This window comes from Pseudomonas sp. P4_C1 (assembly GCF_056402155.1).
The window spans coordinates 1-57,671 of record NZ_JBFUHY010000027.1 but is presented as its reverse complement, the minus strand read 5'-3'; the positions used below and the strand labels follow the sequence as shown (position 1 = coordinate 57,671).

The following is a 57,671-nucleotide window of genomic DNA, read 5'->3' as shown; positions in this document are numbered from 1 at the left end:
GCGCTCAAGCTCGACGCGGCGCTGGTCCACGTTGACCGCGCCGACAAACGCGGCGTGTGCCAGATCAGCGGTCCGGATCACTACATGGACGACCTGTTCGTGCGCGCTGCGACCCACAGCTACGTGACCTGCGATGAACTGGTCGACAGCGAGTATTTCCATCAGGACAGCGCCCACGCCCATCAAGTGTTCTGGGAACGCAACCTGACCACCGCCGTGGCCCACGTGCCGGGCGGGGCGCATCCGTCTTCCTGCGCGCCGCTGTACGGTTTCGACGTCGCGCATTTCAAGGCCTACAACGCCACGGTCCAGGCGGTCGATGGCTGGCAGGGCTACTTGCGCGACTACGTCGACTGCACCCACGAACAGTATCTGGAAAAGGTCGGCGGCCTGGCTGCGATCCGTGAACTGCCGTTGCCGATTTTCTAAGGAGCCTTTCGATGAGCACTACTGATTACAGCCTCGCCGAGTTGATGATCTGCGCGGCCTCCGAAGCCTGGCGCGAAGACGGCGAAGTATTGGCCTCCGGCATCGGCGTGATCCCGCGTCTGGCCGCTTCGCTGGCCATGTTGACCAGCAACCCGAACCTGCTGATGACCGACTCCGAAGCCTACATGGTCGCCGAGCCGGTGCCTTTGGGCGCACGCAAAGGCTATGAACCCAAGCGTGACAGCTGGATGGGGTTCTCGCGGATTTTCGACAACGTATGGGGCGGCAAGCGCCATGCGCTGGTCGGCCCGACCCAGATCGACCGTTACGGTCAGGCCAACATTTCCTGCATCGGCGACTACGCCAAACCCAAGGCGCAGATGCTCGGCGTGCGTGGTTTCCCCGGCAACTCGATCAGCCACGCCAACTCGTTCTGCGTGCCGAGCCATAACCGCCGGGTGTTCGTCGAAGGCGAGGTCGATATGGTCGCCTCGGTCGGCTACAACCCGGCCCGCTTGGCGCGCGGATGGTCGCTGGACGACATCGACATCCGCCTGATCATCACTGACCTCTGCGTGCTGGATTTCCAGGGCCCGCAGCGGCAGATGCGCATCCGTTCGCTGCACCCCGGCGTGACGGCGGCGCAAGTTCAGGACAACACCGGCTTCGAGCTGCACGTGCCGGACGATTGCCCGACCACCGCCGCCCCGACGGTCGAGCAATTGCAACTGATCCAGCGCCTGGACCCGCACAACCTGCGCGCCCTGCAACTCAAAGACAACCCGCCAGGCCAACGCTGAGCAACGCGTTGCGGAGACAAGTGATGGCTGAAGATAACGATAACAATCAGGCCGAGGTGGTGCTCTACGAAGTGCGCGGCGCGGTGGCCCTGGTCACCATGAACCGCCCCGAGTTCCACAACGCGCAGAACTCGCAGATGACCTATGCGCTGGACGCGGCGTTTCGCCGGGCCTGCGATGACGATGAAGTGAAGGTCATTGTGCTGCGTGGCGCCGGCAAGCATTTCTCCGCCGGGCATGACATCGGCACCCCGGGCCGCGACGTCGACAAGACCTTCGACCGCGCCAGCCTGTGGTACGACCATGTGAACAAACCGGGCGGCGAGTTTCTCTATGCCCGGGAGCAGGAAGTCTATCTGGGCATGTGCCGTCGCTGGCGCGAGATGCCCAAGCCGACCATCGCCATGGTCCAGGGCGCGTGCATTGCCGGTGGGCTGATGCTGGCCTGGATCTGCGACCTGATCGTCGCCAGCGAGGATGCCTACTTCGCCGATCCGGTGGTGCGCATGGGCATTCCCGGTGTGGAGTATTTCGCCCACGTGCATGAACTCAATCCGCGCATCGCCAAGGAGTTCCTGTTCCTCGGCGAGCGCATGCCGGCGCCACGGGCCTATCAGATGGGCATGCTCAATCGGGTGGTGGCTCGCGACGAGCTGGAGCAGCGGACCCTCGACATCGCCGGGCGCATCGCGCAGATGCCGCGCCTGGGCCTGCAACTGAGCAAGCAAGCGGTGAACAATGCCGAAGACCTGATGGGCAAGCGCGCAACCATGGACATGGTGTTCGGTCTGCATCACTTCGCCCATGCCCACAATGAACTGGTGTCCGGCGACCGCCTCGGCGGCTACGACGCCAAGGCCATGGCCAGTTCCCAGCGCAAAACGGGCGAGGCGTGAACATGGCGATCTCGTTGAATACCCGTTTAACGCAACTGCTCGGTTGCCGTTACCCGATCATCCAGACCGCCATGGGCTGGGTCGCCGACCCGAAACTGGTGGCGGCCACGGGCAATGCCGGTGGTTTCGGTTTTCTCGCCGGGGCGACCATCGAACCGCAGCAAATGGAAGCGGCGATTATCGAAACCCGGCGCCTGACCGATCAGCCGTTCGGGGTGAATTTCCATATGTACCAGGCCAATGCCGGCGAGATCGTCGAGCTGGTGTTGCGCCACAAAGTCCGGGCGGTCAGCTACAGCCGTTCGCCGGGCAAGCAAATGATCAGCCGTCTGAAAGATGCCGGCGTGGTGTGCATTCCCACGGTGGGCGCGCTCAAGCATGCGCAGAAAGCCGTGGAAATGGGCGCCGATGCGGTGACCGTGCAGGGCGGCGAGGGCGGGGGACACACCGGTTCCGTACCGACCTCGATGCTGCTGGATCAGGTGGTCAATGCCGTGTCGGTGCCCGTGGTGGCGGCCGGCGGTTTCAAGGACGGCAAGGGTCTGGTGTCGGCTTTGGCCTACGGCGCCGAAGGCATCGCCATGGGCACGCGTTTCCTGATGTGTGCCGACAGCCCGGTGCCCCAGGCGACCCTGGCCCGTTACCTGGCGGTCAAGGACCCGGCGGCGATCATCATCAGCCGCGCCATCGACGGCATGCCGCAACGGATGATCCGCAACGAATTGCTCAACCAGCTGGAAAGCAGCGGCGGTCTCAAGCGCCTGTTGCTGGCGTTGCAGAGTGGTCTGGCGTACCGCCGCCACACCGGCATGAGCCTGACGCAACTGCTGACCAGCGCGCTGAAGATGCGCGGCAGCGGTGAGCTGACCGCCGCGCAAAGCATCATGGCCGCCAACGCGCCGATGGTGATCCAGAAAGCCATGGTCGACGGGCAACCGGCCGCGGGCGTGTTGCCCGCCGGACAGATCGCCGCATCCATCGACAGCTTGCCCAGCTGCGCCCAATTGATTGAACAGATCGTCCGCGACGCCGAAGCGCGCCTGGGCGAACTGTGCCGCCGTGTGTCGTAAGGGGCCATGCATTGTGAAGGAAGGAAACCATGAAACCATTTAGCGTCAGCATCGAACACGGCATTGCCGAACTGGTCTTCAACCGACCACCGGTCAACGCCTTCAATTGCCAGGGCTGGGCCGATATCGCCAGCGAGATCGAGGGCCTGGGCCGCAACAGCGATGTGCGGGTGATCGTGATCCGTGCCGAAGGGCGCGGCTTCTGCGCCGGAGTCGATATCAAGGAACTGGCCGCCGACGGCAACCTGATCGTCGCGGTGAACAAGGGCAACTACGACAGCTTCAAGGCGATCCACCGTAACCCGAAACCGGTAATCGTGGCCGTGCACGGCTTCGTGCTGGGCGGCGGCATCGGCATCTGCGGCGCCGCCGACATCATCGTCGCGTCCGAGTGCGCCACCTTCGGCGTGCCGGAAGTGGATCGCGGCGCCATGGGCGGCGGTGCGCATTTGCAGCGCCTGTTCCCGGTGCAGAAAGTCCGCCACATGTACTTTACCGGCGAAGCCATCGACGCCGCCGAAGCGTACCGCCTGGGCGCGGTGGAGCGGGTGGTCAAGCGCGAAGACTTGCGCGAAGCCGCGTTGCAGATCGCCCGCACCATCGCCGCCAAGAGCCCGGGCATGATCAGCCTCGCCAAGGAAGCGCTGAGCGGCATCGAAGACGGCAATCTGGAAGACAAATACCGCTGGGAGCAGGGCTTCACCCTCGAAGCCTACCGCTCACTGGACTCTCAGGAAGCACGCGACTCGTTCGTCGAGAAACGCGATGCCCGATTCAACGGCTGAAGGCATATCCATGGACCTGACCTATACCCCGGCCCAGCAGGCCTTTCGTGCCGAGGCACGGACCTGGCTGGCGGCCAATGTACCGAGTGAACCGCTGCAATCGTTCGACACAGAACTTGGCTTTGCCCAGCACCGTGCCTGGGAAGCCAAACTCAATGAAGGCCGTTGGGGCATGGTCACCTGGCCGACCGAACTCGGCGGCCGTGGCTGCGACCTGATCGAGTGGCTGATTTTCGAAGAGGAATACTACCGTTCCGGGGCGCCGGCACGGGTCAACCAGAACGGCATCTTTCTGCTCGGCCCGACCCTGATGGAGTACGGCAGCGCAGAGCAGAAGGCGCGATTCCTGCCGCGCATGGCCACCGGTGAAGACATCTGGGCCCAGGCCTGGTCCGAGCCGGGCGCCGGTTCCGACATGGCGGCGATTCGCTCCAAGGCTGAACGGGTTGGCGACCATTACGTGATCAACGGCCAGAAAACCTGGTCGACCCGCGCGGTGTGGGCTGATTGGGCGTTCGGTATTTTCCGTACCGACGCGCAGTCCCAGCGTCATCACGGCCTGACCTTCATCCTGCTGCCGCTGGACACGCCGGGTATCACCGTACGGCCGATCCCGCAGCTCAACGGTTTGCCAGGTTTTGCCGAGATCTTCTTCGACGACGTCAAGGTGCCGGTGGAAAACGCCCTCGGTGGCGAAGGCATGGGCTGGCACGTGGCGATGTCCACCGCCGGTTTCGAGCGCGGCTTGTTGCTGCGTTCACCGGCGCGCTTCCAGGAAACCGCCAAGCGTCTGGTGCAGCTGTATCTGGCCAATCGTGAACACGCCGACCGCGACCCGGCCATCGGCGAAGCGGTGATGCGCGCCTGGCTCGATGCCGAGGCCTACACCCTGAGCACCTACATGACCGCCTCGCAACTGGTACAGGGCGGCAAGATCGGGCCGGAATCGTCGACCAACAAGATCTTCTGGTCGGAACTCGACCAGCGCATGCACGACACCGCCATGAGCATTCTCGGAATGCGTGGTGAGCTGCTGCCCGATGCCCCGGCCGCCGGTGACGTCGGCCATTGGCTGGAAGGCTTCCTGTTTGCCCAGGCCGGGCCGATCTACGCCGGCACCAACGAGATCCAGCGCAACATCATTGCCGAACGCATGCTCGGCATGCCGCGTGCCTGAGGAATAGACCATGGACTTTAGTTTCAGCCGCGACCAACTGCTGTTTCAGGACAACGTCCGCAGCTTCCTGATCAACGAAGTCACCCCGGAACGCATTCGCGAACTGTGGCAGAGCGACAGCGGGCGCAGTGAGCGACTCTGGGCGCAGCTGGTGGAACTGGGCCTGACCGCCTTGACCGTGCCCGAGGCGCAGGACGGCATGGGCATGAATGAGCTGGATTTCGTGCTGATTGCCCAGGAGTGCGGTTATGCCGGGCTGCCAGAACCGCTGGTGGACACCATGCTGGTCGGCGTGCCGCTGCTCGCCACCCTGGATGAGCAACACGCGCCACTCAAACAAAAATGGTTGTCGCGGGTTGCCGAGGGCCGAGCGCGTCTCGCGGTTTCCGAGCCGGGTAATCCGCTGGTCAGCGATGCCCATGTCGCCGATCTGCTGTTGCTGGCCCATGGCGACGAAGTGCATGCAGTGGAGCGTGATGCCGTGCGCCTGACCCGCAACGAGTCGGTCGATCCGAGCCGTCAGCTGTTCCAGGTCGAGTGGACGCCAACTCCCGCCACCTGCGTCGCCAGCGGTGAGCAGGGCCGACGCCTGTGGGCGGCCGCCTTCAATCGTGGCGCCCTCGCCAGTGCCGCGCAATTGCTTGGGCTGGCCAAACGCATGGTCGACCTGGCGGTGGACTACACCTTCGAGCGCAAGCAGTTCGGCAAGCCGGTGGGTTCGTTCCAGGCGGTCAAGCATTTGATGGCCAACGTCGCGGTACAGATCGAGTTCGCCAAAGGCCCGCTGTACCGCGCCGCTTACGCGCTGGCCGAGCAGCAACCGGGGCAAGACGTGCTGGTATCCCACGCCAAACTGGCAACGGCGGAAGCGGCCATGCTCGCCGCGAAGAACACCATCCAGGCCCACGGCGCCATGGGTTACACCTGGGAAGTCGACTTGCATCTGTTCATGAAGCGCGCCTGGGCTCTGGACAAGGTCTGGGGCGATCGCGGCCATCACAAAGGACGGATTCGCGCTGCGCTGTTCGGCGGCAACCCCGCGCTGGGTGCGGGCAGTACGTTCTAACTCATCAGTAAGGGTGACTACATCCCTGTGGGAGCGAGCTTGCTCGCGATGAGGCCGGCACATCCAACATTGATGTCAGCTGACGCACCGCCATCGCGAGCAAGCTCGCTCCCACAGGTTATCGGCGCCTGATTTTAATATTTTCACCGAGGTACACCATGCCGGAAGCCTACATTGTCGACGCCCTGCGTACGCCCACCGGGCGGCGCAAGGGTGGTCTGAGCCAGATCCACGCCGCCGACCTGGGCGCCCACGTATTGCGCGCACTGGTCGAGCGCAATGCCATTCCCGACGAGGATTACGACGACGTGATCTTCGGCTGTGTCGACACCATCGGACCGCTGGCCGGGGACATTGCCCGCACCAGTTGGCTGGCGGCCGGTCTGTCGCAAGCGGTGCCGGGCACCACCATCGATCGCCAGTGCGGTTCGTCCCAGCAAGCGGTGCACTTCGCCGCCCAGGCGGTGATGAGCGGCACTCAGGACGTGGTCGTCGCCGGTGGCGTGCAGACCATGACCCAGATCCCGATTTCCTCGGCGATGATCGCCGCCGAACCCTTGGGCTTCACCGATCCGTTCAGCGGTTCCGAAGGCTGGGTGCGGCGCTATGGCGCGCAACCACCGACGCAGTTCCGTTCGGCGCAGATGATCGCGGAAAAATGGGACCTGTCCCGGGCGCAGCTTGAAGCCTATTCGCTTGAGTCCCATCGACGTGCCTTGCAGGCCATCGAGCAAGGCCGCTTCAACCGCGAGATCGTGCCACTGGCCGGCGTGATGCATGACGAAACGCCGCGCCAGACCAGCCTGGAAAAAATGGCCGAGCTGGAATTCCTGTTCGGCTGTGACCGGGTGACCGCTGCGGTGTCGAGCCAGACCTGTGACGCGGCCAGCGCGATGCTGATCGTCTCGGAAGCGGCGCTAAAGCGTTACGGCCTGACACCCCGTGCGCGTATCCATCACCTGAGCGTGCGCGCCGAAGACCCGATCTGGATGCTCACCGCGCCGATCCCGGCCACGGCCTACGCGCTCAAACGCGCGGGCATGAAGCTCGAAGACATCGACCGCGTGGAGATCAACGAAGCCTTCGCGTCGGTGGCCATGGCCTGGTTGAAAGAGACGGGCTACCCCCATGAACAGACCAACGTCAACGGCGGCGCGATTGCCCTCGGCCATCCGCTGGGCGCCACCGGCACCCGCTTGATGTGCACCTTGCTGCATGAACTGGAGCGCAGCGGCGGACGCTTCGGCATGCAGACGATGTGCGAAGGCGGTGGTCAGGCCAACGTGACCATCATCGAACGTTTGTAAACCAGGATGCACACCGATCCTGTAGGAGCGAGCCTGCTCGCGAAGACGTAGTGTCAGCTACATCAATGTTGGCTGACCCACCGCTATCGCGAGCAGGCTCGCTCCTACAGGGATTGTGTCGACCAGTGATGAATTTGGAGGATGTAGAACATGAAAATCTGTGAAAACCGTGTGGTGATCATCACCGGTGCCGGCGGTGGCCTGGGCCGCGCCTACGCGCTGGCCTTCGCCGCTGAAGGCGCGAAAGTGCTGGTCAACGACATCAACCGCGAAGCGGCGCTGGCCGTGGTCGGCGAAATCCTCGGCCAGGGCGGCAGCGCCGTGGCCAATAGCGACGACATCACCCGCTATGACTCGGCGGGGCTGATCGTGCGTCAGGCCATCGAAACCTTCGGCGACCTGAACGTGGTGGTCAACAACGCCGGCATCTGCCGCGACCGCATGTTCGCCAGCCTCAGCGAAGCCGATTGGGACGCCGTGGTAGCCGTGCACCTGAAGGGCCACTTCTGCATTTCCAGCCACGCCGTGAAGTATTGGCGTGAGCAGGTCAAGGGCGGCGCCAGGGTCGATGCGCGGATCATCAACACCAGTTCCGGCGCCGGTTTGCAGGGCTCCATTGGCCAGTCCAACTACGCGGCGGCCAAGGGCGGTATTGCCTCGCTGACGCTGGTGCAGGCGGCGGAACTGGGCCGCTACGGGATCACCGCCAACGCCCTGGCGCCGGCCGCGCGCACCGGTATGACCGAGCAAGTGTTCGCCGACACCATGAAAAAGCCTGAAGAAGGCTTCGATTATTTTGCCCCGGAAAACGTCGCGCCGCTGGTGGTGTGGCTCGGTTCCGAGGCTTCCGCCGAGGTGACCGGGCAGATGTTCGAAGTCGAGGGCGGCAAATTGTCGATCGCCGACGGCTGGCGCCGTGGTCCGCAACTGGATCGCCAGGGCCGCTGGGCAGTCGGCGAAATGGGCGATGCCGTCGCGCAGCTGGTGGTTCAGGCCGTTCCGGCGGCCAAAGTGTACGGCAGCTGAAAAAGACCGGTCTCGGGAGGGCTGTGCATGGCTATAATCGGCCCCTGATGCCGATCACCTGTAGGAGCGAGCCTGCTCGCGAAGAACTCAAGCGCAACGCGTTCATCCAGACAGGGCGCGTTTTCGTTAACGTCCATCGCGAGCAGGCTCGCTCCTACAGATGCAAATGACCCACGTTCCCTCCAGACGAGACCTGCCATGACCATTTCCCTGTACGACGCTTCCGTGCCTGTTTTCCAGCAAATGCTCAACGCCCTGAGTGATGTACTGAAAAAGGCCGAGGCTCACGCCACCGAGAAAAACATCGACCCTAACGCCTTCCTGCAAGCGCGCCTGTTCCCGGACATGTTCCCGCTGGTGCGTCAGGTGCAGATCGCCGTTGATTTCAGCAAGGGCGTTACCGGTCGCCTGGCCGAAGTTGAATTGCCGAAGTACGACGACACTGAAACCACCTTCGCCGAACTGCAAGCGTTGATCGCCAAGGCTCTGGCCTTCATCGGCAGCATTACGCCTGCGCAGATCAACGGCAAGGAAGGCATCGAGATCGTGACCCGTCCGGGCACGCCTAAAGAGAAGCGCTTCAGCGGCCAGTCCTATCTGCTGACCTACGGCCTGCCGCAGTTCTTCTTCCACGTCACCACCACTTACGCACTGCTGCGCCACAACGGCGTGGAAGTGGGCAAGCGTGACTACATGGGCGCGTTCTAAACAGTTCAGGTACAAAAAAGCCCGCCAAGGTTTGCGCCTTGGCGGGCTTTTTCGTTGTTGAGCATTCTTCATCTACACCGCTTGACCTGTGGGAGCGAGCTTGCTCGCGATGGCGGTATAACTTTCAACATTTATGTTGACTGACCCACCGCTATCGCGAGCAAGCTCGCTCCCACAGGGTCCGCAGTGTTATGCCAATCGCTGTACTTTTTCTTCTTCACCCAGGCAAGCCGCCGCGGTGAACAGCACATCGGTGGACGAGTTCAGCGCGGTTTCCGCCGAGTCCTGCAATACGCCGATGATGAAACCGACCGCTACCACCTGCATGGCGATTTCGCTCGGGATGCCGAACAGGCTGCACGCCAGCGGAATCAGCAACAGCGAACCACCCGCCACGCCCGAAGCACCGCAGGCGCAGATCGCTGCGACGACGCTCAGCAGGATCGCGGTGGGAATGTCCACGGCGATGCCGAGGGTGTGCACGGCCGCCAGGGTCAGTACGGTGATGGTGATCGCAGCACCCGCCATGTTGATGGTCGCGCCCAGCGGGATCGATACCGAGTAGGTGTCTTCGTGCAGGCCCAGACGCTTGCTCAACTCCAGGTTGACCGGAATGTTCGCCGCCGAGCTACGGGTGAAGAACGCCGTGATGCCGCTCTCACGCAGGCAGGTCAGGACCAGCGGGTACGGGTTGCGCCGCAGTTTCCAGAACACGATGAGCGGGTTCATCACCAGTGCCACGAACAGCATGCAGCCCAGCAGCACGGCCAGCAGGTGCGCGTAGCCGATCAAGGCGCCGAAGCCGGAGGTGGCCAGGGTCGATGCCACCAGACCGAAGATGCCCAGCGGGGCGAAGCTGATCACCAGGCGCACGATCACCGTCACGCCGTTGGACAGGTCGCCCAGCACTTCACGAGTGGTATCGCCGGCATGACGAATGGCAATGCCCATGCCGATGGCCCACGCCAGAATGCCGATGAAATTGGCGTTCATCAGCGCGCTGACCGGATTATCGACCACGCTCAGCAACAGGCTTTGCAACACTTCGCCAATCCCGCCTGGCGCTGTGACCGCGACGTCCTGGGTCGACAGCACCAGGCTCGACGGGAACGTTATGCTGGCAACCACCGCGACCACGGCCGCAGCGAAAGTGCCCAGCAGATACAGGAACAGAATCGGCCGGATGTGGGTTTCCTGGCCGTGCTTGTGGTTGGCAATCGATGCCATGACCAGCACGAACACCAGAATCGGCGCGACGGCTTTGAGCGCCGAGACAAACACTTTGCCGATGAACGCCGTGGACTTCGCCAGGTCGGGGGCAACCAGCGCCAGGGCAATACCGGCGATCAGGCCGATCACGATCTGTGTGACCAGGCTCAGGCGTTTAAGGCGTTGCAATAGAGAAGGGGATGAAGCAGTCATAAAACGGCATCTCTGATTTTTTATAAGTGCGAGGTTTCGCCGCGCTTGCAGCAACGAACAGGGCAGGCCGCAGGCAGGAAACCGAGAAGGAAACACAGGGTGTAGAACGCCGCAATCCTTGTGGGAGCGAGCTCGCTCCCACAGGTTTGCCCCTTAAATGATCGGCTTTGATCACAGGGTGTACATTTTTCAGGGCGCGGACTTTATCACAGCGCAGGCACGATCTTTCAGACCTGTGACGAACTGCCACCCTGGCATTCAACGAGATAGGCAGGTTCGTGCAACCGGGTTCGGAAACACTCTGTTAAGATTCGCCATCCTCATTTTCATGTCTGCCAGTGGGCCTCCGGGCTATCGCTGGTGTCGTCGTTTTTTCTGGAGTTCTGCATGCTGTTGCCCATTCTTCTGTTGTCTGCAGCCGGTTTTACGGTGCTGACCACGGAGTTCATCATCGTCGGCCTGTTGCCGGCCATCGCCCGGGATCTGGACGTCAGCATCCCGCAAGCGGGTTTGCTGGTGACGTTGTTCGCCTTCACCGTGGCCGTGTTCGGGCCGTTCTTGACGGCGTACTTCGCCCGTTTCGAACGGCGTAAGCTGTTTATCTCGGTGCTGATCATGTTCGGTCTGGCCAACACGCTGGCGGCGCTGGCGCCGAACATCTGGGTGATGGCGTTCGCCCGTTTGATCCCGGCGCTGGGGCTGCCGGTGTTCTGGGCCTTGGCCAGCGAGACGGCGGTGGACATCGTCGGGCCGGATTACGCCGGTCGCGCCATCGCCAAGATCGGCTTCGGCATTGTTTGCGCCACGGTGTTCGGCATTCCGGTGGGCACGCTGATTTCCGATGCGTTCGGCTGGCGCAGTGCCTTCGCGATTCTGGCGGTCATCGCCTTTGCCAAGGCGTTGCTGCTGTTTATCTATCTGCCGAAGACCAACTTGCACCAGCATCAGGTGAGCTTCCGCTCGCAGTTCAAGATCCTGCGCAGCCCGCTGATGCTCGGTCACGTGCTGCTGTCGGTGATTGTGTTCAGCGGTATGTTCACCGCCTACACCTATCTGGCGGACATTCTTGAACGTCTGGCCGGCTTCAACGGCACGGTGGTCGGCTGGTGCCTGATGGGCTTCGGCGCGGTCGGGCTGATCGGCAACTCCCTGGGCGGCCGGGCGGTGGACCGCCATCCGCTGATGGCGTCGATGATGTTCTGCGCGTTCATGATTGCCGGCCTGGTGGCGCTGGTGCCGAACATTCACTCGCCGCTCGGTCTGGCGGCGGCGATGGGCATCTGGGGCGTGACCCAGGCGGCGTTGTTCCTGGTCAGCCATGTGCGTCTGATGAAGGCCGCGCCCGAAGCGCCGGCGTTTGCCGCGTCGCTGAACATCGCCGGGGCCAACCTCGGTATCGGTCTGGGCGCGATGATCGGTGGTCGGGTGATCGACAGCGTTGGCCTGCAAGGCCTTGGCTTTGCCGCCGCTGCTTTCATTCTGGCGTCGATCCTGCTGGCCATCGCCCTGATGACCTTCAAGCCGCGCGAAGAGGTCACAGCGCTGTAAACAGCTCGCGTCGGGCACCTTCGGTAATGGCGACAATGCCGGGGTGCTTGACCTTGCGTTCCACTGAGATGGCATAGAACGACTCGCTCACCGCGTCGGTCTGGCCGATCACTTCCACGCCATATTGGCGTTGCACTTCATCGGCAATCACGCTCGGACCGATGAAGATCCCGCTGCCGGATTGGCCGAAGGCCTGCATCAGGGCGCTATCGTCGAACTCACCGACAATTTTTGGCTGGATCTGCTGCTCGGCGAACCAGCGTTGCAAACGGCTGCGCACCACGGTTTCCGGGCCGGGAATCAGCAGCGGCGCACCGTGCAGATTGCGCGGGAAGTCCCGGCCGTATCGTGCCGCCAGCTCAGGGGTGGCGAAAAAGCTGATCCCGCACTCACCGAGTTTCTGGCTGTAGCCCTTGATGTCCAGGTGCGACGGCATAGGGCTGTCGGAGATCACCAGGTCCAGACGCTGGATCGCCAGGTCGGCCAACAAACGTTCAAGCTTGTCTTCGCGACAAGTGATGCGCAGCGGTTCGCTCAGCTCCATGGTCGGTGCGATCAGGCGATAGACGATGGACTTGGGCACCACGTCGGCCACACCGACGCGAAACAGGATCTGCTGTTCATTGGGTTGTGCCCGCAGCATCAGTTCCAGTTCACCACCCAGCTGAAACATGTGTTCGGCGTAGGGCAGGGCCTGGCGGCCGGCCTCGGTCAGTTCGAGTTGCCGTCCAACGCGCCGAAACAACTCGATACCAAAGGTCTGTTCCAGTAACGAAATCTGCCCGCTGATGGTTTGTGGCGTGAGATTGAGCTGCTCGCAGGCGCGCACGATGCTGCCGGTCTTGGCCACCACCCAGAAGTAATGCAATTGCCGATAGTTGAGCATGGCGATCTACAGTTCGTAAAAATCGAATTATAACCGCTGAAAATACGAATTTTCCTGAAGTATTCACTTCCCTAGAATGCATCGCTATCAACGGGCCATCGTTTAGGTCCCGTTCGTTCTATCGAGGAAGGCATCATGAAGCTGAAAACCACGGCACTGTTGATTACGTCTTTACTGGTACTGGCCGGTTGCGACCAGGCCGAGAAAAGCGCGCAACAGTTGATGGGCAAGGCCGCCGAAAGCGCCAAACAGSCAATTGACGATACCCACAAGGCCGCCGAGCAAGCACTCAGTGACGCCACCAGCGGGTTGATCAGCAAAAAAGAATCATCGGAAAAAGAATCGGAAAAAACCGAATCTTCCTCCCAGGAAATCTAAACCGTATTACAACGAGTCAGGACTGACCCATGGACTACCTTTTACAACTTGCCGCCAGCCCCACCGCCTGGGTTGCCCTGGCCACCCTGGTGGTGATGGAAATCGTGCTCGGCATCGATAACCTGATCTTCATTTCGATCCTGACCAACAAACTGCCTGAGCAGCACCGGCAGAAGGCTCGGCGCATCGGTATCGGCATGGCGCTGATCCTGAGACTGGGTCTGTTGAGCACCATCGCGTTCATCGTCCAGTTGACCGCTCCGGTGATCGAGGTGCTCGGCCATGCGCTCTCCTGGAAGGACATGATCCTGATCGCCGGTGGCCTGTTTCTGTTGTGGAAGGCAACCACGGAGATCCATCACAGCATGGACCCGGCACCGGAAGATCCGAAGTCGGCAACCTCGACCGTGACCCTGGGCTTTGCGGCGGCGATCGGTCAGATTCTGATGCTGGACATGGTTTTTTCCATCGACAGCATCATCACCGCTGTCGGCATGACCGAGCACTTGCCGATCATGATCATTGCGGTGGTGGTGTCGGTACTGGTGATGTTGCTGGCGGCTGATCCGCTGGCCAGGTTCATCAACGACAACCCGACGGTGGTGATGCTGGCCCTGGGCTTCCTGATCATGATCGGCATGACGCTGATCGCCGAAGGCTTCGGCGCCCACGTACCGAAAGGCTACGTCTATGCGGCCATGGCATTCTCGGCTTCGATCGAGGCGTTGAACATGATGTCCCGCCGGGCCAGGCAGAAGCGGGTAGTCACTGAGGCTTGACCCACGCTAAAAGAAACGGCCGCCTGAACTCCATGGAGTGCAGGCGGCCGTTTTTGTTTGGCTTGTCAGTGAGCGTTGGCGTGTTGGCTCGGTGTCTTGTCCGTTTCCGGCGCAGGAACTCGCTGAACAGGGTGATGGTGGCGGCGAGTAATGCGCAGCACGCCCCACAGCATGGCGGCGGCTACCGCCAGCCAACCGCCAATCAACATCACAATGATCATGGTCAGGCTCATCTGTGCCTCCTCTTTGCCCTTCTGTGGGCACACGCGCTTCGCTGTCGTCCCTTCAGGGAACAGTCTAGCCGTTGCTGTATTTCAGACTATTGAGCGAAAGTTGGCAGTCACCAACCAGTTCGCTCTATCGAATGCACGCGACTACCGTTTAAAGCTATACCGTAGCGGCGCGGCGACCTATGATCGACGACCCAGCCGGGAATGGGATTGCCTGGCGTCTGAACCTGAACAAGAGAGGGATGATGGTGCGGGTATTTTCTCGAATTTTGTCGGCCATGCTCATAGCCGGTTGCGTGGCAAGCCTGGCGGGCTGTGCCGGGAGTGTTGCACCCGAGATCAAGCGTTTGCCGGAGCGTGTCGAGCTCAGCGGCCGATTCTACCGGGGCGATGCGTATCAAAGCGGACCGCAGGTGCTGGCCAGCATGCTGTCCCAACAGGGCATCGTGATTACCCCGGGGTTACTCGACAAACCCTTGCATCTGCCGGGGGGCGAAGTCCAGTTGCAACAGAACATGCAGAACCTTGCCCGCGAGTACGGGATGGTGGTTTATCCCCTCGACAGCAACCTGCCGGCCTTGTTGACGCAAGTCGCCGCCGGTTATCCGGTGATGGTGCGCTTCACGGAAGGTTCGGCCATGTGGGCCGAACCGCGCTACGCCATTCTTGCCGGTTACAACCGCCAGAAGCAGACGGTCCTGCTGCGCGCCGGGATGAATCGCAGCGAACTGATGAGCTTCAGCTCCTTCGAGTCGGCGTTCAAGGACGCCGGCGGTTGGGCCGTGCTGATCCAGAAACCGACGCAGATCCCGGCCCAGGTCGATCAACAGCGTTGGCTCAAGGCCGCCAACGATCTGGCTCAGGCCGGTCAGGAGCAGGCCGCCACCAAGGCGAAAAAAGCCCTGGCCCCCTAAGTCCGTTTGTCATCCGGCGGGCACCTTCGCCCATCGTCAGGTTCTGATTCTTGAGGGCCCGGAACATTATTCCGGGCCGAGATCAGGAGGTGCCCATGGTTCAATCCACAACGCCCGTCGGTCCGCACTCATCTGAACATTCGTCTGGTAATGAGCTGGGTTTCGATCCCGACTCCCCGGACCTTGCCGATCCACAGGTCGACCCGATCGGGCCTGCCAAGGCACCGAGGGACGTGAAACCGGGCGACAACCCCAAGGCTCCGGCCAAACCCTATGATCCGCTGGGTAATCTGAAGCCCTAGGAGTGACTGGCGAAAAAAAGCCCCGATCGATCGTAATACTGTTCATTTAAGGATTCTGTAGGAGCGAGCTTGCTCCGGGCGGCGATCCGACGATGGACTCAAGAGCGCCGCGTTTAGCCAGAAAGCACGCGTCATCATTGGCGACCATCGTGAGCGAGCTCGCTCCTACAGAGGATCAATTTTGCTTAACTGAACAGCGTTGCCGATCGATCGGGGCTTTCTGTGCGTTGCCATTACGTTACTTCGACGCTTCAACCACGCCGCTCTGCCGCTGCTTGAGGTTCTTGTCTGCCTTGTACTGCAAGGCTACGGAAGGCACGTCCGCGCTCCTTCCGCTCTCTACCCAATTACGCATGCGCGTGGCATCGGCAAAATGGGTGTACTTGCCATAGGCGTCAAGGATCACCAAGGCCACCGGGCGGTTACTCATTCGGGTCACCAGCACCAGGCAGTGACCTGCTTCGTTGGTGAAACCGGTTTTTGTCAGCTGGATGTCCCAGTCCGGCTTGCGGACCAAATGATCGGTGTTGCGGAAACCCAGGCTGTAGTTGGGTTTACGGAACGAGACGGTTTTTTCCTTGGTCGTGCTCAGCTCGGTCAGAAGCGGGTACTTGTGCGCGGCGATCAACAGCTTGCTCAGGTCGCGAGCGGTCGACACATTGCGCGGGGAGAGACCGGTCGGCTCGACGAAGTGTGTGTTGGTCATGCCCAGTGCCCGGGCCTTAGCGTTCATTGCAGCAATGAACGCGGCATAGCCGCCCGGATAGTGGTGCGCCAGAGTCGCGGCGGCACGGTTTTCCGAGGACATCAGGGCAATCAGCAGCATTTCCCGGCGCGGCAGTTCGCTCCGGAGCTTGACCCGGGAGAACACGCCTTTCATTTCCGGTGTGTCGCTGATGTTGACGTCGATGTATTCGTCCATGTTCTGCCGAGATTCAACCACGACCAGACCAGTCATCAACTTGCTGACGGAAGCGATCGGTACCACCACGTCAGGATTGCTGGCATAGATGACTTTGTTGGTCTGCATGTCCAGCAGCAGGGAGCTGCCGGAAGCGAGCTTGAGTGTCTTCGTCTCCCGCGGCGCTGCGGTGGTCTCGTCAGCGCTGGCGATTGGCGTGAGGAAAGTCCCTGTAACTGCAAAAAATAGGCTCAGGATGGAAAGACGGATTTTCACGCTGGCAGACTCATAAAGGATGTTGATAAGCCGTTTTGTAACGGGCTGTTTCCTGAAAAGCGCGACATTCTGGAGTATGGCTGAATAACTGTCGATGGTTGTTCAAGTAACAGGTGAAAGTCCTGAGAACATGAAAAAAAAATCATTTTCCGGCGGATGGTCGGTGTATTTCGCGGGCAAAAAAAAACCCCGCCAGGGCGGGGTTCCTTGTCACGCTGTCAGCGTCCGCGTTGAAACTCAGCTGTGCAGGGTTTCAGCCGCGTACAGGGTGTTCTCCAGCAGGCAGGCACGAGTCATCGGGCCTACGCCGCCCGGTACCGGAGTGATCCAGCCGGCGCGGGGCAGGGCGGTTTCGTAGATCACGTCACCGACCAGCTTGCCGTCGTCCTGACGGTTGATGCCGACATCGATCACGATCGCGCCCTCCTTGATCCATTCACCCTTGACCAGGCCCGGCTTGCCGGCGGCCACGACGACCAGGTCCGCACGGCCGACATGGCCGGCCAGGTCCTTGGTAAAACGGTGGGTGACCGTCACGGTGCAACCGGCCAGCAGCAGTTCCATGGCCATCGGGCGACCAACGATATTGGACGCACCGACGACCACGGCATTCATCCCGTAGAGATCGACCCCGGTGCTTTCCAGCAGGGTCATGATGCCTTTGGGAGTGCATGGGCGCAGCAGCGGGATACGCTGGGCCAGGCGACCGACGTTATAAGGATGGAACCCGTCGACGTCTTTATCCGGACGAATGCGCTCCAGCAATCTGGAGGCGTCCAGGTGTTCGGGAAGCGGAAGCTGGAGCAGAACGCCGTCGATTGCAGGATCGTCGTTCAGGCGATCGATCAGTTCGGTCAGCGCTTCTTGAGTGGTTTCGGAAGGCAGGTCATAAGCTTGGGATAGAAAGCCGACCTCTTCACAGTCTTTACGCTTGTGCGAGACATAAACCTGAGAGGCAGGATCGCTGCCGACCAGGATCACCGCAAGCCCGGGCGTGCGCAGGCCTTGCTGGCGACGCTCGGTGACACGTTGGGCGATCTGCTGGCGCAGGCTGGCGGCGATCGATTTGCCGTCGATTAGTTGTGCAGTCATTGCGCGTGATTAACCATCGAGAGGGGAAAAAAAGAGAACGCATTCTCGCATGTCATGCGGTGAGGGCAAAGGCGCTTGGTCTGCAAATTCCCCTAACTCCTTTAATTAAATGAATTTTTTTTAAAAAGGATTTGACGATCTTCGGGGGGCTCTATACTATTCGTCGCACTTGTCGGGCACAGCCTAGCACTGGTTAAGAAGGTTGAGCGGGATTTTGGTTCTGCGAGACTGGAAAGCACTTAGTTTGTAGTCCTCCAAGGGTACAGCTAACAAGGCGCCCGTAGCTCAGCTGGATAGAGCATCCGCCTTCTAAGCGGATGGTCGCAGGTTCGAGTCCTGCCGGGTGCGCCATTAGGCAGCTTTGGCACAAGTAACGCGATATGGTGGGCGTAGCTCAGTTGGTAGAGCACGGGATTGTGACTCCCGTTGTCGTGGGTTCGATCCCCATCGTCCACCCCATATTTCGAAAAGGCGCCAGATTAACAGTCTGGCGCCTTTGCTTTAAAGGCTTCATCCGCGGATGTGGTGGAATTGGTAGACACACTGGATTTAGGTTCCAGCGCCGCGAGGCGTAAGAGTTCGAGTCTCTTCATCCGCACCAATTAAAGCTTCACTCAGGTCGTTGGCCTGGCTGGGGCTTGATAAAGAAGTTTGTTTGGCTTCTTTAACAGGCAATATGGTGGGCGTAGCTCAGTTGGTAGAGCACGGGATTGTGACTCCCGTTGTCGTGGGTTCGATCCCCATCGTCCACCCCATATTTCGAAAGGCGCCAGATTGAAAAGTCTGGCGCCTTTTTTGTTTCGGTGGCCGCAGGTTCCGGGCTGCAGGGGCAGGGCGTTTCGTCGTATTTATGTTTCTCGATGATGCTGTCCTGTCCGCCGGCCTTGCTTGCGAGATCGGCTGTCAGGGAGGTGATTGGCGATCTCTTCTATATATAGAAGGGTCGGCGCAGAGCCCTGGCGTGATTGGTTGTATTTGCCATCGGGGCGAGGTGCATTCGTGCATTCGCACCTATAAATTGCCTGCTGTGTTTTTACCCGTTTTCAGTAGGGTGACTTCTTGAGTTTGACCCACTAGAATGCATGCCCTTGATTCTGGGGTCGGAAACGGCCGGCTAACGTCTGTGCAACGAGGAATATCCATGCAAGTTTCTGTTGAAAATACTACTGCTCTTGAGCGCCGCATGAGCGTCACCGTGCCGGCTGAGCGCATCGAGAGCCAGGTCAACAAGCGTCTGCAGCAGACCGCCCAAAAGGCCAAGATTGCTGGCTTCCGTCCAGGCAAAGTGCCGATGAGCGAAATCAAGCGCCGTTTCGGTGCCGACGCTCGCCAGGAAGCTGTAGGCGACGTGATCCAGTCTTCCTTCTACGAAGCTGTGGTTGAGCAGAAGCTGAACCCGGCTGGCCAGCCTTCGATCGAGCCTAAGTCCCTGGAAGCGGGCAAGGACCTGGAATACGTTGCCGTATTCGAAGTGTTCCCTGAGTTCACCGTTGCCGGCTTCGAAGGTATCACCGTCGAGCGCCTGAGCGCTGACGTGGCTGATGCCGATCTGGACAAAATGCTGGAAATCCTGCGCAAGCAGAACACCCGTTTCGAAGTGGCCGATCGCGCTGCCCAGAACGAAGACCAGCTGAACATCGATTTCGTCGGCAAAGTCGACGGTGAAGTGTTCGCTGGCGGTTCCGCCAAGGGTACTCAGCTGGTTCTGGGTTCCGGCCGCATGATCCCTGGTTTCGAAGATGGCCTGGTTGGCGCTAAAGCCGGTGAAGAACGCGTTCTGAACCTGACTTTCCCAGAGGACTATCAGAACCTGGACCTGGCTGGCAAAACCGCCGAGTTCACCGTGACCGTCAACACCGTTTCCGAGCCAAAGCTGCCAGAACTGACCGAAGAGTTCTTCGCTCAATTCGGCATCAAGGAAACCGGTCTGGATGGCTTCCGTGCCGAAGTTCGCAAGAACATGGAGCGCGAGCTGCGTCAGGCGATCAAATCCAAGGTCAAGAATCAGGTAATGGACGGTCTGCTGGCCACCAACCCGATCGAAGTGCCAAAGGCTCTGCTGTCCAACGAAGTTGACCGTCTGCGTGTGCAGGCTGTCCAGCAGTTCGGCGGCAACATCAAGCCTGACCAGCTGCCGGCCGAGCTGTTCGAAGAGCAAGCCAAGCGCCGCGTAGTGCTGGGCCTGATCGTGGCTGAAGTGGTCAAGCAATTCGACCTGAAGCCTGACGAAACCCGCGTTCGCGAGATGATTCAGGAAATGGCTTCGGCCTACCAGGAGCCTGAGCAGGTTGTGTCCTGGTACTACAAAAACGACCAGCAACTGAACGAAGTTCGTTCTGTTGTGCTGGAAGAGCAAGTTGTGGATACTGTTCTGCAGAAAGCTAGCGTGACCGACAAATCGGTCTCTTACGAAGAAGCGGTCAAGCCGGTAGAAGCACCACAAGCCGACTGATCACTTTTGCGGTAAGAAGCAAACACCATAAGCCAGCCTTCGTGCTGGCTTATGCGTATTCAAGACATAACTATTTGGGAGTGACTGCAGAGCATGTTCCGTAATTCGTATATTCAGCAGAACTCTGATATCCAGGCCGCAGGCGGTCTGGTCCCGATGGTTGTCGAGCAGTCCGCTCGTGGCGAGCGCGCCTACGACATCTACTCGCGACTGCTCAAGGAGCGAGTGATCTTTCTGGTTGGCCCGGTAGAGGACTACATGGCCAACCTGATCTGTGCGCAACTGCTGTTCCTTGAAGCGGAAAACCCGGACAAGGACATCCATCTCTATATCAACTCCCCGGGCGGTTCGGTGACGGCAGGGATGTCGATCTACGACACCATGCAGTTCATCAAGCCCAACGTGGCGACCACCTGTATCGGTCAGGCGTGCAGCATGGGCGCGTTTCTGCTGACGGCCGGTGCCGCTGGCAAGCGTTACTGCCTGCCGAACTCGCGTGTGATGATTCACCAGCCATTGGGCGGTTTCCAGGGTCAGGCGTCGGATATCGAAATCCATGCCAAGGAAATCCTCTTTATTCGTGAGCGTCTCAACACGCTGATGGCCCTGCATAGCGGGCGCACTCTTGAAGAAATCGAGCGCGATACCAACCGCGACAATTTCATGAGTGCAGAAGCCGCGCGTGAGTACGGGTTGATCGATGAAGTGATTACCCAGCGCCCTGCCTGAAATAAGCAGCTCAAAATRGGGTTGGTCGGCGGGTCCGATCACCAGCGGGCTTGAAAAAGCCCGCAATAGCCTTCATCTTGTGTTGCAAGCCTATCGGATTTGGATCGAACGAATGACTGACACCCGCAACGGCGAGGACAACGGCAAGCTGCTCTATTGCTCCTTCTGTGGCAAAAGCCAGCATGAAGTACGCAAATTGATTGCCGGCCCCTCGGTCTTTATCTGCGACGAGTGCGTCGACCTGTGCAATGACATCATCCGCGAGGAGGTGCAGGAAGCACAGGCCGAAAGCAGCGCGCATAAATTGCCTTCGCCTAAAGAAATCAGCGGCATCCTTGATCAGTATGTGATTGGTCAGGAGCGTGCGAAAAAGGTTCTGGCCGTAGCGGTGTACAACCACTACAAGCGCCTGAATCAGCGTGACAAAAAGAATGACGACGTCGAACTCGGCAAGAGCAACATCCTGCTGATCGGCCCGACAGGCTCGGGTAAAACCCTGCTTGCCGAAACACTGGCCCGCTTGCTGAACGTTCCGTTCACCATCGCTGATGCAACCACCCTCACCGAGGCGGGTTACGTGGGTGAAGATGTCGAGAACATCATTCAGAAGCTGCTGCAGAAATGCGATTACGACGTGGAAAAAGCCCAGATGGGCATTGTCTACATCGATGAAATCGACAAGATTTCGCGCAAGTCTGACAACCCGTCGATCACCCGGGACGTTTCCGGTGAAGGCGTGCAGCAGGCCCTGCTCAAGTTGATCGAAGGCACGGTCGCTTCCGTTCCGCCTCAAGGTGGTCGCAAGCATCCGCAGCAGGAATTCCTTCAGGTCGACACCCGTAACATCCTGTTCATTTGCGGTGGTGCGTTCTCCGGTCTGGAAAAGGTTATTCAAAACCGTTCCACCAAGGGCGGCATCGGCTTCAACGCAGAAGTGCGCAGCAAGGAAGAAGGCAAGAAAGTYGGTGAGTCCCTGCGTGAAGTCGAGCCTGACGATCTGGTCAAGTTCGGTCTGATCCCGGAATTCGTCGGTCGTCTGCCGGTACTTGCCACGCTGGACGAGCTTGACGAGGCTGCGTTGATGCAGATTCTCACCGAGCCGAAAAATGCTTTGACCAAGCAGTATGCCAAGCTGTTCGAGATGGAAGGCGTTGATCTGGAATTCCGTTCCGACGCACTGAAATCGGTCGCCAAGCGTGCCCTGGAGCGTAAAACCGGTGCCCGTGGCCTGCGTTCGATTCTCGAAGGTGTATTGCTCGACACTATGTATGAAATCCCCTCGCAATCGGAGGTGAGTAAAGTAGTGATCGATGAAAGCGTGATAGAAGGCAAGTCCAAGCCACTGTATATCTACGAAAACAGTGAGCCGACCGCCAAGGCCGCGCCGGACGCTTAAGCGTCACGCAGCTTGAATAAAGAAGGGGCCTTCGGGCCCCTTTGCTATTGTGGGAGTGACAGCCGATCCGGTTTTCTGGCGTGTCTTGGCCATCTCGCGCGCTACCGCCAGCTGCAATCGTTCAAGTGGTTCTTTTATCCGCTTGTTTTTTTCCAAGGCAGACCCCATCTTGGTTTCAAGTTTACTTCCATCTGTTTACGGCCTTACGGCCGCCGTAGAGGCGAAATCATGAAGACAACCATCGAATTGCCTCTCCTGCCATTGCGTGATGTCGTGGTTTATCCGCACATGGTTATCCCGCTGTTCGTGGGGCGCGAGAAATCCATCGAAGCCCTCGAGGCTGCGATGACGGGTGACAAGCAGATTCTTCTGCTGGCCCAGAGAAACCCGGCTGACGACGATCCCGGTGAAGATGCCCTGTATCGCGTAGGTACAATTGCCACCGTTCTGCAGCTGCTGAAGCTGCCTGACGGTACGGTCAAGGTTCTGGTCGAGGGTGAGCAGCGGGGCGCCGTTGAGCGCTTCAGCGAAGTGGACGGCCACTGCCGTGCCGAAGTCTCCCTGATCGACGAAGTCGACGCGCCAGAGCGCGAGTCGGAAGTATTCGTACGCAGTCTGCTATCCCAGTTCGAGCAATATGTGCAGCTGGGCAAGAAAGTCCCGGCTGAAGTCCTGTCATCGCTCAACAGCATCGATGAACCAGGCCGCCTGGTGGATACCATGGCCGCGCACATGGCCCTGAAGATCGAACAGAAGCAGGAAATCCTCGAGATCATCGATTTGTCGGCCCGGGTCGAACACGTTCTGGCGTTGCTGGATGCGGAGATCGATCTGCTGCAAGTCGAAAAGCGCATTCGTGGTCGTGTCAAAAAGCAAATGGAGCGCAGCCAGCGTGAGTACTACCTGAATGAGCAGATGAAGGCCATTCAGAAAGAGCTCGGCGACAGCGACGAAGGTCACAACGAAGTCGAAGAGCTGAAAAAGCGTATCGATGCCGCCGGCCTGCCAAAAGACGCGCTGGCCAAGGCCACGGCCGAACTGAACAAGCTCAAGCAGATGTCGCCAATGTCCGCGGAAGCGACCGTAGTGCGTTCGTACATCGACTGGCTGGTTCAGGTGCCGTGGAAGGCCCAGAGCAAAGTGCGCCTGGATCTGGCGCGTGCAGAAGACATTCTGGATGCCGACCACTATGGCCTGGAAGAAGTCAAAGAGCGCATCCTCGAATACCTCGCCGTGCAAAAACGCGTGAAGAAAATTCGTGGTCCGGTGTTGTGCCTGGTCGGTCCTCCCGGGGTAGGTAAAACGTCCCTGGCGGAGTCGATTGCTCACGCCACCAACCGCAAATTCGTGCGCATGGCCCTCGGTGGCGTGCGTGATGAGGCGGAAATTCGTGGTCATCGCCGTACTTACATCGGTTCGATGCCAGGAAGATTGATTCAAAAGATGACAAAAGTGGGTGTCCGCAATCCGCTGTTCCTGCTCGATGAAATCGACAAAATGGGCAGCGACATGCGTGGCGATCCGGCATCGGCGTTGCTGGAAGTGCTCGATCCGGAGCAGAACCACAACTTCAACGATCACTATCTGGAAGTCGATTACGACCTTTCCGATGTGATGTTCCTGTGCACCTCGAACTCGATGAATATCCCGCCGGCGCTGCTGGACCGGATGGAAGTGATCCGTCTGCCGGGCTACACCGAAGACGAGAAGATCAACATCGCCGTCAAATATCTTTCGCCAAAGCAGATCACGGCCAACGGCTTGAAGAAAGGCGAGCTGGAGTTTGATGCAGAAGCGATCCGCGACATCATCCGCTATTACACCCGTGAAGCCGGTGTGCGTGGGCTTGAGCGCCAGATTGCCAAGGTTTGCCGCAAGGCCGTCAAGGAGCATGCTCTGGAAAAACGTTTCTCGGTGAAGGTTACCGCAGACATGCTGGAGCACTTCCTGGGCGTGCGCAAATTCCGCTACGGCCTGGCCGAGCAACAGGATCAGATCGGTCAGGTGACCGGGCTGGCGTGGACTCAGGTCGGTGGCGAATTGCTGACCATCGAAGCCGCGGTCGTGCCGGGCAAGGGCCAGTTGATCAAGACCGGTTCCCTGGGTGATGTGATGGTCGAGTCGATCACCGCGGCCTTGACCRTTGTTCGCAGCCGGGCGAAGAGCCTGGGCATTCCCCTGGACTTCCATGAGAAGCGCGACACGCACATCCATATGCCAGAAGGGGCGACCCCGAAAGACGGTCCTAGCGCCGGTGTGGGCATGTGCACGGCCCTGGTTTCGGCATTGACCGGCATTCCGGTGCGCGCGGATGTTGCCATGACCGGCGAAATCACGTTGCGTGGCCAGGTGCTGGCCATTGGCGGCTTGAAAGAAAAACTGCTGGCTGCCCATCGTGGCGGAATCAAGACCGTGATCATTCCTGAAGAGAATGTCCGCGATCTCAAAGAGATTCCGGACAATATCAAGCAGGATCTACAGATTAAACCGGTTAAATGGATTGACGAGGTCCTGCAAATTGCGTTGCAATACGCGCCGGAGCCCTTGCCGGACGTGGCTCCGGAGATAGTCGCGAAGGATGAGAAACGCGACGCAGATTCTAAGGAAAGAATTAGCACGCATTAGTACGTATTTGCCTGGGGGGCTTTCTTGACAGCTTTTTAGAGCCCTTGTTATAAAGCGGCTCTTAAGTGTCTGTAGGCCATTCAGCACTCGTTTTTGCTTTCACCAAAAAAACTTAGAATCATACTCAAATAGATATAAGGGGACTTAGAGTGAACAAGTCGGAACTGATTGATGCTATCGCTGCATCCGCTGATATCCCGAAAGCTGCTGCTGGCCGTGCGCTGGACGCTGTAATCGAATCCGTCACTGGCGCTCTCAAGGCTGGCGACTCTGTTGTTCTGGTTGGTTTCGGTACTTTCTCCGTAACTGATCGTCCAGCTCGCATTGGTCGTAACCCACAGACCGGTAAGACGCTGGAAATCGCGGCAGCCAAAAAACCAGGTTTCAAAGCCGGTAAAGCACTGAAAGAAGCTGTCAACTAAGTTCGATTCAGGTTTTTACCCATCCGGGTCGGGGTCATGCCTGACTTGGCAGCGGAGCGGCAGTCCTGACTGCAGGTCGCCGGTTCAAGACACCGAGGGTCGCCAGTTCGAGCCCTCGATCCGCTCCGCCAGTTACGAGAAGGCGCATCCTCGGATGCGCCTTTCTTCTATCCGGACTCTACCCACGCTCCACGGTTGCCTAATTTTGAAGTTCAACCGTTTCTGGGGGACGCATGCTGCAGAATATCAGGGACAATTCACAAGGCTGGATTGCCAAGACTATTATCGGGGTCATCGTTGTTCTGATGGCTTTGACCGGTTTCGACGCCATTTTCAAGGCCACGTCGCACAGTAATGATGCGGCCAAGGTCAATGGCGATGAAATCAGCCAGAACGAGCTGAGCCAGGCGGTCGATATGCAACGCCGCCAGCTCATGCAACAGCTGGGCAAGGATTTCGATGCATCCTTGCTGGATGAAAAAATGTTGCGCGAATCGGCGCTCAAGGGCCTGATCGATCGCAAACTGCTGCTGCAAGGCGCAGAAAACTCGAAATTCGCTTTCTCCGAAGCGGCGCTTGATCAGGTCATCCTGCAAACACCAGAGTTTCAGGTTGATGGCAAATTCAGCACCGATCGTTTCGACCAGGTGATTCGCCAACTCGGCTATAGCCGCATGCAATTCCGCCAGATGCTGGCTCAGGAAATGCTGATTGGTCAGCTGCGTGCCGGCCTGGCCGGTAGCGGTTTCGTGACCGATGCACAGGTGCTGGCGTTTGCCCGTCTGGAAAAACAGACCCGCGATTTCGCCTCCCTGAACATCAAGGCCGACCCGGCGGCTGTGAAGCTGACCGACGATGAGGTCAAGGCTTATTACGACGAACACGCCAAGGAATTCATGACGCCGGATCAGGTGGTCATCGATTACCTCGAGCTGAAGAAGGCTTCCTTCTTCGACCAGGTCAGCGTCAACGACCAAGACCTGCAAGCGGCCTATCAGAAAGAAATCGCGAACCTGTCCGAGCAACGCCGGGCTGCGCACATTCTGATTGAAGTGAACGACAAGACCACCGAGGCGCAAGCCAAGGCGAAGATCGAAGAGATCCAGGCCCGTCTGGCCAAGGGCGAGAAATTCGAGGCGCTGGCCAAGGAATTCTCCCAGGATCCGGGGTCTGCGAACAACGGCGGTGACCTGGGTTATGCCGGTCCTGGCGTCTACGACCCGGCGTTCGAAAAAGCCCTGTATTCGTTGACCCAGGACCAGGTGTCGGGCCCGGTTCGCACCGACTTCGGTTTCCACCTGATCAAGCTGTTGGGGGTGGAAGCTCCAGAAGTGCCAACGTTCGCCAGCCTGAAAGACAAGCTGACCCATGCTCTGAAGACCCAGCAGGTCGAGCAGCGTTTCGTCGAAGCGAGCAAGCAACTGGAAGACGCCTCGTTCGAAGCGTCCGATCTGGCTCAGCCAGCACAGGACCTGAAACTGACCGTGCAGACGTCCAAGCCGTTCGGCCGTGAAGGCGGTGAGGGTATTGCGGCTAACCGTGCCGTGGTCACTGCGGCGTTCAGCCCGGAAGTCCTGGATGAAGGCGCGAACAGCACCGCCATCGAGCTCGATCCGGAAACCGTGGTCGTGTTGCGTGCCAAGGAACACCTGAAACCTTCGCAATTGCCACTGGAAAGCGTTTCTGCCGCGATCCGTGTGCAATTGGCCAAGGAGCACGCCAGCGCCGAGGCCAAGACCAAGGCTGAGGCCCTGATTGCCAACCTGCGCGATGGCAAGACCCCGCTGGATCAGGCGATCGATGGCCAGGCCTGGAAAGTCACCAAAGCGGCGACCCGCGCTCAGGAAGGGGTTGACCCTGCGGTGCTGCAAGCGCTGTTCCGCATGGCCAAGCCTGCGGCGAAGGACAAACCGACCTTCACCAGCGTGACGCTGGCGGATGGCAGCCTGATGATCGTGCGCCTCAATGGCGTGAACGAAGCAGCGGCGCCGACCGAAGAAGAGAAAGCACAGTATCGTCGCTACCTCGCTTCCCGCATCGGCCAGCAAGACTTTGCGGCTTACCGCAAGCAGCTGGAAAGCCAGGCGGACATCAAGCGTTACTGATGCCTGACCAGGTTTAGCGCTGCACAGGAGACCCCGGCCGAAAGGCCGGGGTCTTTTTATTTGGCCGTACGTCATTTGCCGTGGTGACTTTTCCGTAAAACCGGGGTCAATCAGCCTGTAATCGTTTTAAGACACGATCGATGCTCCGCTAAGCATCGATCTGTTGCACAATATGCCCCGAACCGTTTTTCTCAGGATGTTCAATGTTTAAATCACTTCCCATGCGGGTTGTCGGGCTGGCAGCCATGCTTGCCGCTGTGGCCGGTTGTTCATCGAACAAGGCCGCCATCTACGAGCATGAGAACTTCGACGACTCCGGAACCTTTTCCCGCAACTATCCGGTGACCGATACCCAGAGCTGTGAAGCTGCCCGTCGTGCCTTGCTCAGCCAGGGTTACATCATCACCAGCAACGATTCGAAGCTGGTCAGCGGTCACAAGAGCTTCCAGCAGACCGGCGAGAACCACATGGAGATCAGCTTCAGTGTGGTCTGTACCGATGACGGCAGCGAAGGGCACCACGCCACCGTATTCGCCAACGCCCTGCAGGATCGTTATGCGCTGAAGAAGACCAACAACTCCGCCAGTCTCGGTGTAGGTGTGCTGGGCTCGGTGTCGATGCCGATCGGCTCCTCCGATGACTCTATGGTCAAGGTCGCCAGCGAAACCGTATCGTCTGCCAAGTTCTACGAGCGTTTCTTCGCACTGGTCGAGCTGTTCCTGCCGCCAGAAGCGAAAAAGGCTGCGCACATCACCGAAAAGCCGAAAACCGATCTGGGCATGCCTGAAGCCAAGGCTGCACCTGCTATAGAGCCAGCAGTGCCTGCACCTGCACCCGTTGAAGCGCTGCCCGTGTCCTCCGAGCCGGTTACCCCGCCTCCTGAGGCAGCGCCGATCACGCCGACCGAGAGTGTAGCGCCGGCACCGTCCCCGGAAATCGTCACGCCACCGTCGAATCCGAGTGGCTTGCCGCCACCGAGCGAACCCATTCCGTCGATGCCTGTCCCCGGCCAGTGAGGGTGACACCACAGGATCGGATCAAATGACCCGATCCTGTGACCCGCCAAAAGATTGACCCGCATCAAGCAAGTCCGCTGTTCTGCGGCCTCCCGCGAAAAAAACCGTGATAAATTCCTGACCAGCTGCTACGTTTTATTCGGTAGCGACAGAGTGTCGTGTCCGCGTCATTTTTCTTTCACGCGGACACTTTATGCTCAAGGAATGGGTCATTTATTCAGACGTTTTTCACTACGGGTTGGGAGATTAAAAAATGGACGATTATCAAGAAGAGCTGCTCGAGTACCAGGCTTTCGAACTGGACCCACTGGAGCCGGCGGAAGACGCTACCGAGTTGTAGGCATCAGGCGGATTGGCGATGGCTGCGRCGAAATTCGCCGGGCGTCTGCCCGTTCCAGCGTTTGAAAGCGCGTTGAAACGCTTCGGCTGAGGCAAAGCCCAGCAGGTAGGCGATCTCTCCGAACGCCAGTTCGGTGTCGCGTATGTAAGTCATGGCCAGGTCGCGGCGGGTGTCGTTGAGAATCGCACGAAATTGTGTGCCTTCATCGGCGAGCTTGCGGCGCAAGGTCCAGGTGGGCAGCTTCAGGCGTGCCGCCACCTCTTGCAGGTCGGGCTCCCGGCCACCGTTGAGCAAGGGTCCCAGCAGCGCGATGATGCGTTCACGCAGGCTGCGGGTGCGTGTCAGTTGTTCCAGCTCCCGCTCACACAATTGCAGCAAGTGCCGCCAGGTACTCGGGCAATGCTCCGGGTTGCGCTGTGCGAGGCTGGAAAGGCTCAAGCGCAGTTGATTATGTTCGCTGCCAAACACAATCGGACAGTCACCCAAAACGTCATAGGCCGCGCGGTAACCGGGCTCCTCGAATTCGATCTCGATACGTTCGGCGCGCAGCGGGGAAGGGCTGACACTGGATAATTGCTGCAACCAGCCAGCGATGATCGAATCCACCACGAAACGGTTGTAAGCGTTGTAGGGGCTGATCGAATAGAAACGTAGCCAGGCGCCCTGGGCGTCTTCGTGAAAGCTTGATTGGCCCCGATAATTCGAACCATACAAGGCTTCGAATCGAATCAGGCAGCGCGCAGCTTCACGTACGGTCGGCGCCTGCGCCGCAGTGACGCCAGCGAGGCCGGCCTGGCTCAGGCGACTGAGCTGGCCCATGCGCAAGCCAAGGGCCGGGTTGTCGGCCAGCTGAATGGCGCTGTGGCCCAGGCGCATGTAGCGCGGTATCGATAGCCGGGCACCGGCTTCGCTCAGGCGCGCTGCATCGAGGCCGTATTGATCGAGCAGTGGCTGCGGATCGATACCATGGCTGCGCACGGCATCGGCCAGGCTATGAACAAATCCCACCGACAGATCGCCGAGGCGCATTGGCTGCGGTTTCATGGCTTACAACCAGAGGTTCAGCAAACGCGCACCCTGGGCGTTGCCGTCGGCAAAGTGCTGGCCGTTGCTGCTGAGGAAACTCTGCCCGGTGCTGCCCTGATCCCAGAACTGACCCCGCAGGAACACACTCATGCCAGCGACAGCCTGACTGGCCGGTGCCTGGGTCGTGAGGGTCAGGCGCTGCCAGGCCTGGCCTTCACTGACTTCTCCAGGCTTCAAGTTGACCGATGCCGGTTCCGGCGATCCCCTGTAGCCGTGCCACGGTTGATCCCAGGTGCCACGGCCGGCGACAAAGGCCGGTACTGCAACCAGCTGTGCGCTTTGGTCGTTGAGCTTGAGGTAGTTTTCCGGGTACCAGCTGTCGTGGCCGATCAATACGCCCAGCCTTCCTGCTGGGGTATCAACGACGTTGAGTGAGTGGTCGCCGTTCGCCTTGATTCCGTTCTGTACTGCGAAGAGCGGGTGCATCTGGCGTTGGGGCTGGCCGATCGGCACGCCTTCGCTGTTGAACACCACGCTGCTGTTGTACAGCGCGCCGCGGCCGATTCTCAAGGTGCCGTCGATGATGCTCGGTTCGGGCAGCACGATGGAGCCCGCCACCAGCGTCACGTGGAACTCCCTGGYCAGCCCTCCGAACAATGCCTGGTAGTCCCTGGCCATTGCCTTGGCTTTCATGCGCAGGTGGGCATCGTCCAGACGGTTGCCACCCTCGGCGCTGATCAACGCCTTGGCGAACTTCAGGGGATTGCTCACCGCCAGCCAGTTCATGGCCTCCTTGAGAGTACTGGCCTGATACAGCTCATCCTTCTCGCCGCTGACCATCAGCCAAGTACCGATGTGTTCCGGCAACACGACGACGGTCTTGCCGTTCAACAAGCCCTGGTCCCGGGCTGCCTGCAGATAGGCCGCGAGCTTGCGGTGCAGGCGCTCGGGACTTTGATAATCGGTAGGAAACAGTTCGGGCTGGATGCCCAGCAGATTGCCACGATCCGCGGGTGTACCCTGGTCGACTGCCAGGTTGATCCGCAGGTCCGAAAGGTAATGACCCACCGGCCGGTCCGCGGCCCACATCGCATAGGTCGTGAGGGCGGCGAGCAACGCCATGGAGAATGTCAGGTACAAAAGTTTGCGCATGGGGACACAGTTTACAGTCTGGAGCCGGGCGTGGCTTTTGATTTGGAACTGGATCGAGCATAAAGGGAATCAAGGACTTAGTGGGCACGTTTCAACGTTGACTGTTTTTTCGCCGGCGGCTGCCTGTCTGCGCCGAGATGGAGCAATGAAGGGCCGGGTTAAAGGTAGGTGAGTTGACAGAGGTGAACGCCGGTCAGCCATCATTTGGCTCGACCGGTCGGCGGCTGAGCGTTATTTGGTGACCAGCAGTTCCGGGCCGAGGTAGTCGTTGATCTGGTTGATATCGTCGTCGCCCAGGCTGCCCACCGATGAGGCCAGGCGCAGGCGCGACATCAAATAGCGCAACTTGGCGTCGAACAGATCGTGGCGCGCAACGAAGAGCAGCTCTTCGGCATTGAGGACGTCCGAGTTGGTGCTGGTGCCACCCTCTTTGAAGCCCTTGCGTGACGATGCCAGCGAGCGTTCGTTGGACGCTACGGCCGTCTCCAGCGCGCGAATACGTTTGGCGCCGCTCAGTATGCCTTGATACTCACGGGTGGTTTCGGTGATGACTTCCTGTCGCGCGGCGTCGAGTTCGTCCATGGCCTTATCGCTATTGGCACTGGCCTGGCGTGTAAACGCGCTGACGCCGCCACCGCTGTATATCGGGATATTGACTTCCAGCCCGATCGAGCCGTAGTGGTTGCGTTGATTCAACTCGGAGAGTGATTGGCTCTCACCCGCGGTGTAGCCGGCAATGAAATCCAGTGTTGGCCAGTGGCCGGCACTGGCACGCTTCACTTCTTCTGCCGCGAGGTCGCTGCTATAACGGCGCGCATGGATCAGCGGGCTATCGGTCTGGGCTTTGACCAGCCAGTCCTGCAGGTTGCTCGGTAGCAGCGGTGGTGTATCGAAGCTCGGGCGCAAGGTGGTCAGCGACTCGGGAGTTTCACCGATATATTCCTCGAGCTTGCGACGCGCGTTGACCAGGTTGTCTTGCGCTTCAATCAGCTCGGCGTCGGCGAGGTCGCGGCGAGCGGTCGACTCATCGATGTCGGTGATGGTGCCGGCTCCCAGTTCCTTGCGCCGCTTCGCCGAAGCGACTTGTTCTTCGAAGGCGTTCAGTTTGGACTTGGCCAAGACGATGGTTTCGCTGGCCAGGAGCACATCGAAATAGCTTTCGGCCAGGCGCACTGCGGCGTCCTGGGTCTTGGCATCGAACACCGCGACGCTGTAGTCGGCACGCTGCTGACCCTGGCGGTATTCGGACATCTTCTGTTTGTTGAACAGCGGCTGGCGCAGGCGCACGTTGGCGCCCTTGGAGTCGTAGTGGAGATCTCTGTCGACGCCACTCTGGCTTTGGGAGCCATTGACCTTGTTGTGGTAGCCCGAGGCATTGATCTGCGGTAGCAGGCCGGCCTTGCCAATGGCGCGGTTTTCCTCGCCAGCCTCTTTTTCATGCACGGAGGCCTGGTAGATAGGGCCTTGGAACTGCAACAGATCCCAGGCTTGCTTGAGGTCCATTGCGTCGGCCGGCAAGGCCAACCCTAGCAGGCAGAAAAACAGGCAATGACGTTCCATCTCATTGTTCCTTGAATGAGCTGTCCACACGATCGAGCATTGGTTTAAGAAGATAGCTGATCATGTTGCGCTCGCCAGTCTTGATGGTGACGCTGGCGGGCATGCCGGGGCGAATGTGATTGCTGCCAAGCAGTCCCATGCCATCGGGCGTGACTTCCACCTGGGCCAGATAGAACGGTTGCTTGCTTTCCTCGTCCATCAGGCGGTCGGCAGAGATGGTCTTCACGCGGCCGGGGATGTTGGGCGTCTTGGCATGGTTGAAGGCAGGGAAGGAAATGTCCACGGGCAGGCCGGGGACCATCTTGTCGATGGCCTGTACGGGAATCATCGCGTCGACCTGCAGCGGTTCGTTGACCGGGACGATTTCCATGATCTTGAAGCCGGGTTGAATGATCCCGCCGACGGTGGCAATGCTCAGACCCTGGACCATGCCATCGATCGGCGACCGAATCACCGTGTGGGTCACTTCATAGTCGAGCGAGCGCAAGCGGTCGGCCAGGGTGGTGTTTTCCTTGGCGGTATCAGTCAGCTGCGATTCGACTTCCTTCAGGTAATCGTGCTGGCGCTGCAGGATGCGCAGCTTGATTTCGGTGGTCTGGCTACGCACCCGGGCGATGTTGTTGAGGTTTTCGGCCTGGCCGGCGGAGAGGTCGGCATTGCTGCGTTCCAGCTCAAGCAGGTGATTGCGCGGCACATAGCCTTCGGCCGTCAGCACGCGGGTACCTTGCAGTTCCTGGTTGAGGAAGCTGATCTGCGAGGCGCGGGCACTATAGACCTGTTGCAGGCCCTTGAGCTGCACCGCCGACGCTGCCAGGTTTTCCTGCAGGATGCTGATTTCGCCAGCGAGTCCAGCACGGCGGGTGTCCAGCAGGCGCTGTTGCAGGTCCATGGCGGCCTCCAGGCGGTGATCACCCTTGAAGCGCGTGAGCAACTCGGGATCGAAGTTCACCACAGCGCGGCCGTCACGTTCCGCTTCCAGGCGGTTCTCCACGGTCTTGCTGACGATGTACTGGGCGCTGACTGCACCTTCTTCGGCAACGGCACGCAACGAGTCGAGGCGGACCACCTCCTGACCTTTTGTCACTAAATCGCCTTCGCGAACGAGAATGGCTTCCACGGTACCGCCGCTCAGATGCTGCACGGCTTTGCGATTGTTGGTGACCTTGACCGTGCCTGTCGCTACCACGCCGGCATCCAGCGGCGCCAGCCAGGACCACAGGAGGAAGCCGCCGAAGCCGGCGAGCACCAGCCACACGCCCCATCGCGCGGGCCTGCCGACGTCCAGATCTACCATGCTCCTGGTATCGGCTTTGATTATCTCGGTGTGTTGGCTCATTTGCATGATCGGTCACTCCCGCGCTTTGACGGAGGCCAGAGGGGTCGACGCGCCAGCAGGCATCACACTGGCCTTGCGCAGCGCTGCGAATACTTCATCGCGCGTGCCGAGCATCTGCACGCCGCCGTCGCGCAGCATCAGCACCTTGTCGACGGCGCAGAGTACGTTGGGACGGTGGGAAATCAGGATGACGGTGGCGCCACGGCCCTTGAGTTCGGCCAGGGCATCGACCAAGGCCTTTTCGCCGACGTCGTCGAGGTTGGCGTTCGGCTCATCCAGCACGATCAGATTGGGCTCGCCATACAACGCCCGGGCCAAGGCGATGCGCTGCTTCTGGCCGCCGGAAAGCGGGCTGCCATCGGTGCCCAGACGGGTGTCATAACCTTGCGGAAAACGCAGGATCATCTCGTGCACGCCGGTGATCTTGGCGGCGCGGATGACCGCTTCGCTGTCCACTTCGCCAAAGCGCGCAATATTGTCAGCGATGTTGCCCTCGAACAGCTCCACGTCCTGTGGCAGGTAGCCGAGCCAGGGGCCAAGTTCGCCCTTGTTCCAGTTGAATATATCCGCGCCGTCCAGGCGCACTTTGCCGGCCTGCGCCGGCCAGACGCCAACCAGCAGGCGGGCGAGGGTGGATTTGCCCGAGGCCGATGGACCGATAATGCCAAGGCTTTCGCCGGGGACAAGGCTGAAGCCCACGCCGCGCAGAATCGTGTTGTTGGTACCGGGGGCACCGGCATACACATTCTCCACCGCCAGCATGCCCTGCGGCCGCTGCAGCGACATGCTCGGTGGCCGGCGTGGATAATCATGCAGCATCTCGTTGAGCCGGCCCCAGGCCGAACGGCAGCCGAGCAGTTGTTTCCATGATGCGATGACCTGTTCCACCGGGCCCAGTGCGCGGCCGGTGAGAATCGAGCAGGCAATCATCATCCCTGGGGTGATCTTGCCCTCGATCGCCAGCAGCGCGCCGGCGCCGAGGATCAGCGACTGCAAGGTGATCCGCACGAAGCGCCCGGTGCTGCTGATCAAGGCGGCGCGGTCGGAGGCCATCGTCTGCATTTCCAGAATGCGCAAATGGCTTTGGAACCAGCGCTTGCTGATCGACGGCAGCATGCCCATGGCCTCGATGACCTCGGCATTGCGCAGGTTGTTGTTGGCGTACAGGGCGGAGGACATGGCGGCCTGATTGGCTTCGGCCAGCGGCTTCTGCGTCGCCTTCTCGGTGAGATAAGCCAGCCCCATCAGAATCAGCGAGCCGATCAGGGTGAGCAGTCCGAGCAGCGGGTGGATCAGGTAGGCGACCAGCAGGTAGATCGGCGTCCACGGTGCATCGAAGAAAGCGAACAGGGAATTGCCGGTGACGAACTGACGAACCTGGGCGAGATCTTGCAGGGCCTGGGCCGGATTACCTCCGGCGCGGCTCAGGTTGCGCTCGAATGCCGCGGTGAAAATGCGCTGGTTGAGGTCCATGTCGAGGCAGTTGCCGACCCGGATCAGCACGCGGGTGCGGACCATTTCCAGTGTCGACATCAGCAAGAACAGACCTACCACCAGCACAGTCAACATCGCCAGCGTCGTGACGTTGCGACTGACCAGGGCTCGATCATAGACCTGCAGCATATAAACGGCTGGCGTCAACATCATGACGTTTATGACGCCGCTGAACGCTGCCAGCGAGTAAAAACTGCGGCGCATGCGAAAGAGCGCGTCGGCCAGTTCGGAACGGATGCTCGACTGCTTGGGCATGTTGGTCCTCCCACTTCGAAAAGCCGGTTGCCCTTGTGGCGCAACAGCTAACGGTAAATGTAGTTCCGTAAACAGCTTCTTATGGACACGCAGGCTGGTCGCTCTATGGATGGCGAGTCTTGCGAAATCGCTGCGTTGCTCCCTTATGCAGCAGCGTAGGTGGCGGCGAAACAGTTCGAAATAACATTTTGCTCTATACCTGCGCTCAACTTTCTATATGTCTTTTAAAAACAGCTAGTTGAGGCTCCTAACACCAGTCGTCTGCTTTATCGACGTAATATTGACAAAGATTTGCTATGGAACTTTAGTCTTAGTTATCGGGGGTCCGCCCGCTGAAGTTTGCCATCGCTTTGGCAATGCAAGGCACGGTGGTTCTCCCGAGAGGAGCCGAATCATGTCGTTCATTTCGTTCTTTTGCAGAGGAAAGGGACTGTCAAGGACGTTCGCCTTCACTTCCAGATTCCATGGCCCGCCCAAGGCTCGAATTCGCTCTGCCTGATCACCCGGCGAGCAATTCATTTCGCGAATTCCAGGCGTGTATCCCGGGTCCCGGGTAACGCCAGCTCTCGCTAAAAAACATAACCAACACACTGCGCAAGCCAGCACTTGACTTGGCGCGGGAGGACTTTCTCGTCCCGTGCCTTTACCCAGACATATCGAGGGCAATCCAAATGGCCAATTTCAACAAGTCGGACCTGGAGTTCATTCTCCAGCAGATTTTCATCGCGGAAGCAAACTCGGCCGGTCAGTCGCTTGTCGATCTGATACCGAGCCCGGAATTTGCTTTCGGTCTGCGTACGGTCGACGGGATGTTTAATAACCTGAGACTGGGTCAGGGCGAGTTCGGCGCAGCCGACAACTTTTTTCCGCGCTTGACCACTCCAGTCTTCCGCCCGGCTGAGGCGGGCACCTCTTACACCCAGACCAGCGGCCTGGTGATCGACTCGCAGCCACGCACCATCAGCAACCTGATCGTCAACGATACCGCCACCAACCCGGCGGCGGTCGCGGCCACGTTCGATCCCGGTCTGGATGGCATCCTCGGCACGGTTGACGATGTCTTGAAGGCCGGTGCGCAGGTCGTTACTGGAACCCGTACCGACGGCACGACGTTCCAGACCTTTTTCATGCCTAACGTGGCGCCGGACGCGGGCCTGTCCGCGCCGTTCAACTCGTGGATGACCTTCTTCGGTCAGTTCTTCGACCACGGCCTCGACCTGGTGACCAAGGGCGGCAGCGGCACGGTGTTCATCCCGTTGCAGCCGGACGATCCGCTGTTTGTTCCGGGTAGCCCGACCAACTTCATGGTGTTGACGCGGGCCACCAACCTGCCCGGGCCCGATGGCATCCTGGGCACCGCCGACGACATCCACGAGGCTTCAAACACCACCACGCCGTTCGTCGACCAGAACCAGACCTACAGCTCGCATCCCTCGCACCAGGTGTTCCTGCGCGCCTACGAACTCGATGCCGCCGGCAAGCCGGTGGCGACCGGCGAGCTGATCACCAATCGTGACCTGGGCGCCGATGGCCTGTTCGGCACTGCCGACGACGTCCAAATCGGCGGGATGGCCACCTGGAAAGTGGTGAAGGCGCAGGCGCGCGACATTCTTGGCATTAATCTCGACGATCTCGACGTCCTCGACCTGCCGCTGTTGGCGACCGACCCCTACGGCAACTTCATTCGGGGGGCGAACGGCTTTGCGCAGATAGTGACCGCGACCGGCTTGCTCGAGGGCAATCCGCTGGCGCCGATTGACGCATCGCTGGCGATCCGCACCGGTCATCAGTTCCTCATCGACATCGCGCACAATGCCAGCCCGGTGGACAGCCAGACCGGTGCGCCACTGACGGCCGATGCCGACCTCGTTGCCGGCGGCCCGCTGGCCGCAGGCTTCTACGACAACGAGCTGCTCGACGCGCACTACATCGCCGGCGATGGCCGGGTCAACGAGAACATCGGCCTGACCACCGTCCACTCCATCTTCCACTCGGAGCACAACCGGCTGGTCCAGCAGACCAAGGACACGATCCTCGCCTCAACGGCCGCCGGCGACCTGACGTTCCTGAACCAGTGGCTGCTGACGCCAGTCACGGCTGTTCCTGCTGATCTGACGACCTTGAACTGGAACGGTGAGCGCCTGTTCCAGGCGGCCAAGTTCGGCACCGAGATGCAGTATCAGCACCTGGTGTTCGAAGAGTTCGCGCGTACCATTCAACCGCAAGTCGACGCCTTCCTGGACTTCGATGACACGATCAATCCGTCGATCGTCGCCGAGTTCGCGCACACGGTCTTTCGCTTCGGCCACTCGATGCTGACCGAGACAATCGACCGGCTGGACCCCAACTTCGTCTCCAGCGAGATCGGCCTGATCCAGGCCTTCCTCAACCCGCTGGCGTTTGCGACCAGCGGCCCGACCCCGGAGCAGGCGGCTGGCGCCATCGTCCGCGGCTTGACGCGCCAGGTCGGCAACGAGATCGATGAGTTCGTCACCGAAGCGGTGCGCAACAACTTGCTGGGCCTGCCGCTCGACCTGCCCGCCCTCAATATCGCGCGCGGCCGCGATGCCGGCATCCCGTCCTTGAACGCGGCGCGCCGTGAATTCTACGCCGGCACCGGCGACAGCCAACTGAAGCCCTACACCAGCTGGGCCGATTTGGCGCAACACCTGAAGCACCCGGAATCGCTGATCAACTTCATCGCCGCCTACGGCACGCACGCCTCCATTACCAGCGCCACCACGCTCGACGCGAAACGCGTAGCGGCCACGCTCCTGGTGTTGGGCGGCGTCGGTGAGCCGGTGGATCGCCTGGACTTCCTCCACAGCACCGGTGTCTGGGCGAACAACGCCGGGGCGGACGGTATTCCGAACACCGCAGACGACTTTACCATCTCCGGCGTTGATGACATCGACTTCTGGGTCGGCGGCCTGGCCGAGGAAAAAATGCCGTTCGGCGGCATGCTCGGCTCGACCTTCAACTTCGTCTTCGAGGACCAGCTCGAGAAGCTGCAGAACGGCGACCGGCTCTACTACCTGCACCGCACCCAGGGACTCAACTTCCTGAGCGAGCTCGAGAACAACTCGTTCGCCAAGATGGTGATGCTCAACACCGACGCGACCCATCTCCCGGCCCTCATGTTCTCGAGCCCGACCTTTACCCTTGAGGTCGACCCGACCAGGCAGTTCAACCGGAGCGTGATTGCCGGTCCGGACGGCATACTGGGCACCGTCGACGACCTGCCCGGCAATGCCGATCCCACTGGCGGCATCATCATCAACGGCGTCGTGATCACGCCGCTGGTCATCCGCGACAACCCCAACACGGTCGGTCCCGATACCAACTACCTGCAGTACACCGGCGAAGACCATGTGGTACTCGGCGGCACGGCCGGCAATGACATTCTCGTCGCTGGCGACGGCGACGACACGCTCTGGGGCGACGCCGGCAATGATCGCCTCGAAGGCGGCTATGGCAACGACGAGATCGAGGGTGGCGATGGCGATGACATCATCACCGACATGGGCGGCGACGACGTCATCCACGGAGAGGCCGGCAACGACGTCATCCACGGCGGCAACGGCATCAATATCATCCTCGGCGGCGCCGGCAACGATTTCATCGTCACCGGCGAGGACTTTTCAGAGGTCTTCGCTGGCGCCGGCAATGACTTCATGCTCGGCAGCCGGCTGAACGCACAAATGATGGGCGGCGATGGCGACGACTGGATCGAGGTCGGGACCCAGGACGGCGCCCCCGGCGACAATTTCACCGGTAACCTGCCACCGGTTTTGCTGGCAAAGTTGACCGACGGCAACGACGTCTTCAGCGGTGACGGCGGCTTCGATGAAATGATCGGTGAAGGCGGCGATGACATCTTCATCGGCAGTGAGGGCCCGGACAAGATGTTGGGCATGTCCGGTTTCGACTGGGCCACCTACAAGGATGATCATTACGGCGTGACTGTGGACATGAGCCGCATCGCCTTCGAGCAATCGGCCCTGTCGCCTTCAGTTGCAGGCGTGCATACCAAGTTCCCCCAGGTGGAAGGACTGTCGGGGTCGGCGTTCAGCGACATGCTGACCGGCGATGATGCCGACGCGCTCGCGATCGCCGCTGCCGGTGTCCAAGGCAGCGTGCTCACCAATATTGACCTTGTCAACGGTCTGCGGGCGTTTCTTGGCGCGGCTGCAGCCGGCCCGGACGGAATCCTGGGCACGGTAGACGATCAGTTCGGCGCGGGCAACATCCTCCTCGGCGGTGATAGCAGCGACATCATCGAAGGTCGCGGCGGTGACGACCTGATCGACGGCGACATGTGGCTGAATGTGCGCATCAGCGTGCGCCAGAACCTTGACGGAACCGGGCCGGAGATCGCCACCTTCGACAGCATGGAGCCCATGATCCCGTTCATGCTCGATGGTACCTTCAACCCCGGTCAGCTGGTCATCGTCCGCGAGATCCTGACTGCTGCCCCCGCCTTTGACACGGCCTTGTTCACCGGTAACCGGCTCGACTATACCGTCACCACCGTGGGCGGAGTGACCACCGTGGCCGACAGCGTCGTCGGTCGCGACGGCACCGACCGCCTGACCAATATGGAGCGGCTGCAGTTCAACGATCAGTCGCTCACCCTGCCAGGCGGGGTCGGGCTCAACAACGACCCGGTGGGCTTGCTGACCATACTCGATGCTGCCAGCAACACCCCGGACGCTACGCCGACCACGGGTCAGTTGCTGAGGGTGTCGGCTGCCGACGTGACTGATGCGGACAACATCGCTACCGGCGGTGCGATTGCCGGACCGATCGCCTTCTACTGGCAGTTTGAAGCAGTCCCGGGTACGGGCGTCTTTCAGGACATCACCCGTCTTGCGGACGGGGGCGCAGCATTGGCGCACATAACCGGGCCGACCTTCAGGGTGACCCCGGATCTCGCCGGGCTGGAGTTGCGCGTCAGGGCCGTCTATAAGGATGAAAATGGCGTGCTCGAGACGGCGTTCTCTGCTCCAACCGCAGCGGTCGTAGCCGGCGTTGCTCCGCCACCGGCAGCCCCGCTGCCGGTCGAGACTCCGGTCGCCAGCACCGGTGTGCACTATATCCGGGCCGATCTGCAGTTCATTCTCGATCAGATTCAGATCGCGGAAAGGAATGCGGCCGGTGAGGATCTCCTCGGCATGCTGCCAAATGCACGGGTGCCTTTGGGCCTGCGCACGGTCGACGGGTCGTTCAACAACCTGGTGGTGGCTCAGAACGAGTTCGGTGCAGCCGACACGATCTTCCCGCGACTGGTTCCGGCGCAGTTCGATACGGCGGAGGCGGGCACCACTTACGCCCAGACCAGCGGCCTGGTGAACGACTCGCAGCCGCGCACCATCAGCAATTTGGTCGCCGACAACACCGCCACCAACCCGGCGGCGGTCGCGGCCACGTTCGATCCCGGTCTGGATGGCATCCTCGGCACGGTTGACGATGTCTTGAAGGACGGTGCGCAGGTGGTTACTGGAACCCGTACTGACGGCACGACGTTCCAGACCTTTTTCATGCCTAACGTGGCGCCGGACGCAGGCCTGTCCGCGCCGTTCAATACCTGGATGACCTTCTTCGGTCAGTTCTTCGACCACGGTCTCGACCTGGTGACCAAGGGCGGCAGCGGCACGGTGTTCATTCCGCTGCAGCCGGACGATCCGCTGTTCGTTCCGGGCAGCCCGACCAACTTCATGGTGTTGACGCGGGCCACCAACCAGCCCGGGCCCGATGGCATCCTCGGCACCGCCGACGACATCCACGAGGCTTCAAACACCACCACGCCGTTCGTCGACCAGAACCAGACCTATACCTCGCATCCCTCGCACCAGGTGTTCCTGCGCGCCTACGAGTTCAATGCCGCCGGCGCGCCGGTGGCGACCGGCAAGCTGATCACCAATCGTGACCTGGGCGCCGATGGCGTGTTCGGCACAGCCGACGACGTCGAAATCGGCGGGATGGCCACCTGGAAAGTGGTCAAGGCGCAAGCTCATGACCTGCTCGGGATCAACCTCACCGATGCCGACTTCGACAACGTGCCGCTGCTCGCCACCGATGCCTACGGCAATTTCATCAAGGGCCCGAACGGCTTCCCGATGGTCATGATGACGGGCCCGGATGGTATTCCTGATACCGCCGATGATGTGCTCGTCGAGGGAGATCCGGCGGCGCCGATCAGCCTGGTCAATGCCGTGCGCACCGGCCACCAGTTCCTCATCGATATCGCCCACACCGCCGTTCCGGTGGACAGCCAGACCGGCGCGCCACTGACGGCTGATGCCGACCTCGTTGCCGGCGGCCCGGTGGCCGCAGGCTTCTACGACAACGAACTGCTCGACGCGCACTACATCGCCGGCGACGGCCGGGTCAACGAGAACATTGGCCTGACCACCGTCCACTCCATCTTCCACTCGGAGCACAACCGTCTGGTCCAGCACACCAAGGATGTGGCCATCGCCTCCAACGATGTCAACTTCCTGAACCAGTGGCTGATGCCCGATGCCCAATTGTTGGTGTTGCCAACAACCGCGGCTGAGATCGCTGCCCTGCACTGGAACGGAGAGCGCCTGTTCCAGGCGGCGAAATTCGGTACCGAGATGCAGTACCAGCACCTGGTGTTCGAAGAGTTCGCGCGTACCATTCAGCCGAACATCGATCCCTTCCTTGGCGAACACCAGAATTATCAAACCGAGATCGACCCGGCGATCGTCGCCGAGTTCGCGCACGCGGTCTATCGCCTCGGCCACTCGATGCTGGTCGAGACCATCGACCGGCTAGACCCCAACTTCGTCTCAAGCGAGGTCGGCCTGATTCAGGCCTTCCTCAATCCGCTGGCGTTTGCGGCCAGCGGCCCGACGCCTGCGCAGGCGGCCGGTGCCATCGTCCGCGGCGTGACGCGCCAGGTCGGTAACGAGATCGATGAGTTCGTCACCGAAGCGGTGCGCAACAACTTGCTGGGCCTGCCGCTCGACCTGCCCGCCCTCAACATCGCGCGCGGCCGTGATACCGGGCTTCCGACCCTGAATGAGGCGCGTCGTGAGTTCTACACCGCGACCGGCGACAGCAACCTGAAGCCCTACATCAGCTGGGCCGATTTGGTGCAACACCTGAAGCACCCGGAATCGCTGATCAACTTCATCGCCGCCTATGGCACGCACGCCTCCATTACCAGCGCCACCACGCTCGACGGGAAGCGCGCCGCGGCCTCGCTCCTGGTGTTGGGCGGCGCCGGCGAGCCGGCGGACCGGCTGGACTTCCTCAATAGCACCGGCGCCTGGGCGAGTGGCCCGACCGGCGTCACCATTACCGGTCTGGACAACATCGACCTCTGGATCGGCGGCCTCGCCGAGGAAAAAATGCCGTTTGGCGGCATGCTCGGCTCGACCTTCAACTTCGTGTTCGAGACCCAGATGGAGAAGCTGCAGAACGCCGACCGCTTCTACTACCTGGAACGCAACGCGGGGCTTAACTTCGTCACCGAGTTGGAGAACAACTCGTTCGCGAGACTGGTGATGGCCAACACCGATGCGACCCACCTCCCGGCCGTCATGTTCTTGACTCCGGCCTTTACCCTCGAGGTCGACCCGACCAAGCAGTTCAACGAGAGCGTGATTGCCGGGCCGGATGGCATACTGGTCGACAATCCATTGACGCTAGTCAATGAGGCCGCCGACAACCTGCCCGGTAATACCGATCCTGTCGGCGGCAGCGCCCTGGTTCCGCTGGTGATTCGGGACAACCCCAACACGGTCGGTCCCGATACCAACTACCTGCAGTACACCGGCGAAGACCATGTGGTGCTCGGTGGCTCGGCCGCCAATGACATTCTCGTCTCTGGCGACGGCGACGACACGCTCTATGGCGACGGTGGCAATGACCGCCTCGAAGGTGGCTACGGCAACGACTTCATCGTCGGGGGCGACGGCGACGACATCATCAACGACATGGGCGGCGACGACACCATTCATGGCGGCGACGGTAACGACGTCATCCACAGTGGCAACGGCATCAATCTGAACCTCGGCGGCTTCGGCAAGGACTTCATCGTCACCGGTGAGGACTCCTCGGAGGTCTTCGGCGGCGCGGGCGACGACTTCATCATGGGCAGTGTCGCCGACGAACAACTGATGGGCAACGAAGGCGACGACTGGATCGAGAAGGGAACCGCCGATGGTGCTCCCGGCGATAATTTCGACCCGAACGGGCTCGACCTGATACGCGGTAACGACATCTTTATCGGCACCGGCGGGCCCGACAGATTCATGGCCGAAGGTGGCGACGACATCATGTTCGGTAACGGCGGCGCGGGGGACCGCTACCTGGGTGGCTCCGGTTACGACTGGGCCGGCTTCAAGGACGACCCGTTCGGCGTGTCCGTCGACCTGGGCCTCGCCGACAGCGTTATCGCGCCGCCACTGCCGGAGTTGGCCGCAACCGTGGCTCGGTTCCGTCAGGTGGAAGGTCTGACGGGATCGCACTTCAGCGACATCCTGCGTGGCGATGATGCCGATGCCACCGTGATCGCGGCTGCCGGTGCTCAGGGCAGCGTGCTCACCAACTTCGACCTGGTCAGCGGCTTGCGCTCGTTCGTCGGCACCGCAGCAGCCGGCCCGGACGGCATTGTGGGCACGGCAGACGATCAGTTCGGCGCCGGCAACATCGTCCTCGGCGGCGGCGGCAGCGATATCATCGAAGGCCATGGCGGCGATGACCTCATCGACGGCGACAAGTGGCTCAACGTGCGCATCAGTGTGCGGCAGAACATTGATGGCACAGGTCCGGAGATCGCAACGTTCGACAGCATGGTCCCGTTGGTGCCGCTCATGCTCAACGGTACTTACAACCCCGGCCAACTCGTCGCCGTCCGTGAGATCCTGACGGATGCGCCTGACCCCCTCAACCCTGGCCATTCCTTCGACACGGCCCTGTACACCGGCCTTCTGGCCGACTACACCATCATCGAGAACGTCGACGGCACGGTCACCGTGGCCGACAGCGTCGTCGGTCGGGACGGTACTGACAGGCTCAGCAATATCGAGCGGCTGCAGTTCGCCGATCAGTCGCAGGTTCTCGTCACTGGCTTGAATGCCGAGCCGGTGGGCTTGCTGAGGATCAGCGATGGCACGCCGGCCGTTGGCCAAGTGTTGACGGTGTTGGCCGACTCCGTCAGCGATGCGGACAATCTCACTGCAGGCGGTGCGATCACCGGTCCCGTCGCCTTCGTATGGCAGGTCGAAACGAACCCGGGCACCGGTATCTTCGACGACATTGGTATTGCGCTCGGAGGTGGACTCGGAACCGCGACCGGCTCGACCTTCACGGTGACCGCGGCTGAGCTGGGACTGGCACTACGCGTCAGGGCCATCTATCAGGACGGCCACGGCGTGCTGGAAAGCGTGTTCTCGACGCCGACCGCGCCAACTGCGCCGCTCGGCGGCAGCCCCGTCAACCTCCTGCCGGTTGGCTCTGTGCTGATCAGCGATACGACCCCGACGGAAGGCTTGGCCTTGACCGCCACGGATGCGTTCACCGACGCCAACGGAGTTGGGGTGGTCACGCATCAGTGGCAAGTAGGGGGTATCGGCGTGTCCTTCACGGACATTGCCGGCGCGACGGGCTCGACCTTCACGCCGACTCAGGCGCAGGTCGGATTGAGCCTTCGCGTTGTCGCGAGTTTCACCGATGGCCTCGGCACGCTGGAGCAGGTCTTCTCCGCGCCAACGACCGTGGTCGGCGATGTGATTGTCGGTACCGCCGGTGCCGACATATTGACCGGCACGGCAGGCGACGACGTGATCAGCGGAGGTGATGGCAACGACATCCTGAACGGCTTGGGCGGCAGCGACATCCTCAATGGTGATGCGGGCAATGACGTGCTCATCGGCGGTGTCGGTGCCGACACGATGGCCGGCGGTATTGGCAACGATATCTACGAAGTCACCGACGCTGGGGACGTGGTGACCGAGCTCGCCGGTGGCGGCATYGACGAGGTCTGGACCTCGCTCACGMGCTACACCCTGAGTGCCGACGTCGAGAATCTGTTTTTCGGCGGCAGCGGCAACTTCGCGGGCGGCGGCAACGTGCTCGACAACACGATCGTGGGCGGTGCGGGTAACGACATCCTCATCGGTGCCGSAGGTGCCGACATAATGGTCGGCGGTGSYGGCARYGATATCTACGAAGTCACCGACCTTGGGGAYCAGGTGATCGAGGCCGCCGGTGGTGGTGGCGACACGGTCTGGACCTCGCTCGCGAGCTACWMCCTGGGTGCCRACGTCGARAATCTGTTTTTCGGCGGCAGCGGCAACTTCGTGGGCAACGGTAACGAGCTGGCCAACACGATCGCGGGCGGRGCGGGYAACGACGTCCTCGTCGGTGGCGCAGGTGCCGACATGATGGTCGGCGGTGGCGGCAGCGATACCTATGAAGTCACCGACCTTGGGGACCAGGYGGTCGAACTCGCCGGTGCCGGCATCGACACGGTCTGGACCTCGCTCGCGAGCTACACCCTGAGTGCCAACGTCGAGAATCTGTTTTTCGGCGGCAGCGGCAACTTTGCGGGCACCGGCAACGARCTGGCCAACAYGCTCGTGGGCGGTGCGGGTAACGACSTKCTCATCGGTRRCGSMGGTGCCGACACGATGGTCGGYGGTGSTGGCARCGATRTCTACGAAGTCACCGACCTTGGGGACGTGGTAGGCGAGAACGCCGGTGGCGGCAACGACACGRTCTGGACCTCGCTSGCGAGCTACACCCTGGRTGCCAACGTCGAGAATATGTTTTTCGGCGGCAATGGCAACTTTGTGGGCACCGGCAACGGGCTGGCCAACACGATCGTGGGGGGGGCAGGTAACGACTTCATCGTCGGCGCTGCTGGTAACGACGTGATGAGTGGCGGCGTGGCCGGCAACGATACGTTCGTGTTTGGTGCCCCGGGTTTCGGCAACGATACGATCCTGAACTTCGGAGCCGATGCGGCCGCAGGGCAGGACTTGCTCGACCTCAGGCCGATGGGGATCAGCAGCGCGACGTTCGCTCCCAGCCTGACCATAACGGCAGACGGGGCGGACACGGTGGTGGGGATCGGAGCGGACTCCATCCGCCTTGTGGGGGTCAGCAGCGCGGCCGTTGATCAGACGGACTTCGTTCTGGCCACTTGAGGTCCTGGTCAGTACTGACGCAGGGAGCGTGGACCGCGGAGGGGAGGGCAATGGATGCCCTCCCTTTCTCCTTCCATTCAATTGCCTCATGAATGCATTCGGTGTGGGAATTCAGGGAGGGCTGAATCGACCAGGGTTTTGCAGCGATAGCGATGATCATGGCGTTGCGAACTGCTCTCGCATAATCGGAGACGTTCTTCGATTTTTCCGATGTGAAATAGCTTTGCGGGTCGAGGCAATGATTTCCTTGTGAGCTCGTTCTTTCTCGACTGCTCGGGACAGGACTGGCGCTCCCACACATTGAGCGATGACGGCCCATGCCGCATCAGGGCTACGGAGACGATCGGCCCAGGCTTTCTGTATTTGCTTCAGGCCTTTTTCGACGGCCACCCGTACCTCCGGTTCGGCGCGCGCAATCTCTCCACTCAAGGCCGGAAGGACACAACCTTCTTCTGGATGAAGGACATGAAAGGTACTCAGGTCGTTACGCGCTGCGACGTTATTCCTTTGTTTTATGCACTTCCGGCAGTAAGAAATAACATTTCGCTCTATACCTGCACTCAAATTCCTATATGTCTTTTAAAAACAGCTAGTTATGAATCCTAAAACCGGTCATCTGTTTTAACGACATAATATTGACAAAGACTTGCTATGGAACTTTAGTCTTAGTTATCGGGGGACCCGCCCGCTGAAGTTTGCCATCGCTTTGGCAATGCAAGGCGCGGTGACTTTCCCGAGAGGAGCCGATTCATGTCGATCATTTCGTGCTTTTGCAGAGGGAAGGTGGTGTCCAGGACGTTCGCCTTCACTTCCAGATTCCATGACCCGCCCAGGGCTCGAATCCGCTCTGCCTGATCGCCCGGCGAGCAATTCATTTCGCGAATTCCAGGCGCGTATCCCGGGTCCCGGGTAGCGCCAGAGCTCTCGCAAAAAAACATAAAAAACAAACTGCGCAAACCAGCACTTGACTTGGCGCGGGAGGATTTTCTCGTCCCGTGCCTTTACCCAGACAGATCGAGGGCAATCCAAAATGGCCAATTTCAGCAAGTCGGACCTGGAGTTCATCCTTAAGCAAATCTTTATCGCAGAAGCGAATGCCGACGGCACCAGCCTCATTGATTTGCTTCCCAACACTCAGGTGCCGTTCGGCCTGCGTACCGTCGATGGCAGCTTCAACAACCTGGTCACCGGCCAGAGCGAGTTTGGCGCTGCGGACAATGCTTTCCCGCGCCTGCTCGATCCCTCGTTTCTGGATGCATACGCCGGGACAGGGTCGGTGACCGATCCGCAACCACGGATCATCAGTAACCTGATCGTCGACCAGACCGCCAATAACCCGGCGGCCTATGCCGCAGCGTTCGACCCGGGACTGGACGGTGTACTCAACTTCGGCGTAGTGGGTGCGGGTAATGACGACGTACTCAAGCCTGGCGTACAGATAGTCACCAGCCCCGGGCTGGATGGCGTGTTCGGCACGGCCGATGACAAGGACGTGTTCTTCATGCCCAACGTGTCGCCGGACGTCGGCCTGACCGCCAGCTTCAACTCCTGGATGACCTTCTTCGGCCAGTTCTTCGACCACGGTCTCGACCTGGTCACCAAGAGCGCTACCGACTTCGTGTTTATTCCGCTGCAACCGGACGATCCGTTGTTCGTAGCGGGCAGCCCGACCAATTTCATGGTGCTGCCACGTGCGGTGCGTACCCCCGGCGCAGACGGAGTACTCGGCACTGCCGATGATGGCCAGCCCAACACCACCTCGCCGTTCGTCGACCAGAGCCAGACCTACAGCTCACACCCTTCGCATCAGGTGTTCCTGCGCGAGTACGTGCTCAATGCGGACGGCGATCCTGTTGCAACCGGACGCTTGATTACCAACCGCGATCTCGGCGCCGATGGCCTGTTCGGCACTGCCGATGATGGCAGCGGCGAAAATGGCGGCATGGCGACCTGGAAAGTGGTCAAGGCCCAGGCCCGTGACATTCTGGGCATCAACCTGACTGATGCCGATGTACATAACGTGCCATTGCTGGCAACCGATGCGTACGGCAACTTCATCCGCGGGCCGAACGGCATGCCGCAGGTGGTGATTCGCATCAGCAACGGTGCTGACGGCATCGCCGGGACGGCGGATGACGTCACTCAACTGGTCGAAGGCAACCGGGCAGCTCCCATCAGTCTGGCTAACGCCGTGAGTGCCGGGCATGGCTTCCTCGATGACATCGCCCACAATGCCGCGCCGGTCGTCGTCGGCGGGGTACTGCAGGCGGATGCCGACATCGCTGTCGGCAATGCGCAGCCCGTTGACGCGGGTGGCAACAACCTGACCTATGACAACGAACTGCTCGACGCCCACTACATTGCCGGCGACGGTCGGGTCAACGAGAACATTGGCCTGACCACCGTGCACCATGTGTTCCACTCCGAGCACAACCGCCTGGTCCAGCAAACCAAGGACACCCTCATAGCCGCCGGCGACCTGGCCTTCCTCAATGAGTGGCTGGCGGTCGACGTGGCCGCGATTCCGACTACACCCGCCGGGATTGCAGCGTTGGTGTGGGACGGCGAACGCCTGTTCCAGGCCGCCAAGTTCGGCACCGAGATGCAGTACCAACACTTGGTGTTCGAAGAGTTCGCGCGGACCATTCAGCCGCAGGTCGATGGGTTCCTTGCGCCCAGCGGCTATGACACCTCGATCAACCCGGCTATCCTCGCCGAGTTCGCCCACGTGGTGTACCGCTTCGGTCACTCGATGTTGACCGAGACCGTCGATCGCTTCGACCCGGCGTTCAATCCGCTCCTCACTAACCCGGCCAACCCGGACTCGCAACTGGGTCTGATCGCAGCCTTCCTCAACCCCCTGGCGTTCGCCGGCAGCGGGGTGACTGCGGACCAGGCGGCAGGGGCGATCATTCGCGGTGTGACCCGCCAGGTCGGCAACGAGATCGATGAGTTCGTCACCGAAGCGTTGCGCAACAACCTGCTCGGTCTGCCGCTCGATTTGCCGAGCCTGAACCTGGCGCGTGGTCGCGACACGGGCATCCCCACCTTGAATGAGGCGCGCCGTGAGTTCTACGCATCAACCGGCGACAGCCAACTCAAGCCGTACATCAGTTGGGTTGACCTGGCGGACAGCCTCAAGCACCCCGAGTCGCTGGTCAACTTCATTGCAGCCTTTGGTACGCATTCTTCGATCACGGCGGCGACCACGCTGGCAGACAAACGCGCTGCAGCCTTTGCGCTGGTATTCAATGTTGCGGGTTCGCCGGCTGATCGCCTGGACTTCCTCAACAGCACCGGAGCCTATGCCAACATAACGACGGCCGGCAGGGATGGGGTACTGGGTACTGCAGATGACCTGACAGGTGTGACGGTCACGGGTGTCGACGACATCGACTTCTGGGTCGGTGGCCTCGCCGAACAGAAGATGCCGTTCGGCGGCATGCTCGGCTCGACGTTCAACTTCGTGTTTGAAACCCAGATGGAGGCGTTGCAGAACGGCGACCGCTTCTACTACCTGTCGCGTACCGCGGGCCTGAACTTCGGCACTGAGCTTGAGAACAACTCCTTTGCCAAGCTGATCATGCTCAACACCGATGTCACCCACCTGGCGAACACCGTGTTCCTGACGCCGACGTTCACCCTCGAAGTGAATCAGGCCGCCCAGTTCACCGGCCTGGGCGTGGACAGCCGTGCCGATCCGACGGGCGGCATCATGATCAACGGCGTGGAAGTCGTGCCGCTGGTGATTCGCGACAACCCCGACACCGTGGGGCCGGACACCAATTATCTGCACTACACCGGTGAAGATCATATCGTCATGGGCGGCACTGCCGGCAATGACATCATCATTTCCGGTGACGGCGATGACACCATCTACGGCGACGCCGGCAACGACCGCCTCGAAGGCGGTGCCGGGAACGATGCGGTACTGGGCGGCGCGGGCGATGACATCATCAGCGACTCCTTCGGCGACAACCGTCTGGAAGGCAATGCCGGTAACGATGTGATTGTGGTTGGCAGCATGCTTGCTGCAGGCAACCTGATCCTGGGTGGCGATGGCCAGGACTTCATCATCACCACCGAAGACATCAGCACTACCTTCGGCGGTCAGGGTGACGACTTCATCCTCGGTGCCAAGACCAACCTGCCACCGACCGGCAACGAAGGTGATGACTGGATCGAGAAGGGTACCCAGGACGGTGCGCCTGGCGATAACTTCTCGCCGTTGCTCAATGACGATGTGATCGGCAACGACATCTTTACCGGTGGTGGCGGCTTCGACGAAATGATCGGCGAGGGTGGCGACGACATCTTTGTCGGCAGCGATGCCCAGGACAAGATGGACGGCATGTCCGGTTTCGACTGGGTCACCTACAAGAATGACAAGGTCGGCGTGACCGTTGACCTGAGCCTGGCCGCACTGGCGCAGCCACATGGTAACGCGCCAAACCAGAATGCCGGCATATTCAATCCGGTCGGTGCCTCGCCAGCCTCGATTCTTGACCGTTTTGCCGAGGTCGAAGGCTTGTCCGGTTCGAGTTTCGGCGATGTGCTCAAAGGCGATGATGTCGATGCGGTCACTATCATCAACCACGGTGGTACCACGGGCAGTGCGCTGACCAATGTCGCGTTGATCCGGGGACTGGACCAGTTCCTGGCCGATGCCGGTTTGCCGGTCACCGGCTTTGCCACTGGCAACATCATCCTCGGCGGCAATGGCAGTGACCTGATCGAAGGCCGCGGTGGCGATGATCTGATCGATGGCGACAAATGGATCAATGTCAGAATTGCCGTTTATGCCGCCGGTGACGTCAACCATACCGGCCCTGAGATCGCTACCTTCGACAGCATGGTCGATATGATTCCGTTCATGCTGGACGGTACCTTTAACCCGGGTCAACTCAAGGCCGTGCGGGAAATCATGCCCGGCACCTCGACGGGCGGGGCGGCCTTCGACACCGCCATCTACTCCGGGGTTCAGGGCGAGTATACGGTTACCGTTGACGACCGCGGCACGGCCGATTTGGCGGACGATGTCTATACAGTGATCGATAGTGTCGCGGGTCGCGACGGCACCGATACCCTGCTGCATATCGAACGCCTGCAATTCGCCGATGACCAGCTAGTTCTGGTGGATGGGCTCAATGCCCAACCGGTTGGCAGTCCTACCGTCACGGATGGAAACGGCGGAGCGATAACAGTGGGCGACACGCTGACTGTCAGCGTGGCCGGGGTGCGTGATGCCAACAACGTCGCGGCGGGTAATCCGCAGGGCTTGATCACCAACTCCTCGGTGTCCTACATCTGGCAATTCGAGGCAACTCCTGGCAGCGGCGTATTCGAGGACATCATCCTGTTGCCGGCTGGCGACCTGGCGTTCCAAAGCGCCGACGGTACCGCGTTCAAGGTCTCTCCTGACCTCGCCGGGTTGTCGTTGCGGGTCAAGGCGATCTATCAGGACGGTCATGGCACCACGGAGATCCTGTTCTCCACGCCGACGGCTGCCATCGTTGCCGGTGCACCGGTCACGCCAACGGCGCTGGTGCCTGTAGTCGATGCCACCGCGGGTGGCGCGGGCCTGCACATGGTCCGCTCCGACCTCAACTTCATTCTTGACCAGATCAAGATTGCCGAGGCTGATGCGGCCGGTCAGGACATCCTCTCGCTGATCCCGAATATCCGCGCGCCGTTGGGCCTGCGTGCGGTCGACGGGTCGAACAACAACCTGATGAACCTCAACGGCATTAACAACACCGAGTTTGGTGCCGCCGATAACGTCTTTCCGCGCTTGACCGATCCGGTCTTCAATCCGGCGGAAGGGGGAACGTCGTATGCGCAGAACAGCGGCCTTGTGATTGACTCGCAGCCACGCACCATCAGTAACCTGATCGTCGATCAGACAGCGAACAACCCGGCGGCCTATGCCACGGCTTTCAACCCGGGCCTGGACGGCGTGCTGAACTTCGGCGCGGTGGGTAACGACGACGTGCTCAAGGATGGCGTACAGATTGTCGCCAGCCCCGGCCTGGATGGTCAGTTCGGTACTGCCGATGATCACGATGTGTACTTTTTCGAGAACGTCGCGGCGGACGCGGGGTTGTCCGCGCCGTTCAACGCCTGGATGACCTTCTTCGGACAGTTCTTCGATCATGGTCTGGACCTGGTCACCAAAGGTGGTTCGGGCACCGTCTTCATTCCACTGCAACCGGATGATCCACTGTTTGTCCCTGGTAGCCCGACGAACTTCATGGTCCTGACCCGCGCGACCAACCTGCCAGGGGCGGATGGCATTCTTGGTACGGCCGACGACATCCATGAGCAAACCAACACCACCTCGCCGTTCGTGGACCAGAACCAGACCTATAGCTCGCACCCGTCGCATCAGGTGTTCTTGCGCGCTTATCAACTGACCGACACTGGCCCTATAGCGACTGGCAGGCTGATCACCAACCGTGATCTGGGCGCGGATGGCCAGTTTGGTACTGCGGACGACGTCGAAATCGGTGGCATGGCGACCTGGAAGGTAGTCAAGGCGCAAGCCCGTGACATTCTCGGCATCAACCTGACCGACGCCGACGTCGATAATGCCCCGCTGTTGGCGACAGACGCCTATGGCAATTTCATCAAGGGGCCGAACGGTTTCCCGATGGTGGTGATGAAGGGCGTTGACGGTCTTGGTGGCACGCCGGATGACGTCCTTGTCGAAGGCGATCCGCTTGCTCCCCTTGACCTGACCAATGCTGTGCGTACCGGTCACCAGTTCCTCGTCGACATCGCCCACAATGCAACACCGGTAATCGTCGGTGGGGTTCTGCTGGCGGATGCCGATACCGCTGTCGGTAATGCGCAGCCCGTTGACGCGGGCGGCAACAACCTGACCTATGACAACGAACTGCTCGACGCTCACTACATCGCTGGCGACGGCCGGGTCAACGAGAACATCGGCCTGACCGCGGTGCATGCGATCTTCCACTCCGAGCACAACCGGCTGGTTGCGCAGACCAAGGATACCGTGCTCGATTCGGGTGACGTGGCCTTCCTCAACGAGTGGCTGCTCAATCCGGTGGCCGCATTGCCAACCACCCAGGCCGAGTTCGATGCGCTGCAGTGGAATGGCGAGCGCTTGTTCCAGGCTGCCAAGTTCGGCACCGAAATGCAGTATCAGCACCTGGTGTTCGAGGAGTTTGCGCGGACCATCCAGCCCAGAGTCGACCTGTTCTTCGCACCGACCCAGGTCTATGACGTCGACCTCGATGCCTCGATCGTCGCCGAGTTCGCCCACACCGTGTACCGGTTTGGCCACTCGATGCTGACCGAGACCGTCGATCGCTTCGATATCAACTTCAACGTGGTGGGCGACGGCAATCCGAATGCCCTGGGCAATCAACAGACTGGCCTGATCGCAGCCTTCCTCAACCCGTTGGCGTACGCCGCCAGTGGCGTGTCGCCAGAGGATGCGACCAGTGCGATCATACGTGGGGTGACTCGGCAAGCCGGTAACGAAATCGACGAGTTCGTCACCGATGCGCTGCGCAGTAACCTGCTCGGCCTGCCGCTCGACCTGCCGGCGCTCAACCTCGCCCGTGGCCGCGACGTGGGGATTCCCTCACTCAATGCGATCCGCCGCGACATCTACAGCCAAACCGGTGATACCCAACTCAAGCCGTACACCAGCTGGGTCGATCTGGTGCAGTACCTCAAACATCCGGAGTCGTTGATCAACTTCATCGCGGCCTATGGCACGCATGACACGATCACAGGGGCGACCACGATGGAGGGCAAACGCGCTGCAGCCCTGGCGCTGGTCTTCGGTGGTGCGGGTGCACCGGCTGACCGCCTGGACTTCCTCAACAGCACCGGTGCCTTTGCCAACGTAACGCTGGCCGGCAAGGATGGGCTGCTGGGTACTGCCGACGACCTGAAGGGTGTGACGGTCACTGGCGTCGATGCCATCGACCTGTGGATCGGCGGCCTGGCCGAAGCGAAAACCCCGTTCGGCGGCATGCTCGGCTCGACCTTCAACTTCGTGTTCGAGAACCAGCTGGAAAAACTGCAGGACGGCGACCGCTTCTACTACCTGGAGCGTACCTCTGGCCTGTCGATGAATGCCGAACTTGAAAGCAACTCGTTCGCCAAGCTGATCATGGCCAACACCTCGGCCACGCACTTGCCTGGCCTGGTGTTCTCGGACCCAGGGCTCTACCTGGAAGTGGACCTGAGCAAGCAATACAACGATGGCCTGCTCGCCGCCGATCCGCTCGGCCCGAATGCCGGGCAGGTGGTATTCCGCGACAATCCGCTGACCGTGGGACTGGACACCAACTACATCCGGTACAACGGTGAAGAGCACATCGTGCTGGGTGGCACCGACAACGCAGACATCCTCATCTCCAGTGATGGCGATGACACGGTCTGGGGTGATGGCGGCAACGATCGCATCGATGGCGGTAACGGCAACGACCAGCTGCGCGGTGGCGTCGGCGACGACATCATCACCGACACCGGCGGCGACGATAACATCCAGGGTGGCGACGGCAACGACGTGCTGCACGGAGGCAACGGCATCAACCTGATCATTGGCGGGTTCGGCAGCGACTTCATCGTGACCGGTGAGGATGCCTCCGAAGCCATTGGTGGCCAGGGCAACGACTTCATCCTGGGCAGCAAAGCCAACGAACAGGACATGGGTAACGAAGGCGACGACTGGATCGAGAAGGGCACTTCGGATGGTGCCCCTGGCGACAACTTCGATCCGCTCGGCAACGACCCGGTGATCGGCCACGATGTATTCATCGGCGGTAACGAGAACGATAAGTTCAACGGCGAAGGCGGCGACGACATCATGGTCGGCAGTCTCGGCTTCGGTGACCGCTATATCGGCGGCTCCGGCTATGACTGGGCAACCTTCAAGGATCTCGCCCAGGGCGTGACCATCGATTACAGCGACCGCTTCTTCGATGTGCCACCGATGCCAGGTTCGGGCGCCTCGGCGCTGGTGCGTTTCGACATCATGGAAGGGCTGTCGGGTTCGTCCCACGGTGACTTCCTGCGCGGTGATAGCGAAGATGCGACATCGCTACCCACCGCGGGTGCAACCGGCAGTGTGCTGACCAACATCAGCCTGATCAACGGTCTGGCGGGCCTGTTGCCAGTTGGAGCGACGTTCTTCGACGGCGGTAACATCATCCTCGGTGGCAGCGGCAGTGACCTCATCGAAGGTCGCGGTGGTGACGACATCATCGACGGTGACAAGTGGCTGAACGTACGCATCAGCGTACGGGCGAACGCTGATGGCACTGGCGCGGAAATCGCTACGTTCGACAGCATGGCGCCGATGGTTCAGGCGATGCTCAATGGTACTTACAACCCGGGCCAGCTGGTCATCGTGCGGGAGATTCTGACCGGCACTGACAGCTTCGACACCGCGGTGTTCTCCGGTAATGCGTCGGAGTACACAGTCGCTGTCGATGGCAACGCCGTCGTCGTGACCGACCTGGTGGCCGGGCGTGATGGCGTCGATCGCCTGACGGGCATCGAGCGTCTGCAGTTCGCTGACCAGGCGCAGGCGTCCGGCGTTGGCACCGTCTTGAACAGTGGTCCTGTGGGGCGTCTGGCAATCCTCGATGCTGCCACCGGTGCGCGTACCGATACGTCTGTCGCCGGCCAACTGCTGCGCGTCAGCGACCAGTCGGTCCGCGACGCGGACAACGTGAGTGCAGCCAATCCGACCGGCGCGGTTACCGGTCCCGTGGCTTACTACTGGCAGGTCGAAAACGTTCCGGGTTCGGGCATCTTTGAAGACATCACCTTTTTCGCCGCTGGCGAGGTATCACGGTCGATCGGTGCCACCTATCTGGTCGCGGACGATGTCGCCGGTCTGAACATTCGCGTTCGGGCGGTGTATCAGGATGCCCAGGGTACGCTGGAGATCGTCGACTCGTCGGGGAACAACGCACCGACCGCAGGGCCGACCATCCTCGGGGTTGCGTTTCCGGACCAGGTGTTGACCGCCGACACGTCGTCCATCATCGACGTCGATGGCCTCAGCAATGCGCAGTTCACCTTCCAGTGGCAGGAGACCAACGGGGTCACCTTCGTCGACATCGTCGGAGCCACCGCCAGCACGTTCACGCTTGGCCAGGCTCAGGTCGGCGATCAGGTGCGCGTGGTGGTCAGTTACGTGGATGACTTCGGTGCGGCCGAAAGCATTGCGTCCGACGCTACGGCCCCGGTGGCCGCCGGTGTTGTGTTTGTCGGTACTGCCGGTGTCGACATATGGACCGGCACGTCAGGCGACGACATTGCCAGCGGAGGTGCTGGCAACGACATCCTGAACGGCTTGGGCGGCAACGACCTCCTCAATGGTGACGCGGGCAATGACATTCTCATCGGCGGTGTCGGTGCCGACACGATGGCCGGCGGTGATGGCAACGATGTCTACGAAGTCACCGACGCTGGGGACGTTGTGACCGAGCTCGCCGGTGGCGGCAGCGACGAGGTCTGGACCTCGCTCGCGAGCTACACCCTGAGTGCCAATGTCGAGAGTCTGTTTTTCGGCGGCAGCGGCAACTTCGCGGGTACCGGT

The 57,671-nt window shown here is 60.6% G+C and carries 34 protein-coding genes and 4 tRNA genes (1 of these 38 running past the window's edge); 28 read left to right on the top strand and 10 right to left on the bottom strand.

The features are described 5' to 3' along the window. The 10 genes from AC1DU9_RS16780 to AC1DU9_RS16735 all read left to right on the top strand — a co-directional run. A protein-coding gene (locus tag AC1DU9_RS16780; RefSeq protein WP_477810497.1) for a CoA transferase subunit A crosses the window boundary here: on the top strand, nucleotides 1–429 show its 3' portion. The gene continues 453 nt to the left of window position 1, outside the view; only the last 429 of its 882 coding nucleotides appear in the window; its start codon lies beyond the left edge, outside the window; its stop codon occupies nucleotides 427–429. A gap of 11 nt (nucleotides 430–440) precedes the next feature. Beyond that, nucleotides 441–1,229, top strand: a complete 789-nt coding sequence (locus AC1DU9_RS16775) for a CoA-transferase subunit beta (protein WP_477810496.1) — start codon at nucleotides 441–443, stop codon at nucleotides 1,227–1,229. A 23-nt stretch (nucleotides 1,230–1,252) separates the two neighbouring features. Then, entirely contained in the window at nucleotides 1,253–2,125 is an 873-nt protein-coding gene (locus tag AC1DU9_RS16770) for an enoyl-CoA hydratase (RefSeq protein ID WP_477810495.1), read from the top strand. 2 nt (nucleotides 2,126–2,127) lie between these two features. Beyond that, the gene (locus AC1DU9_RS16765; RefSeq protein ID WP_223462341.1) at nucleotides 2,128–3,195 is read left to right on the top strand and encodes an NAD(P)H-dependent flavin oxidoreductase; all 1,068 of its coding nucleotides are present in this window, start codon (nucleotides 2,128–2,130) and stop codon (nucleotides 3,193–3,195) included. A 29-nt stretch (nucleotides 3,196–3,224) separates the two neighbouring features. Beyond that, the gene (locus AC1DU9_RS16760) at nucleotides 3,225–3,980 is read left to right on the top strand and encodes an enoyl-CoA hydratase family protein (RefSeq protein ID WP_223458443.1); all 756 of its coding nucleotides are present in this window, start codon (nucleotides 3,225–3,227) and stop codon (nucleotides 3,978–3,980) included. Between the two features lie 10 nt (nucleotides 3,981–3,990). After that, nucleotides 3,991–5,157, top strand: coding sequence for an acyl-CoA dehydrogenase family protein (locus AC1DU9_RS16755; protein WP_223462365.1), 1,167 nt, complete (start codon nucleotides 3,991–3,993; stop codon nucleotides 5,155–5,157). 10 nt (nucleotides 5,158–5,167) lie between these two features. Continuing rightward, complete coding sequence (locus AC1DU9_RS16750; RefSeq protein WP_223462339.1) at nucleotides 5,168–6,223, top strand: acyl-CoA dehydrogenase family protein; 1,056 nt, start codon at nucleotides 5,168–5,170, stop codon at nucleotides 6,221–6,223. Nucleotides 6,224–6,381: 158 nt separating this feature from the next. Next, nucleotides 6,382–7,530: an acetyl-CoA C-acetyltransferase gene (locus AC1DU9_RS16745; protein WP_223462338.1), complete on the top strand. Its 1,149-nt coding sequence runs from the start codon at nucleotides 6,382–6,384 to the stop codon at nucleotides 7,528–7,530. A gap of 150 nt (nucleotides 7,531–7,680) precedes the next feature. Then, nucleotides 7,681–8,556, top strand: a complete 876-nt coding sequence (locus AC1DU9_RS16740; protein ID WP_223462337.1) for an SDR family oxidoreductase — start codon at nucleotides 7,681–7,683, stop codon at nucleotides 8,554–8,556. 198 nt (nucleotides 8,557–8,754) lie between these two features. Continuing rightward, on the top strand, nucleotides 8,755–9,264 hold the full coding sequence (locus tag AC1DU9_RS16735) for a DUF1993 domain-containing protein (RefSeq protein WP_223462336.1): 510 nt from the start codon (nucleotides 8,755–8,757) through the stop codon (nucleotides 9,262–9,264). 189 nt (nucleotides 9,265–9,453) lie between these two features. Here AC1DU9_RS16735 and sstT read toward each other — a convergent pair whose 3' ends face one another. Continuing rightward, nucleotides 9,454–10,686: a serine/threonine transporter SstT gene (sstT, locus tag AC1DU9_RS16730; RefSeq protein ID WP_223462335.1), complete on the bottom strand. Its 1,233-nt coding sequence runs from the start codon at nucleotides 10,684–10,686 to the stop codon at nucleotides 9,454–9,456. A gap of 387 nt (nucleotides 10,687–11,073) precedes the next feature. Between sstT and AC1DU9_RS16725 the strand changes: the two genes are divergently transcribed. Beyond that, nucleotides 11,074–12,234 (top strand): MFS transporter, encoded by a 1,161-nt coding sequence (locus AC1DU9_RS16725; protein ID WP_223462334.1) that lies wholly within the window; start codon nucleotides 11,074–11,076, stop codon nucleotides 12,232–12,234. On the opposite strand, the gene nhaR is transcribed toward AC1DU9_RS16725, so the two are convergent. After that, nucleotides 12,221–13,120 (bottom strand): transcriptional activator NhaR, encoded by a 900-nt coding sequence (nhaR, locus tag AC1DU9_RS16720; RefSeq protein ID WP_477810494.1) that lies wholly within the window; start codon nucleotides 13,118–13,120, stop codon nucleotides 12,221–12,223. The genes AC1DU9_RS16725 and nhaR overlap by 14 nt on opposite strands. Before the next feature lie 135 nt (nucleotides 13,121–13,255). Here nhaR and AC1DU9_RS16715 point away from each other — a divergent pair, with 135 nt between their 5' ends. Further along, entirely contained in the window at nucleotides 13,256–13,498 is a 243-nt protein-coding gene (locus AC1DU9_RS16715) for a hypothetical protein (protein WP_477810493.1), read from the top strand. A gap of 29 nt (nucleotides 13,499–13,527) precedes the next feature. Next, nucleotides 13,528–14,277, top strand: coding sequence for a TerC family protein (locus AC1DU9_RS16710; RefSeq protein WP_223462331.1), 750 nt, complete (start codon nucleotides 13,528–13,530; stop codon nucleotides 14,275–14,277). 65 nt (nucleotides 14,278–14,342) lie between these two features. Here AC1DU9_RS16710 and AC1DU9_RS16705 read toward each other — a convergent pair whose 3' ends face one another. After that, the gene (locus tag AC1DU9_RS16705) at nucleotides 14,343–14,510 is read right to left on the bottom strand and encodes a hypothetical protein (RefSeq protein WP_223462330.1); all 168 of its coding nucleotides are present in this window, start codon (nucleotides 14,508–14,510) and stop codon (nucleotides 14,343–14,345) included. Nucleotides 14,511–14,689: 179 nt separating this feature from the next. On the opposite strand from AC1DU9_RS16705, the gene AC1DU9_RS16700 reads away from it, so the two are divergent. Both AC1DU9_RS16700 and AC1DU9_RS16695 read left to right on the top strand, forming a co-directional pair. Beyond that, entirely contained in the window at nucleotides 14,690–15,421 is a 732-nt protein-coding gene (locus AC1DU9_RS16700) for a peptidase C39 family protein (RefSeq protein WP_477810492.1), read from the top strand. Nucleotides 15,422–15,516: 95 nt separating this feature from the next. Next, nucleotides 15,517–15,723 carry a DUF6021 family protein gene (locus tag AC1DU9_RS16695; RefSeq protein ID WP_218430404.1) on the top strand — a complete coding sequence of 69 codons (207 nt, stop codon included), beginning with the start codon at nucleotides 15,517–15,519 and terminating at the stop codon, nucleotides 15,721–15,723. Between the two features lie 238 nt (nucleotides 15,724–15,961). Here AC1DU9_RS16695 and pbpG read toward each other — a convergent pair whose 3' ends face one another. Then, the gene (gene pbpG, locus AC1DU9_RS16690) at nucleotides 15,962–16,900 is read right to left on the bottom strand and encodes a D-alanyl-D-alanine endopeptidase (RefSeq protein WP_218430405.1); all 939 of its coding nucleotides are present in this window, start codon (nucleotides 16,898–16,900) and stop codon (nucleotides 15,962–15,964) included. A gap of 237 nt (nucleotides 16,901–17,137) precedes the next feature. Then, entirely contained in the window at nucleotides 17,138–17,992 is an 855-nt protein-coding gene (gene folD, locus AC1DU9_RS16685) for a bifunctional methylenetetrahydrofolate dehydrogenase/methenyltetrahydrofolate cyclohydrolase FolD (protein ID WP_008001570.1), read from the bottom strand. A gap of 274 nt (nucleotides 17,993–18,266) precedes the next feature. On the opposite strand from folD, the gene AC1DU9_RS16680 reads away from it, so the two are divergent. From AC1DU9_RS16680 to AC1DU9_RS16630, 11 genes are all read left to right on the top strand, one after another. Beyond that, nucleotides 18,267–18,343 (top strand) — tRNA-Arg (locus tag AC1DU9_RS16680). Between the two features lie 32 nt (nucleotides 18,344–18,375). Beyond that, nucleotides 18,376–18,451, top strand: a tRNA-His gene (locus AC1DU9_RS16675). A gap of 57 nt (nucleotides 18,452–18,508) precedes the next feature. Then, nucleotides 18,509–18,593, top strand: a tRNA-Leu gene (locus AC1DU9_RS16670). 78 nt (nucleotides 18,594–18,671) lie between these two features. Next, a tRNA-His gene (locus tag AC1DU9_RS16665) sits at nucleotides 18,672–18,747 on the top strand. A 386-nt stretch (nucleotides 18,748–19,133) separates the two neighbouring features. Then, a complete protein-coding gene (gene tig, locus AC1DU9_RS16660) occupies nucleotides 19,134–20,444 on the top strand; it encodes a trigger factor (RefSeq protein WP_223462327.1) in 1,311 nt (436 codons plus the stop codon). Nucleotides 20,445–20,537: 93 nt separating this feature from the next. Then, the gene (clpP, locus tag AC1DU9_RS16655) at nucleotides 20,538–21,173 is read left to right on the top strand and encodes an ATP-dependent Clp endopeptidase proteolytic subunit ClpP (RefSeq protein WP_108219131.1); all 636 of its coding nucleotides are present in this window, start codon (nucleotides 20,538–20,540) and stop codon (nucleotides 21,171–21,173) included. Nucleotides 21,174–21,285: 112 nt separating this feature from the next. Beyond that, the gene (clpX, locus tag AC1DU9_RS16650; protein ID WP_007982210.1) at nucleotides 21,286–22,569 is read left to right on the top strand and encodes an ATP-dependent Clp protease ATP-binding subunit ClpX; all 1,284 of its coding nucleotides are present in this window, start codon (nucleotides 21,286–21,288) and stop codon (nucleotides 22,567–22,569) included. A 228-nt stretch (nucleotides 22,570–22,797) separates the two neighbouring features. Then, a complete protein-coding gene (lon, locus tag AC1DU9_RS16645; RefSeq protein WP_477810491.1) occupies nucleotides 22,798–25,194 on the top strand; it encodes an endopeptidase La in 2,397 nt (798 codons plus the stop codon). 149 nt (nucleotides 25,195–25,343) lie between these two features. Then, nucleotides 25,344–25,616: an HU family DNA-binding protein gene (locus AC1DU9_RS16640; RefSeq protein WP_002552737.1), complete on the top strand. Its 273-nt coding sequence runs from the start codon at nucleotides 25,344–25,346 to the stop codon at nucleotides 25,614–25,616. Nucleotides 25,617–25,849: 233 nt separating this feature from the next. Further along, nucleotides 25,850–27,721: a SurA N-terminal domain-containing protein gene (locus AC1DU9_RS16635; protein WP_223462326.1), complete on the top strand. Its 1,872-nt coding sequence runs from the start codon at nucleotides 25,850–25,852 to the stop codon at nucleotides 27,719–27,721. Between the two features lie 203 nt (nucleotides 27,722–27,924). After that, complete coding sequence (locus AC1DU9_RS16630; RefSeq protein ID WP_477810490.1) at nucleotides 27,925–28,737, top strand: DUF2242 domain-containing protein; 813 nt, start codon at nucleotides 27,925–27,927, stop codon at nucleotides 28,735–28,737. Between the two features lie 343 nt (nucleotides 28,738–29,080). On the opposite strand, the gene AC1DU9_RS16625 is transcribed toward AC1DU9_RS16630, so the two are convergent. The 5 genes from AC1DU9_RS16625 to AC1DU9_RS16605 all read right to left on the bottom strand — a co-directional run bounded on the left by AC1DU9_RS16625 (nucleotide 29,081) and on the right by AC1DU9_RS16605 (nucleotide 35,900). Beyond that, nucleotides 29,081–30,121, bottom strand: a complete 1,041-nt coding sequence (locus tag AC1DU9_RS16625; protein WP_223462324.1) for an AraC family transcriptional regulator — start codon at nucleotides 30,119–30,121, stop codon at nucleotides 29,081–29,083. A gap of 3 nt (nucleotides 30,122–30,124) precedes the next feature. Further along, nucleotides 30,125–31,255 carry a nitrilase-related carbon-nitrogen hydrolase gene (locus tag AC1DU9_RS16620; RefSeq protein ID WP_477810489.1) on the bottom strand — a complete coding sequence of 377 codons (1,131 nt, stop codon included), beginning with the start codon at nucleotides 31,253–31,255 and terminating at the stop codon, nucleotides 30,125–30,127. 231 nt (nucleotides 31,256–31,486) lie between these two features. Then, on the bottom strand, nucleotides 31,487–32,815 hold the full coding sequence (locus tag AC1DU9_RS16615) for a TolC family outer membrane protein (protein WP_223462322.1): 1,329 nt from the start codon (nucleotides 32,813–32,815) through the stop codon (nucleotides 31,487–31,489). Nucleotide 32,816: 1 nt separating this feature from the next. Beyond that, a complete protein-coding gene (locus tag AC1DU9_RS16610) occupies nucleotides 32,817–34,157 on the bottom strand; it encodes an HlyD family type I secretion periplasmic adaptor subunit (RefSeq protein WP_223462321.1) in 1,341 nt (446 codons plus the stop codon). 6 nt (nucleotides 34,158–34,163) lie between these two features. Beyond that, nucleotides 34,164–35,900: a type I secretion system permease/ATPase gene (locus AC1DU9_RS16605; RefSeq protein ID WP_223462320.1), complete on the bottom strand. Its 1,737-nt coding sequence runs from the start codon at nucleotides 35,898–35,900 to the stop codon at nucleotides 34,164–34,166. Between the two features lie 671 nt (nucleotides 35,901–36,571). Here AC1DU9_RS16605 and AC1DU9_RS16600 point away from each other — a divergent pair. Further along, the gene (locus AC1DU9_RS16600; protein ID WP_477810488.1) at nucleotides 36,572–47,083 is read left to right on the top strand and encodes a peroxidase family protein; all 10,512 of its coding nucleotides are present in this window, start codon (nucleotides 36,572–36,574) and stop codon (nucleotides 47,081–47,083) included. 1,030 nt (nucleotides 47,084–48,113) lie between these two features. Further along, the coding region (locus AC1DU9_RS16595; protein WP_477810487.1) for a peroxidase family protein at nucleotides 48,114–57,671 on the top strand (9,558 nt) is incomplete at its 3' end.

Coding starts and splice junctions, on each gene's coding strand:
- AC1DU9_RS16740 (WP_223462337.1), top strand. CDS start 7,681: ATGAAAATCTGTGAAAACCGTGTGGTGATCATCACCGGTGCCGGCGGT.
- AC1DU9_RS16700 (WP_477810492.1), top strand. CDS start 14,690: ATGATCGACGACCCAGCCGGGAATGGGATTGCCTGGCGTCTGAACCTG.
- AC1DU9_RS16605 (WP_223462320.1), bottom strand. CDS start 35,900: ATGCCCAAGCAGTCGAGCATCCGTTCCGAACTGGCCGACGCGCTCTTT.
- AC1DU9_RS16755 (WP_223462365.1), top strand. CDS start 3,991: ATGGACCTGACCTATACCCCGGCCCAGCAGGCCTTTCGTGCCGAGGCA.
- AC1DU9_RS16735 (WP_223462336.1), top strand. CDS start 8,755: ATGACCATTTCCCTGTACGACGCTTCCGTGCCTGTTTTCCAGCAAATG.
- folD (WP_008001570.1), bottom strand. CDS start 17,992: ATGACTGCACAACTAATCGACGGCAAATCGATCGCCGCCAGCCTGCGC.
- AC1DU9_RS16695 (WP_218430404.1), top strand. CDS start 15,517: ATGGTTCAATCCACAACGCCCGTCGGTCCGCACTCATCTGAACATTCG.
- AC1DU9_RS16635 (WP_223462326.1), top strand. CDS start 25,850: ATGCTGCAGAATATCAGGGACAATTCACAAGGCTGGATTGCCAAGACT.
- AC1DU9_RS16770 (WP_477810495.1), top strand. CDS start 1,253: ATGGCTGAAGATAACGATAACAATCAGGCCGAGGTGGTGCTCTACGAA.
- AC1DU9_RS16615 (WP_223462322.1), bottom strand. CDS start 32,815: ATGGAACGTCATTGCCTGTTTTTCTGCCTGCTAGGGTTGGCCTTGCCG.
- AC1DU9_RS16705 (WP_223462330.1), bottom strand. CDS start 14,510: ATGAGCCTGACCATGATCATTGTGATGTTGATTGGCGGTTGGCTGGCG.
- AC1DU9_RS16610 (WP_223462321.1), bottom strand. CDS start 34,157: ATGCAAATGAGCCAACACACCGAGATAATCAAAGCCGATACCAGGAGC.
- AC1DU9_RS16745 (WP_223462338.1), top strand. CDS start 6,382: ATGCCGGAAGCCTACATTGTCGACGCCCTGCGTACGCCCACCGGGCGG.
- AC1DU9_RS16725 (WP_223462334.1), top strand. CDS start 11,074: ATGCTGTTGCCCATTCTTCTGTTGTCTGCAGCCGGTTTTACGGTGCTG.
- nhaR (WP_477810494.1), bottom strand. CDS start 13,120: ATGCTCAACTATCGGCAATTGCATTACTTCTGGGTGGTGGCCAAGACC.
- AC1DU9_RS16630 (WP_477810490.1), top strand. CDS start 27,925: ATGTTTAAATCACTTCCCATGCGGGTTGTCGGGCTGGCAGCCATGCTT.
- AC1DU9_RS16775 (WP_477810496.1), top strand. CDS start 441: ATGAGCACTACTGATTACAGCCTCGCCGAGTTGATGATCTGCGCGGCC.
- clpP (WP_108219131.1), top strand. CDS start 20,538: ATGTTCCGTAATTCGTATATTCAGCAGAACTCTGATATCCAGGCCGCA.
- AC1DU9_RS16710 (WP_223462331.1), top strand. CDS start 13,528: ATGGACTACCTTTTACAACTTGCCGCCAGCCCCACCGCCTGGGTTGCC.
- AC1DU9_RS16765 (WP_223462341.1), top strand. CDS start 2,128: ATGGCGATCTCGTTGAATACCCGTTTAACGCAACTGCTCGGTTGCCGT.
- sstT (WP_223462335.1), bottom strand. CDS start 10,686: ATGACTGCTTCATCCCCTTCTCTATTGCAACGCCTTAAACGCCTGAGC.
- AC1DU9_RS16760 (WP_223458443.1), top strand. CDS start 3,225: ATGAAACCATTTAGCGTCAGCATCGAACACGGCATTGCCGAACTGGTC.
- tig (WP_223462327.1), top strand. CDS start 19,134: ATGCAAGTTTCTGTTGAAAATACTACTGCTCTTGAGCGCCGCATGAGC.
- AC1DU9_RS16750 (WP_223462339.1), top strand. CDS start 5,168: ATGGACTTTAGTTTCAGCCGCGACCAACTGCTGTTTCAGGACAACGTC.